Raw genomic sequence first — 48,205 nt, forward strand, 5'->3', positions numbered from 1 at the left:
TTGTTCTGGTTAAACTCTAAAACTGTGGCCAATATTAGTTGACCACTACAGATGTAAATCTAAAGTATCAACAGGAGAGGATTTTGCAACGAGCATTACTTCAAAGTGGACTGCTAGTAAGCAGCATGCTGTGCGTACCTAATGCACTATCCTCACCTCAAGAAGAGATAGATCACCTAATCGCCTTTATTGGAGCCACTAGTTGCCAATACGAGCGCAACGGTGCTCTTCACTCAGGGCTTGAAGCGGTGGAACATATTAAAAATAAAGCTGAATACCATGCAGAAAAAATTGAATCTGCCGAGGATTTTATTGCTTATGCAGCAACGAAAAGTATGTTCAGCGGGCGCCACTATAAGATTCACTGCCAAGGCGATGCGCCAATTGAAAGCCATTTATGGTTAAAGGCTGAATTAGACAGCTTTAGAGTTAATTAACGTACAACAGTGTCGCAACCGACAATATTTATCGCCGGTTGCGAAGTCTTGCTTGATCTGCATAAAGCGATGCGCAATAAACTCTTAACTCAACAATCAAACAACAGAGATGTAAATCTCCAGCGCATTACTGTCGTTGATACCCATTCTAGTTAGAGCGATTTTTACTGCGGCCATAACTGTTTTTAGCACCATTGCCCTTGCCAGTTTTAGCTTGATTAGCCTTAGAGCCTGAGGCTCTTTTGGCTTGAAACTTACGCTTATTATGACTTTTCTCTTTCACCGGCTTAGTGACCATATCACGATAGCGTGCCGGTAAAGGTGCACCTTCTTCATAGCCTGGTAACGTAATACAAGGCAGCGTCATTTCAATTATCGTTTCAATCTCATGCAGCATGGCCTTATCTTGCGGAGATACAAACGATATTGCTCGACCTTCTAGGCCTGCACGCCCAGTACGCCCTACACGATGGACATAATCTTCCGCAGCAAAAGGCAGCTCAAGATTAATCACTAGAGGTAGTGCTTCAATATCCAAGCCGCGAGCGGCAACGTCAGTGGCGACCATCACTCTTAACTTACCACTTTTAAACTCTTCTAACGCTCGATTTCGAGAGCCTTGAGTTTTATCGCCATGAAATACAGCACTTTTTACGCCATCGAGGTTCAGCTCGCGATGCAAGTGCTCAGCACTCTCTTTGCTACTAACAAACACCAGCACTTGCTGCCAATTATTGCGGCCCACCAGCTCCGATAACAATTCAGCTTTACGGCGCTTATCAACCAGATAAACCTCTTGGGTTATTTTACTGGCAGTGGCTGCGGTAGTTACATCAATCCACTCTGGCGAAACTAACATCTTCTGCGCTAAGGTTTTTACCTCATCGCTGTAAGTTGCCGAGAAAAATAGCGTTTGATGTTCAATTGCCACCAGCCTTTTGACTCTTTCAATATCTCTAACAAAGCCCATATCTAACATACGATCAGCTTCGTCAACGACCAAGTGCGTCACACTGCCTAAATCCAAACCGAACTGACCGATAAGATCAAAAAGTCGACCAGGCGTCGCCACCAAAATATCAACCCCAGCTTGGACAGCTTTGCGCTGTGGGTTCATGTTGGCGCCGCCATAAACCGCTGCCGTTTTAAAAGGTAACAACTGCGCGTAAGCTTGAATATTATCTGCCACTTGTATGGCGAGCTCGCGAGTGGGTGTTAATACTAAAACTTTTAGCTCAGACTTGTATTGGTTAAAGGCATCCTCTTCAGCAACATTGCTTTGCTGTAATGCTTGCCCAACAAGGGTATTGAGTAAAGGAAGTGCAAATGCAGCCGTTTTCCCTGTACCAGTTTGCGCACAAGCCATAATATCTTGACCAAGCATTGCAACAGGTAACACGTGGCACTGAACTTCGGTTAGTGCTTTATAACCACGATTCGATACTGCATCTAGAATGTGAGGGTGTAGATCAAATGCATCAAAGTTCATGGTCGGCTCAATACTGGTTATAAAATAGAGGAATAAAAGTGAGCGCGGAGTCTATCAAAAACCCAGCACAGATAATACTCCCGAGTGCGGCAAAGCGGTGGTTACTAGCTATTTATCCGCTAGGCCATTAACTAGAAAAGCTAAAGAGGCTAGCATAATGCTAATTATTTACTCTTGTTAACGGCCTCTGTCGCATCTGCAAGACTCTCTTGTGGCAATGCATTTTGCTTAAGCTCTAACGCCGCAGTGATGCAGCTAACCTCAAACTCTTCTGCCGTAACCGGTCTTGAGAACAGGTAACCTTGACCATAATCGCAACCCGCATCCGCAAGCACCTGGCGCTGATAGTCTGTTTCCACACCTTCGGCTATCACTTTCATACCTAGTTTATGTGCCATAACAATAATAGCTTCACAAAGGGTAAAATCATCGCTATTACTGTCGAGGTTTCGGGTAAAAGATTGATCAATCTTTAAAAAGTCTATGTCGAACTTTTTAAGGTAGGCTAAAGAGGAGTACCCTGTACCAAAATCATCCAGTGATATTTGCATGCCAGCATTGCGATACTGCTCTAGCTTACTGTAAATAGTCTGGTTGCTATCTAATAATAAACCTTCAGTAATTTCGACGCAGATAGAGTTGCGACTAAGGTTTAGCGTTTTAAGCAATGCCACCCAAGAATCTAGACTCTCTCCTTCATCTCTAAACTGTACCGGGGATTTATTAATACTGATCTGTACTTCAATTCCGAATCTATCACGCCAAAGCGCGCACTGACGTGCTGCTTGCTGAAAAACCCAATTACCTATCTCTACGATTAAACCCGTTTCTTCCGCAACAGCAATAAATTCGATGGGAGACACTAGGCCACGCTTTGGATGATGCCAACGAATAAGTGCTTCAGCTTTAACGGTAGGGTCACCAGCTAGACATACTATCGGCTGATAATAAAGTTCAAACTCTTGGTTGGTCACTGCGAGTCGCAAGTCTTGGATCAAACGCATCCGGTACTTGGCATTTCGCTGCATTGAAGGTGTAAAATAGTGGAATCGATTTCGGCCCTGATCTTTAGCTGCATACATGGCTTGATCAGCGTGTTTAAGTAGCCCCTCAATACTGCTAGCATCATCGGGATAAAGAGTAATACCAATACTTGCGCTGATATAAGAGGTTTCTTCTCCAAGGTTGAAAGGCTCTGCAAGGCGGTTCAAAATATTTTGGGCGACTTTATCCACGCCTTTTATATCTGTTATCCCAGATAGCACCACAGTAAATTCATCACCGCCTAAACGGGCAACCACATCGCTGTCTCTAATGCAGCTCTTTAGGCGCTTAGCCGCTTCAGTTAACAGCAGATCTCCCATGTCATGACCAAGTGTATCGTTTACCTCTTTAAAATAATCGAGATCGAGGAACATTAGTGCGAAGTGTTTTTCACGTCGGTCTGACTTTAAAATCTCACTGCCTAGATAATCAAGCAACATGCGACGGTTAGGCAAACCCGTTAAAGGATCATAATTAGCCTGTTTCCAGATAATCTGTTCAGCCTGTTTTTTGTCGGTAATGTCGGAGAATAGCGCCACTCGTCGCTCTGTTTGGGCTTCTGAATCAAACAGCGTATTTATCGTTAACCAGACCACGAGCTCTTCGCCATTTTTGCGCCTAAGCCACATCTCTCCTTGCCAGCGTCCCGTCTCCTCTACTGCCAGACTAATCTGTTCATATACGCTGTAGTTGTTACGCTTGCACTGTAGAATTTGAATATTCTGATGTTTGATTTCGGCTTCGCTATATCCAGTAATATCGGTAAACGCTGAGTTAGTGGTGATAATAACGCCAGCTTCATCTTGCACACTCATCGCTTCGCTACTGTTGTTATAGACTGACGCAGCTAATTTTAAAGACTCTTCGACTCGCTTACTGTCAGTGATATCAGAATGCACCCCACACATGCGCAACGGTTTATTGTTTTCATCCCGACTAACAATTTTGCCAGAATCTAAAATCCAGCGGATCTCTCCAGTATGCGCATACATGCGATACTCTATTTTATGTTGATCACTGATACCGCTAAGATGCTCATCTATTGAACTCAGTACTTTCACCCTATCATTGGGGTGAATAGCACGCATCCACAGCTTAGGGTTTTCATTAAGTGTAGTGACATCACAACCGAGCAAGTTAGCGCTGAGTTCATTACGCTCTACTTTATTATTAACAATATCCCAGTCCCAGAAACCCAATTCACTACTACCTAGCACCAGCGCGAGTTGCTCTTGGCTAGCCAGCATGGCCATTTCAGCTTGTTTCTGTGAGCTTCGGTTAAGCAAACCAACAATAACCAGTTCAACTTTATCTTGGTTACGTTGGCATGCCACCGTCATATGGGTATAAACAATAGAGTCATCGCTAGCAATCAGTCTGATATCGAGTTCAAACTCATCAATTTCTCCCGCTAGCATATCTGCGTAATAGTGCCTATAGAGGTTTAAATCACTATGATGTAGTAAGTCAGCCCAAAGTAACTCAAGTAGCTCTGACTCGCTATATAGCAACATCTGACAAAGGTTCGGATTTACCTTTATCCATTGATGGTCAACATCGGTGATAGCAATCCCCATGCTGCCAGCTTGAAAGTGGGATTTGAATAATAAATGGTCTTGAAGCTTTATTTTTTGGTCACGCTGGATCTCAATGCGGCGAGATAGCAGCATTCCCAATAAAGCCGTGGTAATAGGAAAAATAACTAAGAAAGGTAAAGTGATCTTCTTCAGCAACGAATAAGCCACATCAAAGGGCATAACCAAACCCCAGAGTAAGGCGAGAATGTGCAAGCTAAATCCAAATACTAACAACTCTCTAAAGCGAATATCGCCAATATCACCCCTGCGGTACTTCCCCCATAAATAGCCTATCAAGCCCGAGGTCATAATTGTCCCCACCCCTGACCATACCGCTACGCCTCCCTCACTAAGCCGAAATAATCCACTAATAATCACAGCGACAAGTGTCGGGATCCCGCCAAAAAACATCCCAGAAACACCTAAGATCACCGTTCTTGAATCGAAAAAAACGCCTGTGGTATATTGCCAAGGACTCAACATCACCGAGATAGAAATCACCCCTACTAAGGCGCCAATACCTACTCTCCAAAGGACATCAAGCTCTCGCTTATGATTACGTGGAAATGCGTCATAAACGAACACCATTGCTAACAATAGTGCTGCATTTTGAATAAGCGAGAAAAACAAACCTTGATCCATAAACCGCCAATCGTCCATGTAGAAATTCACGTTGATTTAACGAATATTCTAGCAGAATGGCGGCTAATTAATATCCCCCCTAACTATTATCCATGTTATTTTCAAGTGTATTGTTCTAGCAGCGATTTTAATGCCTAATGAGTTTATCAAACAAGCTTGAGAGGAGGTCGCTCCTTTTTAACCAAGGCTGTGATTAACAACAGTGGGGTTAAGTAGGTTGTCATGCACCGGACAGCGATGACAAACGGTATCTAAAAATAGGCTTTTCTGCTCATCATTTAGCTGAATATCATTTACTTGGGCGTCCATAACCACAACCACATCAATTAATTTGAAACCAACGGGATCCTCAGAGGGTTTACCCAGTAGCCCCGCTGTATTAAGTTGTGCTTTCATCGATACATCAAACTGTTGCAGATCTATTTTTTGCTCACGAGCAACCATTTTGGCGATAGTAGAGATACAGCCAGCCAATGAAAATATAAAGGTCTCTAGCGGGTTTGCCCCCTCATTACCGCCTGTTGGCTGATCAATGATCAATTGATGCTCACGAATTTGGGCTGTCACCTTCCAACCTTCCGACATCTGTGTATTTACTTCAATAGTCTTATTCGCCATTTTGACACCTTTTAATTAGATTTACTTCAATGAGATTATTCTAATGGATTTATTACCGAAAACTCAAATTAGTCTCACAGTTTTACTATTCAATTAGAAATTTGTCGAGTTATACCAATGCACTTTGAATGAAAAAGATTGAGGGGCTCTGAACGGGTCAAGTACTTAATGCAATTGGTATTAATTAAAGGTTTTACTAAATCAAAAATATTGGTTAATTAACCGTGGAACGAGCAAATAACATCTCAAGCTAGCCTCTTCAAGTGGTTTGCAGTTAGGTATGTTAAACTGGTGCCACTTCCATCAAGATTCATCATTAGACCACAATAAATATGCCCTCGACTAAATCAGTACAACAGAGTAAGACCTTTAATTTTCCGGTACAAATCTACTATGAAGACACCGATTTTTCTGGTGTTGTGTACCACCCTAATTTCTTAAAGTATTTTGAGCGTGCTCGTGAACATGTCATTGGCGCTAAGAGCTTAGCGAGTTTATGGGATGAGCATGATTTGGGTTTTGCAGTTTATCGCAGTGACATGCTCTGTCATGACGGTGTAGAGTTTGCTGACATTATCGATATTAGAACTCGTTTCTATTTTGAAAGTAAATACCGCACAGTATGGTTACAAGAGATCTGGCGCCCGAACGCTAAAAAGCCTGCCGTAACGGCGCAAATTGAGATGGTGTGTATGAACAAAAACCGTCAACTTAGCCCAATGCCTCAAATTTTGATTAATCGACTTGGTGAGGCATTTTCTGAGCCGTTAACTTTTTAACCTTTCTCTACAATTAAAGCTTTAGACAGCTTCGGCCACTTGATTTCAAGTTCGGCCGAAGTCAGTGGTTTAGAAAATACATCACCCTGGATTTTATCGACGCCCATCTCAATAATAATCTGTTTAACAGCTTCAGTTTCCACTCCCTCAACGGTGACTTTAAAACCAAGTCCGTTTGCCAAACGGATACTGGTGTCCATTATGTGCTTTGCTTGTGGATCCGTTTCTAGCCCTTCAACAAAGGCTTGATCTATTTTTACTTCGTCAACGGGCAAGTATTTCAAATAAGCGAGTGAAGAATGGCCAGTGCCGAAGTCATCAATAGCGATATCGACGCCAATATTACGTAGTCGATTAATAGCAAGAACAGCGCTATCGATATCTTCCATCAATTTACTCTCGGTGAGCTCAATTGACAGCGCATTAGCAGGAAGTTGGTACTTGAATAGCCTCGCTTCAATCTCTTCAATGAGTGTCTGATTCTTTAAATCTTGAGTCGATAAATTTACGGCAACTTGCAGCTCAATCCCTAACTCACGCCACTTAGCCTGTTGAATGACAACTTGATCGAGTACCCACTGGCTGATCAAATCGATCATTCCAGCATACTCTGCCAGCGGAATAAACTCAGCCGGGGAGATATTACCTAAGGTTCTGTGTTGCCAGCGCATCAAAGCTTCAACTTGATTGCACCCTAAAGGCCGATAGTTTTGTTTCGGCTGATATACCATGTATAGCTCACCGTCTTGCAGCGCTTTGGCTAAGCTATTAATTATCGAGACTTCTCTCAGCTGCACCGCATCATCACCTAGTTCGTAATGAGCTATCGCGCTGTCGAGCTGTTTAGCTTTTTTAAGGGCCAAATCTAACCGGCGCAACATAGTGCTAATGTCGCCGTGAAAACGTTCTAGCCCCAAATGACCAATCTGAACCCTAACTGTTATAGGGCTTTCAAATACACTGTAGGGCTGCTGTAGATACTCAATAAACGTATCAAGCTCAGTCTTTGTCACTCCATCGGGAAAATAGATCAGAAACTCATCTTCATTCATTCTAGCGATAGTTGAACTGGAATGAACATCGACTTCAATCCTGTTAGCAATTTGCTTTAACAGTTCATCACCAAAACTAAAACCAAAGAGGTCATTTACATAACGAAATCGGTATATATCAAGTAGGACTAGGCTTCCCTGCTTGAGTGGCATCATGCTAGCCAACTTTTGCTTCATACTTAAACGATTACTTAGCCCGGTTAATTTATCGAATCCTGCTTGATGCAATTGCTGTTTTAGTTGAGACACCACTTGCTCAACTTGCGACAGTGATTGTGGCGAGCTCTCTAATGAAGAATTAACCAGATAAGGTTCGCCTAACTGCTGACTCACACAGGAGTACAATTGCTTTAATTGGCGCCGGCAAAGTAGAAACTGCCAAAAAGCTAACGCTAATAGCAACACAAGTACCAGACATACAACCGAGAGTAGCTCGACGTTATCCATTCAATATAACTTTAACCATTATCTGACCAGGTGTGTTAATCGCGTAGACCTCATAAGTTGGATGCTTTAGGGATACATGATATTGCTCACTCTATGACTCCCTTCTACTATAGCTTAGCGTACAAGTTTACTGATAACTGGCTTTAATCGAATGATAAGTATCTAGAAAGCCTTCACTTGCCAACACTTCTGGTGATACAGGTAAACCTTTAGTACTAAAAACGGCTAATCGTTCGTCGAGTTCACTGCCTGAACGCAGTTCACCGGTATAGAGAGCTGCCACCCGAATAAAATCTAGGTATCCCACAGTATCGCTGCTGTAAGACAGGTCAGCCCAACGCTCTACCACTTCCATTACACTTGGTGAAAAAGCCCAGTTTTTAAGAACTGCACGACCTATAGGCCCTTGCAATTTACGCACTAATAAACGTAACTGTTCAACATCATCAACTAACTCAGGATGAGCCTCAACTTCAGTCAATACCGGTAAAGCGCCAATATTATGCACTAAGCCTGCAAGCGTCAGAGTATCAGCATTTAACCCACTATTAGGGTGCTTGCGGTTATAAAGTTGCAACAAAGCGACCGCTGCTGAAGTAACATCAATGGAAGTTCGCCATACCTCGTCCATCACTTCCCATACCAACTCATTGGTTGATATAAATAGTTGTTCCATCGCAATGGAGGTCACTATTGTCTTGATTTGGCCAAGCCCAATTCGACTAATCGCAGCATTGACGGTAGCAGCTGGGATCCCTCGTGAATATATAGCACTATTTGCCACTCGAATAATTCGTGCCGAAATTGCAGGATCTTGCCCAATAATATCGGCAACATCTTTTAAGCTAGTGTCGTCGCGACCAACGACCTCTTGTACCCTCATAGCGACCTCAGGCAAGGTCGGTAATACTAATGAATCTGCCTTTAACTTTCTCAACAAACCAACTAATACTTGATGCTCTTTTGACATCTTTACTCCCTATATTATTCGTATTAATTTGCGGCTGATCGAGTATATACCCAAGCTTCTTGAAAGTGCAGGTTTCAATGCTGCTAGCGTATAGAAACGTGCAAAAGACCAGCATCGGGTTAATACTTAAGCGACTTGAAGCTGCAGGATCTGGTGTGATGGATAAACACTCAAGCAGTTAAATTATATAGCGGCTAAAAAAGAAGATTAATTAAGCTAAAATTGTAGCAGGCGTCACAAGATTTTAAGATAAGCAACTTGTTTGACGACATTCTCGCTTAATATAAGCAGACCTGCGCCTTGCATTGGTCCCCTTGCATTAAGTAAAATGCGCGGCCGTTTGCCTAAACCTTACCCGTTAACAGAGAAGTTATTATGTTTAAACCTGAGCTACTGTCCCCAGCCGGAACACTTAAAAATATGCGTTACGCCTTTGCCTATGGCGCTGATGCTGTTTACGCTGGTCAGCCAAGATACAGTCTTCGCGTACGTAATAACGACTTTAAAATGGAAAACCTTGCGGCAGGCATTAAAGAAGCTCATAGCTTAAATAAGAAGCTTTATGTGGTGAGTAATATTGCCCCGCATAACGCCAAGCTAAAAACCTATATCAAAGATATGGAGCCTGTTGTGGCTATGCAGCCAGATGCGCTGATCATGTCTGATCCAGGCCTTATCATGATGGTCAGAGAAGCTTTTCCTGATCAGGTGGTGCATTTATCGGTACAAGCAAACGCTATCAATTGGGCCTCGGTCAAGTTTTGGGAGTCTCAGGGCATTAAGCGTGTCATCCTATCTCGTGAACTTTCTCTTGATGAAATAGAAGAGATCCGTCAGCGCTGCCCAGATATTGAACTGGAAGTGTTTGTCCATGGTGCACTATGCATGGCGTATTCAGGCCGTTGCTTACTCTCTGGTTACATCAACAAACGCGACCCTAACCAAGGGACTTGCACTAACGCTTGCCGTTGGAAATATGATGTCCATGAAGCAAAGCAAACGGACACTGGCGACATTATTGCCGTTAACCCAGACGTGCAAATTGAAACACCAACCTTAGGTGCTGGCGAGCCTTCAGACCAAGTCGTTCTGTTACAAGAAGCGGGCAGACCAGGCGAATACATGCCTGCATTTGAAGATGAGCATGGTACTTATATCATGAACTCTAAGGATCTTCGTGCTATCCAGCATGTTGACCGCCTAACAAAAATGGGCGTCGATTCACTGAAAATTGAAGGCCGTACTAAGTCTTTCTACTACGTTGCTCGTACGGCGCAGCTATATCGTCAAGCGATTGAAGATGCTGCATCAGGCAAAGACTTTGACAGAACATTAATGCATAACCTTGAAGGTTTGGCGCATCGTGGTTACACCGAAGGTTTCTTACGCCGCCACGTGCATGATGAATACCAAAACTATGACTATGGCTACTCAATTAGCGATACGCAACAGTTTGTCGGTGAATTTACTGGCGAACGTAACGAAGCTGGACTTGCTGAGATTGATGTTAAAAACAAATTCCTCGTCGGTGATAGCGTCGAAGTAATGACACCACAGGGTAACCTTACAATTAAGGTCGATAGTCTAATCAATCGCAAAGGCCAAAGTGTTGAGGCTGGTCTTGGTTCGGGACACTTTGTATTTTTAGATGTTCCTGCAGGGGTTGATCTAGATAAGGCTGTATTACTGCGTAACTTGCCACAAGGCCAAGATACCCGTAATCCACATCAGCCAACAGCTTAATACTCATTGCAGCGTACCCCACTGTAAGTAATCAGTGCTGAGTTTTGAAATTAAAAAAGGCTTCTATTTAAGAGGCCCTTTTAGTTTAGGCTAAGTAAGTACTAGGTTATAATACCAATCAGAACTAATTAAAAACTCACTCTGGCTCTCAAGCCAATAACCCAAGTGTCTTTCTCCGTTGAGATAGCAGGGTTATCAATATATTGAACATTAGGCGTTAGCTGCACAAATTCCCCCAAGCTCATGTTGTAATACAGCTCTGAGGTAAATTGCTTATCGTCAGTCACGCCATAGGCCTTGCCTAAGTACTCATTGACTTCGCTGAAGTTAATCGCAAATCCTAAGTTATTTTTCTCAGCGCCTAAACCAAAATAACCAAGCCCTAGCGTAAACGACTTATCGTAAAGCGCGACGTCCCCCTCCGATATACCGCCTCTAACAAACGGCATTATTTGAGGTGTGATAAAGAAGCTAGCCGAAAAGTTAACCCCTTGGCCACTTTCACTTGGTTGAGTGAGATTATGTTGAGTGCCGCCGTCTATATGCCACAAAGTCACATGCACATTATCGGTATAGATATGTTCCTGCGATGCCGTCCAGCCAAATTCAAATGTGGTAAATAGTTTATGATCGTTAAACAGAGTTTCAAAGCCATCTAATGGTTTATCTGACTTACCTTTCGCGTCGGCAGCCCCGGCAATAATATAAAAGTTCTCATCAAGCATATGGCCAACAGCAAGCCCCAAAATTCCATCGTCAGGCAGACCTATAGCCCCTGCTCCTGTGCTAAATGCTAGATTGGTAAACCCTGTCCAGGGACTCGCTAACGCGTAAGTATCGACATAATCTGAAGTATCTAAGTAGCCCGCCATTAATGCGGTTTTACCCTGATTAAATTGCTGCTTCCAATAAAGGTTGGTGAGCCGCCCGCCTTGATCGCTATATGCTGGACCTATCATACCGATGTAGCCCAAACCCGGCTCAATAAATGAGTAGGCTTTCGGAGCAGTATCGGTATAAGCATGTCTATGCTCAACTTTCCACACCAGACCACCAACATTGCCGCTCTCTAACCCTGTTAAGTTCCAAGAACCGTAAAATCGAGCCACACCTGCCGCAGAGTTATCATCCCCGCCTTCGGTAGGAGAACTTGCAGACAATCCAAGCACTTGATAATCCAGCCCAAACGTTAAGTTATGTTCACTTGCGAGGTTTTCACGCCAAGACTCTTTCTTACGCGTGTTGTCTTTAATGGTGTTATCTACGGTATTGGGGCTACCAAAGCTGGTACTGGCATAACTAGTAACGCTAAACAGGCTACCACATGCAAGACTGGCTCCAATTAAAACCGCTAAACGCATTGTATTCATACAGATTTCCTTATTAACACGCCTTTCATTCCATGTGCATCAATCAGTTAGTGAGCATGCCCTTTATGCTCATGTCCTTTGCGATCATGCTCTTTATGATCTAGCTGCTGTGTCGCTTCCATCGTCTCTGGGTAATATTTTTCAATCGTTAGTGCATCCATGGCATAACCCATAGTGACGTTCATCTTGCCGTCAACCAATTGCACTAGCTCAGTTTGCTTATCTGCGTTAATCGTGCCGCGCACCGTCACTGGAAATTGTACATTCTCAACTTCAAACCCAGGCGAATAACTCAATTTCACAATTTGGTTTGCCGCTGGGGGCGGCATATGAATACATGCACCGGCATAAGGCAATAACAGAAATTCTGTTGCTTTGACGCCGTTAAACTTGGTCGGTACCACAAAACCTGACATGCTAACCCGCTTACCGTTAACCTCAGTATTTAAGCTCTCGGCTCTTCGCTGAGCCAGGGACATATAGCGCGCTCTAGCATCGAGCGCCGCATCAACATCTACACCGTCATCAATTAGACGTTGGCGTGCTTTAACGGCGTTTTCTTTATCAACTGCTTTTGCGCTATCTTGCAGTTGAATAACTGTGGCAAGTAATCTTTTTTGACTTTCGGTTACGTCCGGCAAGCTAACATCTTGCTCATTAATAATTGGCGCTAGCACTTGCCAATCTAATGCTTGCACCTCTAATGTTTGCAAGTCTAGTGCTTGTAGATCCAACGGCTGTCCATTAGCCATTTCAGAGTCTGCATGAACCGCAAAAGATAAGCTCAACAACATTAATAATACTTTCTTCATCGCGCCCTCTAAAATAATTGATTTCTCACATAGGCTTTATGCATAAGCTTTGATAGCGGCTTTACTATTAACCCTTCACACTGATTGTTAAAATCCGCTTGTAGAGCCCGCTTAGTGATAACAGCCTGTAGGGAACAGCTTGTAAATAAAAACCTGTTGATAATAAAGGCAAGCTAGATGGCTTGCCTTTATCCTAAAGACGATCCCATCAACTTACAGAGTGTTTTTATAGATCACACCGTCTTTCATGATGATTTTCATCGTCTCGATACCATCACGCTTAGGGGCATCAAACCATTTCTCGTTTGCGCCAATTACCGTTAGATCTTGTAGTGGGTTACCATCCACTAATAGCAGATCCGCATATGCGCCCTCTTCGACAACCCCAAGCTTACCTTCAAAGTAAGGGTCTAACACTTCACCCGCCAGCTTAACGATTTCGCCGTTTACCGATGTCATCGACAGCAAAGTGTAATGGTTGCCCAAGAACTTGCCACTTAGGTAAATCGAGTGGTCAGCTTGCTGCTCACAGGCCGCAACGCCGCCGACACAATCCACGTGGAAACCTAGCTTAGGCTGATACTTATTTACATTGTCGATGTAGTCACCAAAAGCGGCTTGGGCGGTTTTAGCTTTACGCGCAGAAGCTGGGTTGGAGTTAATCGCTTCAATCTCGCCTAAATAGGGTGAGAAGGCCGTCATATTGGTGGTCATATAGGCATCATTTTTCTTCATTGCTCTATAGACGTCTTTATCGAACATAAAGGCATGCTCAAGAGTTTTCACACCCGCCTCTAAATTACGCAGCAGTGACACCTTACTATAGGCATGAGACATAGCATAAGATCCGTAGGCATTGGCCACTTCAACTGCAGCTTGCAGCTCTTCAAGTGAATAGGCATTAAGCTGCCACGGATCAAACGATGATGCGACGCCACCACTGGACATTAACTTAATCTGTGTTGCGCCTTGCATGTAGTTTTGACGAGCACAGGCTTTAATATCACCAACACTGTCTGCGGTGCAGCTCATACCAAGGCGGCCGCCCGAGGAGTTGTGGCCATAGAAAGTTTCATTTGGAGTGGTGAAGTTACGAAAATCCGCATGGGACCCCGTTGGGCCAATAAATGCGCCAGAGGGATAAATACGCGGACCGACGAGCTCACCGCTATCGATGGTCTTTTTAAGGCCTGCGCCCATACCACCAGCATCACGCCAAGTGGTAAAGCCTGACATTAACGCCGATTTGGCTCGTGCGGCTGAGCGTACAGCCAACTCTTCCCAGTTACGGTTATTTTCAATATCCGGTAAAGAGGTGCCATTCATTTGCAAGTGACCGTGACCTTCGATGAGTCCCGGCATTAATGTCATACCTTTACCATCAATCACTGTCGCATCTTGCACAGAAATCGCTTCGCTAGATACTTTACTGATCTTGTTATCTACCACTAATACTTGATAGTTTTTTAGTAGCTCATCTTTTTTGCCGTCAAACACGTTTACATTGGTAAACAGAGTCGACTCAGCACTAACAGAAAAAGCTAGTGAGCAAGAAACAGCAACAACAGACATCTTCAACGTTCGGTTTTTCATTTGTGCACCTCAAGTTATCCATGCTTGGTGAATTCTCACCTCGCGTAACATTCCATACTTTAAAAAGCGTTACAGCATTAGCAATTACAGATATTTACATATCAATAACTTATCGCTAACACTACGTAATCTAGATGAAATTGTGACGCATATCAAATTGATATAATAGCCACTTGATGACACTAGGTGAGCATGGGATAACCAAGATGTTATCTATCAATAAATTTTACTTGAACTGTTGCCGAAATTGACTGGGGGTCATGTTCATTTGCCGTTTAAAAGCCCGGGTAAAATGAGCCGCATCCGAGTAGCCCATTCTAATTGCGATTGAGGTGATCTTTAATGAGGGGCATTTTAACAAGTCCAAGGTTTGCTCAAGCACCATCTCTTCTATCACAGCGCCATATTGAACCTGCTCATTTTCTAGGCGACGCTGCAAGGTTCTCACATTTAAGTTTAAAATTTGCGCTGCGGTCTTAATCGGTAATTTTCCCATCGACAAATAAGGTTGAATAGCCAACTTGAATGTACCGAGAAAACTACTCAGTCTCGGTTCAGTAGCAATATGATCTTCAGTCGAAATATGGGGGTGAGTCACTGGCGCCATCATTAGGCTGTCAGGAATAGAAAAAGCCGTCACCGGCCTATTGCAGAAAAACTGCGCTCGACTCAGCTGAGGTAATAGAGAAAAAACAGCGTCATTTGCGGATTGAAGCCCCATTTGTTCAGGTCGCCACTTATTGTTTGTTAGCGCTGATAACAACTCACAAATAAATATTGCAGAAAACAACTCAGCATGGGTGAACCAGGCTTTATCTAGCCCTTCTTTTTCGCGAACTATCCACCAGCTGCCGCCTGTAAATTGAGTATAAACATTCGTGTGGGTCATATTAGACTTTAACTGCTCTGCAAACTCATCTAAAGCCACTTTTAATGAGTCCTTTTGAGTCAATCGCCTAATAAATTGTGGAATATAGATATTTTTGCATGCACTTTGGATCAGCTGAATAAACTCTTCAGGAGCCAGCTTTTCACCCAAGATTTGAATGAGGTTTTTAACTGTATTTTCAGGAAGGTAGTCATAGTTATTCTCACTAGAGTAGAGATCAACCGGGATCTTTGCCTGTTGCAACATAGGGTAAATGCTGCCATCTAACCCTCTGAGCAAACTTGCAAAAAAGACCACATCTTGTCGCTGAGTCAGCGGTATTGCTTCATTATTAAAATCCGACGGCATAATCGCTTCCTAAGTGATGGTCTCTTCCTAAGTTTTAGCCTCTTCCTAAGAGTTAGTTTCTCCCTAAGTGCTATTTTTATTTATAAATCAATATCAAAATCCTGTCTATAACACCGCAGTCGCTCATCTTGACCTTCAAAAACTATCAACATGGATTCAAAGCTCGCCACAAGCCTGATAATAGTCCCGCTTCACCTCGCAACGAACCTAGTCGCTAGCCCTTTGTATGGTATAATTAGCAGGTATCATTTTTGATGACTCCGCTAAGCGGGGTTCAAGTAATTTAATAGGCACGCTAATTCAATGGCATTATTAATCGACGACAGCTGTATCAACTGCGACATGTGTGAACCTGAGTGCCCAAATGAGGCGATCACCATGGGCGAGGAGATCTATGAGATTGAACCGCTGCTTTGCACTGAATGTAAAGGCCATTACGACAAGCCAACTTGTATTTCAGTTTGCCCTATCGATTGCATTGCAATCGACCCTGATAACAAAGAAACTGATGACGAGTTATTAGTTAAGTACCAAATAATTACCGGTAAAACTGTTTGATCTAAAAAGGCGCCAATGGCGCCTTTTTATCTTTAGTTAGTCTATGCTTGTTAACTTGCCGTCCCTATCAAACGGCCAATCAATTCCTAACCATGCTTTAAAGAATGCTTTCTGAGCACGGCTTGGCTTAGCAACGCTACTAATCGCCATTTTGCCACTTTTCTGCTCGCCTAGTGTCAGCTTGACCTCTTTCAGTCTGTCATTACTAAACAAAGTCAGCGTTATCTCTCCACCAGCTTTAAAATCTTTAATGCGAGAGTCAAAACCTGCAGTCGTCACTTTTAAGCCATTCACAGCAACGATTTCATCGCCAAGCACGATACCGGCATTCCATGCAGGTCCGTTGCGTAATACGCGTGACAGTTTCAAACTATCAGATGCCAGCGTCACTCCAATAAAAGGTTCCGATTTTGCGTCCTCGCCATAGCCAGCAGTTAATCCAGCTTGCTCCAACATAGATTCAAAATCTAAACTTATCGGAGAATTAACATGTTGCTGCCACCAATCATCGTAACTAACTCCGGAAACCGACTTTAAGATGTTTTTGACATCTGCGATATTGTAGCCAGCCGGAATACGATGCGACTTATAAAGCTCTCGATGAACATCACGGTATGAGCGCTTTAACTCAGTGTCATGCAGTAATGAAAAATCAAGCGCTAACGATGTCAAATACCCTTCAGAATAAATGTTAGTGCTGTGGTTTACCGCATAATCACCACCAGTACTTGCCCATTGGTTAGCACTCGCGCTAGCAATGGATTGAATTTCCCGCCCTGGTGTATGCTCACTTTGCGCCACTCTTTTAGCTAAATCTTCAAAAAACTCTTTTGCTGTTATAACACCTGCACGTAGCAGTAATTGGCTTTGAAAGTAACTTGTTGAGCCTTCTGCTATCCAAAGCAGTTGGGTAATTCCTTCCTCTTGGTAGTCATAAGGCACTAACCCTTGTGGGCGGTAAGCTTTTACATTCCAAGTATGGATAAACTCATGAGAAGCCGTTTTAATAAAGCCAAGATAATCTTTACGATCGCGATAACTAAAGCGCGGGCGCTGAATAATGGTTGAATTCAAGTGTTCTGTGGCACCACGAGCTCCGCTGGTTGCATGCACCATGTAAACATAACGTTCGAAAGGATAGTCGTCCCAAATGACCTCTGCTTGGCCACTTAGTTTGCTCAGGTCATCAACCATCTTATCAATGTCGTAATTCCCCTCGCCCCAAATCACCAACTCATATTGCTTTCCGTCAGCTGTAAACTCTCTATGCTCGCTGATCCCGGTTTCTATCGGAGAATCAACCAGAATGTCGTAATTAGCTGCAGTAAAACTATGCGCCGTATGTCCTTTATCCATGCCTGAATAGCTATTCCACTGGGCAGGTACAGACAAACTGACATTGATGGGCTCGGCTCTGAACTCTGGGCTGTAAACAAATGTACCACTAGCATCGAGAAATGCATGAGAAGCATCAATATGATTGACTCGTTGGCCAAGTTTATTTGCATACAGTTGATAAGAAACAGTCACCGCCGTTGGCTTATCAAGCGCAACAGTCCACTCTCCACTCGCCGTTCTAGTCCATGGAAGTTGACTGCCATTGGCGTCCGTTGCAGTAAAAAGCCTTACAGAATCTGCCAGAGGCAGCACTTCGTATTTGCCGGTACGCCAAACAGGAAGATTTACCACTAATGCAGCAGATGATGTTTTAGGGAAATTCACTTCGACTTTTGCTAAATGATGTTGTGGATGAAGTAAATCAATTGAGTAATCAACGTCTGCCATTGCTATTGGAGAAATTAATGCGCTAAAAGTTAATATTAGGGGGAGTACAGGTTTCACTCTCGCGTCCTTCTGTTATTATTGTTTTAATTAAGCCGAAAAGTATAACATTTTGCTTAATTACACCAATTAAAATAACAAAAATATTTAGCTCCTTAGCAGATGCTTAGAGCAAGGAATTACGTTCCCATGCGAAGTTTGTTTACTCTCTCTTTCACAATATTATTATCTTTTATCCTCTGTCAGCCATCATATGCCATCAACCGAGATGCCGTTGCTACTGAACGTGAATTTAGAGAGTTCCCAAATAAATTACGCCTATCAGTCAATAAAAACCTACCTATCATCCCTGAATTTGCTAATGAAAATGAACTTCATCAATTTGCAGTCCAAAAAGGTATGTCGATAGCTGAAGTAAAACAAGAATTACGCTTGTTAGCGAGATTATCACTTGATCTATCATCTAAAGATGATGCCCGATATATAACAGCCAGAGAGATCATTGATCAGCTTGAGCGGGTGGCAGAAAGTGGTTTAGATAGCAGTTATGTACTGATGTTAAATGGACGCTATATCGGCAAAAACAAGCAAGATTTTCATACCGCGATTGAGCTATATCAGCAAGCGGCTAACGAACTGCCTGCGACTAAAAATACAGAAGAACAAGTTTTACTCTTCACCATCTATGAGCACTTAGGGGTGCTACATATGATGCTGCGACAAAAAGACCCAGCTCTGCAGTATCTAATGAGCTCGAGAAGCGTAGCACTAGAGCTATCGGATCCCTATATGCGTGCACACATAGAGTCTGTACTTGGAAAGTACTATTACAAACAGGCACAATTTGGAAAGTCGCTATCACATTACTCTGAAGCTATTATGCATACTAAGGCTGAAGATAACCCAACCCAAGATGCCCATATACAACTGCAACTTGCACGGGTTTATCGAGAATTGAAGTCCTGGGATGATGCAATACTTTACGCGACTGCCGCCTCCGACTCTTATCAACGTCTTGGCAAAGAATCATATGTGTCTTCAACGATGACTGTCATGGCGATGATTTATGCTGAACAAGGACAGTGGTATAAAACCATTGACTACTACTTAAATGCGCAGCAAATCGATGCGAAACTCGGCAACTATATGGGGCAGGCGTTGAACTTCCATAACCTAGGCGAAGCTTATTACAAAATAGAAGACACTAAAAATGCTATATCACACCTACTTCGTGCCAGTGATATCTTTGTATCGCGTAACAGCAATCATTACCTAGTTTACAATCATCTATTAATCGCTCAAGTTTATAGTAGCCTCTCAGAATGGGAGTTGGCTTTAAAGTACGCCAACTCCGCCGCCAAGATAGCCGATGACATGAAGTTGAATGATGAGCATATCGAAGCATTAAACTATAGCGCTAAAGCTTTAGAGCAGCTTGGTGACTTCAAGACGGCTTATCAACATATTAAGAGAATATCGACTCTGCAGGCCAAAGATACCCAAGTAGTCAATGATGAAGAACAAGCAAAAACACTATTTCAGCTGCAAAAAATAAAACTCGAACAGAGCCAAACTAAGACCGACCTACAAAAAACAAAAGATGAGCTATCAAACAGTCAGCTAGCCCTGATCATCACTTTATTAGTATTATCCTTAATGACGGTGCTAGCTCTGTATCTATGGCGTATTAAAAAAACCTTGCGGGCACAATCCGTTGAATTAGAAAAAAATAGCCTGCTAGACCCATTAACTCAAATAGCAAACCATGCCGCTTTTATCCGCGACTTTAACTACTATGGCAATACCTTTAAGACACTCGCATTAATATCGTTAACGGATCAACTTAACTCTGATCTGGCTCAAGGGTATGAATGTAATACCAAAATGAATAGGCAGCAGCTAACCGCCCTATCCAATGAGTTAGGCTGTATTATTTACTTCATTCGCCCCGGGGTTTTTCTGCTTAATTTCGATATTCAAGTAAACCCAGACACGCTATTAAACAACATTAGAAATTGCTTAATAGACAACTATGGCGATACGAGCTTACACATGGGCCTGATAAGCCTGCCATTATTGACTAACCCAGCACTTAAACTTTCTGCAGAGCAACATTTTGGCACCCTGCAAATGATGCTATCGGCCGCGACAACCCTAGGAAATGATAAAGACTACTTTGTAACTCTAAAACCGCTCAATTTTGCATCATCAGGTATATTTGTCCCGCCGCTATATCTCAATATTGAGAAAAGTATTATACGTGGCATCATCAAAATAGAGACCAATGGTCATAAGAGTGATATTGTCTGGCCAAGGTGGAAAAGCCATAAAAATGTCAACTTGAGCACTGAGTTAGATTAATCAAACTCATGTAGAGCCAATATGCATTTAATTTATAAGCGACAACTGTTAAAATAAATATACACTTAGCTTTCAAACAACATCCAAAGCTGTTGATGAAGCAGTAAAAATTGAGTCTATACGTGTTGATAAAGGAAAATCTAATTAAATGAAGGACGCAGTCGCCAGCACGTCTCAGCTAAGTGTACTACAGCAAAAACTGTATTCAGCAAGGCAAGCCCTTGATGATATGAGTGAAGACTACAATGAAAAGCTACAGTTACTTTTGCAATTTATCGCGCAGTTAAGCATAGCGTGTAAAGGGCAAAATATTGAGCTAGACAACAAGCTGGCTAAACTGCGTCACAAATTAAGTCGTTTTAACCAAATAGATGAATCCCTTGCAGATCTCGAAGAGGTCGATGGCATATTGAAGCAACAATATGGCCGCGTAATGCAGCAACTAGAAGAAAGTCGCGGTTCTTTATCTAATATTATTAGCCAAATTCAGCGACTAGACTCCCTGCCTGTTAAGCTTAAGAAAGAGATCTCCTATTTTAAAAAAGAGCTCGCCAAGCCTTTTCATACCTATTGGGATTACATTCCAAAAGTAGAAAAAATTGTGCATTTCTACAATGAGATCCTTAATGAGCAATTAAAGCTCGGTGACAAATTTGAACTCTTACCTAAACATCGCCAATCAGCCCAAGAGTTGGCTCAAATGTTGTCGGAAATCGAATTTAGAAAAGAGCAGCAAGAACAGATTGCTTCAATAAAGTTATCGTTAACAGATGATTTCGAACTCGACACGCTATTAAGCGCATATCAGGTTGTTCTCAGTCTACTACTCGATAATATCGCTAAAGAGAAAACGGCATCTCAAGAGTTCCTTTACATACTCAACGGCGCCCTAAGCAACGTACGAGAAGTCGTTACCGATTCTTACAGCCATTCAGTCAAAAGTTTTCAAGTTGCAAAGAAACTCAACGGCGAGATAAATACCCAAGTAGAAAATATCGATGGCTCTGTGACTGATATCGATGACATCAATCACTTGAAGACTCAAGTAACAGAACAATTACTGGCGCTACGAACCGCACTAAGCCGTAAAGAAGCGCTAGAAAATAGAGAGCAGATCCAGTTAAGACAATCAGTCGATGCACTGCGACGCGAGCTTAACGAACTGAGTAAAGAAACAGAGAACTATAAAGAACGTCTATTTGAACAGCAAAAGCTAAACTTACTCGATACCCTAACGCAATTGCCAAATAGAGCCGCTTTACAAGAGCGAATGGAAATAGAATACCGCAACTATAAACGCACTAAACAGCCTTTATGGGTAGCGGTAGCGGATATTGATCACTTTAAATCTATTAACGATAGTTTTGGCCACAGTACAGGCGACAAAACATTGCAAGTCATTGCTATGGCTCTTAAAAACTCTTTAAGAGAAACAGAGTTTGTCTCGCGATTTGGTGGTGAAGAGTTTGTATTTCTTTTACCAGATGTTAGCGAAAGTGATATCAAACCTTTGCTGAATAGAGTTAGAGAAAAAGTAAAAAGTATTCCCTTTAAGTTTAAAAATCAGAGAATTACAGTTACAGTATCTATAGGCGCAGCACAAATTATTGAAAATGAGCTCATTACAGAAACCTTTGAACGAGCTGACGCAGCGCTATATAAAGCCAAACATCAAAGCAGAGATAGAGTCATCATTGACTCATAAGCTCTCCCCAGGCGTTACCCATTCTTAACGCCAGCTATCTTTGAGGGACAGCCAAACTATCACTGCTAAGGAGCTGCTATGATAGTGAAAATAAGTCCTAGAGGAAGCCTAGATCAACTTTCACAACTCGAAGTTGACCGTCTCAAACAAAATGCAAAAAGTGAGCTTTACCAGCTCTACCGCAGCTGCTCGCTTGCAGTACTAGCCTCTGGCTTGCAAAGCGACAATGCTAAAGACCTATTCAGCCGATTTTCTGACTTTAACATTAACGTATTAAGGCGAGAACGCGGCATAAAAATAGAACTCACGAATCCCCCTTTAGAAGCCTTTGTCGATGGCGAAATTATCGCAGGCATACAAGAACATCTATTCTCCGTTTTACGCGATATTGTTTATATCTATGATAGATATGAGAACTTAAAGCATATCAACCTAACCAACGCCAACCACATCACTAACGTTGTATTTGATATTTTACGTAACGCCAGAACAATGCCAATGTTCGATCCGAATATCGTCGTGTGTTGGGGTGGCCACAGCATCAACGCCATTGAGTACCAATATACACGCGAAGTCGGCTACGAACTCGGTTTACGTAAACTAGACATCTGTACTGGTTGTGGGCCTGGTGCAATGGAAGGGCCGATGAAAGGCGCTGCTATTGGTCACGCTAAACAAAGGGTCAACCATGCGAGATATATCGGCTTAACAGAGCCGAGTATTATTGCCGCAGAGCCACCAAACCAGATAGTGAACGAGTTGGTTATCTTACCCGATATCGAAAAACGCTTAGAAGCATTTGTCAGGCTTGGGCATGGCATCATCATTTTCCCTGGCGGTGCAGGCACGGCAGAAGAGTTACTCTATTTACTGGGTATTTTGCTTAACAAGCACAATCAAGACATTCCTTTCCCACTGGTGTTAACCGGCCCAAAAGAGAGTGAAGAGTATTTCCTTCGTATCGATGAATTCATTGCTGCAACATTAGGTCCTGAAGCCCAAAGTAAATATCAGATAGTGATTGATGACCCTGCTAAAGTGGCACGCATCCAAAAAGAAGCGATGGAAAGAATCAAGGTCTTTAGAAAGGATAATGGCGACTCGTATCAATACCAATGGTCTTTGAAAATAGAACCTGAATTTCAGCTGCCTTTTGAGCCAACTCACGAGGTGATGAGCAATTTAGATCTACATGAACAGTCCAATAAAGCTGAGCTTGCAGCAAATCTAAGAAAAGCGTTTTCCGGCATTGTCGCGGGTAACGTCAAAATGGAAACCATCAAAAAAATTGAAGAACAAGGTCCCTTTGAGCTAAAAGGCGAACCTAAACTCATGGCATTAATGGATCAACTCCTTAACGCTTTTGTTTCACAACAACGAATGAAGTTACCAGGAAGCGCTTACGTTCCCTGCTACAAAGTAATTAAATGAATAAATTTTTGATTCTAGACGGTATGAACTTAGTGCGGCGCATCCACGCCGCCCAACCCAATGAAACGGATATCAGCGGGCTTAAAGAGCGTGTTCATGGTGCTTGTAAAAAACTATTAAAGTTCCACCAGCCGTCCCATGTGGCGATTGTATGGGATGGTAATGCGTTATCTTGGCGTAAGGCGTTATACGAAGACTATAAGAAGGGCCGTAAACCGATGCCTGAAGCGTTAGCTAACGGCCTTAGTGATATCAAGCGCTATCTTGGCGAGCATAATATTGCTTCGCTTGAGGCTGACTCAGAGGCTGATGATGTTATCGCCACTTTAGCCACTAAACTCGTTAGCATTGGTGGAGAAGCTATTATTGTTTCGACCGATAAAGGCTTTTGCCAATTGAATCACCCAAACATCAAGCAGTGGGATCATTTTAACCAAACCTATATGACGGTTGAAGCGATGGAGCAGAAACTGGGCGTTGAACATAAACAGTTTATTGATTATCTCGCACTTGCCGGTGATAGCGGCAATAAGATCCCTGGTGTGCCCGGCATAGGGCCTAAATCTGCCGTTGAATTGTTAAAGATATTTAGGTCACTTGCCAATATTTACAGCTCTATCGAACAGGTAGGATCTAAACAAGCCAAAAAACTCGAAGCGGGTAAACACTTAGCTAGGCTTAGCTATAAACTTGTTCAACTTCAATTAGATATGCCACTTAACGCTAATCTTAAGCAATTTAGGCTGCCAAAAGCACAGTAACGAATACAGAATTCAAGTGTTACACAACTTACAACTGTTAACAAAAAGTTAGCGATTTAGCGTTTACCGTGATGAGTTTGCATAGTATCGTACCCAGTAATTGGAATTGCCTCGCAAGGAACCCGAGTACAGATGAAATCCAAAGTCCCCGTAATCATAGGCTCAATCTTTGTTGCTTACATAGCTTTCGTCGCTGTCATTATGGCCACTTATGACCCGACTCCAGATGAAATGGATTGGGAAGATAGACAAGCTTACAACAGAGCCCAGCTGACAGAAATAGCCATCGGGCAGAGTATTGATGAAATAAAAGCGATGTTTGGTAAAGCAGACTTCAGCGAAGCTAAGATCTCCAATCAACAGAATTTGCAGATATTATTTTACCGTACTCATCACAAAGAATCTGATGGCGAAACCACTAAAGAGGAATGTACTCCTCTGCTATTTAAACAGGGAAATCTTGTTGCATGGGGTGAAGATACCTATCAGCAATACTTAACCAGCCAAATAGACAGCCTATAATATAAATCTGTTGCGCCATATTGTGCACTTCATGTTAAAACGGACAAGCTCTCAATTGAGCTTGTCCAAATTAATCGGCCTCACATTAAAGATGAGGTTTAACAATATTGGCCATCATTTGAATATGGTCGTCATTATCATTTAAAGCCGCAATATACCTAAAACTCTTACCACCAGCCTCTTCAAAGATGAGCCTATTCTCTCCAGCTATCTCTTCTAGGGTTTCTAAACAATCAGCACTAAAAGCTGGGCACACTACCGCAATGTCAGTGATGGCCTCTTTAGGCAAAGACTCCATCGTCGCATCCGTATAAGGCATCAACCATTTAGCCTTGCCAAAGCGAGATTGGAAAGTCGTTATATACTGATCTTCACTTAGACCCAGTTTCTCAACTAGTAACTTGGTGGTGATCTTACAGAAGCAGTAATAGGGATCGCCAAGATGAAGGTTGCGCTCAGGCATGCCATGATAAGACAGCACCAATTTTTGTGGCTGACCATTAAGCTCGAAGTCTTTGGTTATCGACGCTGCAAGCGCATCAATAAAGTCAGGGTTGTCGTGATAGGTGTTGATAAAGTGCAGCGCTGGCAGAAAACGCCATTTCATCAACTCCTTTGCTATCGCATCAAACGCTGACGCTGTGGTTGGCGCGGCATACTGTGGATAAAGCGGTAACACAACCAGCTTATCAATCCCTTCTTTATGCATATTTTGTAGCGTTGAGGCTACCGACGGTTGGCCATAACGCATACAGAACTGCACTGAAATATCGTCGGCCCCCTCAAAGTGTTCAGCTAACTTCTTTGTTTGACGTTTAGTGATGTCCATTAATGGCGAACCATCTTTAGTCCAAACCTGCTGATATAGAGCGGCTGACTTTGCGGGTCTTACTCGTAGAATAATCCCATGTAGAATAAGCATCCATATTAACTTCGGGATCTCAACAACCCGAGGGTCGGCGAGAAACTCCGCGAGATAACGTCGAACTGCCGAAGGCGTCGCTTCATCGGGTGTTCCCAAATTGACTAGCAACACCCCTGTTTTACCGCGTTTTTTGTGCCCTTCTTCCTTGGTTAAACCTGAAAACTTAGCCAAGAGATCTCCTTAAACTTTAATTGTGAATACTTATCTAAGCACGACTTGCTAGCTATACGCTCAGATGAATTTAAAGATCATTATTTATAATAAAAGCTGGCAAAATATTGCCAGCTTAATCTGAGGTTTAGCTCAGTTAGATAAAAAGTAATATTTGCCCTAATCAAGATTAAGTGTGACGCCATCCATTGATGATGTACTCGTGGTATCAGAGCTTTGCAGCTTAATCATTAGCCTCAAGTCATTGGGTGAATCAGCATGGTGCAGCGCATCTGCGTAACTAATCTCGCCCTCGCTGTATAACTTCAATAAGGCCTGATCGAACGTCTGCATCCCCTGCTCGTTAGATTTAGACATGGTTTCTTTTAACGAATGCAGTTCGTTTTTAGCAATCAAACTCGCCACTCGCGGTGTATTAATGAGTACTTCAATTGCCGCTCTACGCCCAGTACCATCACTTTTAGGTACCAGTTGTTGCGCCACAATCCCACGTAAGTTAAGCGACAGATCAAATAACAGCTGATGATGCTTGCTTTCTGGTACTAAGTGCATAATACGGTCAAGCGCTTGGTTTGCATTGTTGGCATGCAATGTCGCCATACAAAGATGACCCGTTTCAGCAAAAGACAGCGCAAACTCCATGGTCTCTTGGCTACGGATCTCACCAATGAGGATCACATCCGGCGCTTGACGCAGTGAGCTTTTCAGCGCCGCATCAAAAGATTCGGTATCAATACCGACTTCCCGTTGGGTAATAATGCTTTGGCGGTGATCATGAACAAATTCAACAGGGTCTTCAATAGTTAAAATATGTCCACGAGCATGTGCATTTCGGTAGCCAACCAGTGCAGCCAGCGAAGTTGATTTACCCGTTCCTGTGCCACCCACCATAATGACTAAGCCACGCTTACTCATGACTAAATCTTTCAAGATAGGCGGCAGCATTAAATCGTCAACTTCAGGTATTTGAGTTTCAATACGGCGCATTACGCAACCAGGCGCTTCCCTTTGCCAAAAAGCACTGACACGAAATCGGCCTAAATCTTTAGCCGCAAATGCGAAGTTACATTCACGAGACTCATGAAACTCCTCTTTTTGCACCTCGGTCATTAATGACTCAACAAACTCCAATGCTTGTGCTGGATTAAATGCATTTTCACTAAGAGGGCGCAGCTCACCATCGATCTTAGCACTCGGGGGGAAACCCGCTGTAATGAACAGATCTGATGCTTTACGATCTATCATGACCTTTAAAAAAGGACGAACATCCATAAGTATTTACCTATTAAAAATTGGTTTGCTTATTTGAACTCTTAAGCAAAGCATCTTCACGGCTAATTTGTCCGCGATTGACTAAGTTTTGTAAACACTGATCCAATGTTTGCATACCATGTGCCATACCCGTTTGAATCGCAGAGTACATTTGCGCGACTTTATCTTCTCGGATCAAGTTACGTATCGCTGGTGTTCCCATCATGATCTCATGGGCAGCTACACGACCACCACCCACTTTCTTAATCAGTGCTTGAGAGATCACCGCTTGCAGAGACTCAGATAACATCGTTCTTACCATGCCCTTCTCACCTTCAGGGAATACATCGACCACACGGTCAATGGTTTTAGCGGCAGAGGTGGTATGCAAGGTACCAAATACCAAGTGACCAGTTTCAGCAGCTGTCATTGCCAGTCTAATGGTTTCTAAATCTCGCATTTCACCAACGAGAATAACATCTGGATCTTCACGTAATGCACTACGCAAAGCAGCATTAAAACTATGAGTATGGCGATGCACTTCACGTTGGTTAATCAAACATTGTTTGTTTTGGTGTACAAATTCTATTGGGTCTTCAATGGTTAATATGTGGTCATGTCTATTCTCATTAATGTAATCAACCATTGCAGCCAAGGTGGTACTTTTACCTGAGCCCGTTGGGCCGGTAACCAAAACCAGTCCGCGGGGAAAGCTAGAAATCTTTTTAAAGATCTCTGGCGCACCTAACTGCTCTAAACTTAAAATATCGCTTGGAATGGTACGAAATACTGCAGCAGAACCACGAGATTGGTTAAAGGCATTAACACGAAAACGTGCAAGGCCAGGCACTTCAAATGAGAAATCTATCTCTAGATGTTCTTCATAATCTTTGCGTTGCTTATCATTCATAATATCGTACACAAGACTGTGAACACCTTGATGGTCTAAAGCGGGAAGATTTATCTTCCTCACTTCACCATCAACACGGATCATAGGAGAAACCCCCGCAGAAAGGTGTAGATCTGATGCATTGTGCTTTACACTAAAGGCAAGTAACTCTGTGATTTCCATAGTTTGGGATATCCATTCAACCAAAAATATACAACATGACAACAATAACAGACAGACTAGCGCTCGCCCAGCACCGGATTGAACAAGCGGCACAAAATTGTTCACGAAACCCTGCAGATGTGCAACTTTTGGCGGTAAGTAAAACCAAGCCAAACGAGCAGATCATAGAGGCCTATACTGCTGGCCAAAGGCGTTTTGGTGAAAACTACGTGCAAGAGGGTGAAGCAAAGGTAAAAAGCCTTAGTCAAGATTGCCCCGATATAGAGTGGCACTTCATTGGTCCTTTGCAATCAAACAAGACCAAGATCATTGCAGCTTCGTTTGACTGGATGCACACCGTTGAGCGGGAGAAAATTGCTAGCAGGTTAAATGACCAGCGACCTGAACATATGAACCCACTAAATGTTTGTATTCAAGTCAATATCAGTCAAGAAACCAGTAAATCTGGAGTGACAACAGCTGAAATTGCGACCTTAGCAGAGAAGATCAACGCGATGGCTAATTTAAACTTGCGTGGATTAATGGCAATCCCATCAACCAAGGTTGATAATACTACGGCAATCGCAGAACTGGCAGAGCTACAAAAGCAATACCAACTATTGGCAGCGAAATACCCAAGTGTAGATACTTTATCTGTAGGTATGAGTAACGATCTTGAATTGGCGGTAGCGCATGGCTCAACCATGGTGCGTATCGGTAGCGCTATATTTGGCGCTCGCGATTACTCCGAATAAAGGGGGGATTTGCAGTTAAGCTCAGCTATTTAGATAAATAATGTTTAATACATATAGAGCTTGGTTTTGGGCTACCTCACCCAAATATTAAGTCTTAATAACGTGTCATACTAATCATTTTAAATGATTTATAAATAGTAAAAGTGTCGTCCTAACTAGAATAAAAAGAGAACCCAATGTCACAAAAAAATGTCTGTTTTATTGGTGCTGGTAACATGACCCGCAGCATCGTAAGTGGTTTAGTGAAAAGTGGTTACTCCCCCGAGCACATTACAGCTGCAAACCCAAGCCAGCCTAAACTTGATGCGCTCCAACAAGATTTTGGCATTAACATCACTAACGATAATATAGAAGCTGCAAAATCTGCTGATGTCATTGTCTTAGGAGTGAAGCCGCATCTAATGGCATTAGTTGGAGAACAGTTAAGTGATTTAGATCTTGCAAATAAATTAATAATCACCATCGCCGCTGGTGTAACTGCTAAGCGCTATAGTGACTATTTTAAGCAAGAGATCAAATTAATACGCACTATGCCTAATACCCCGACTCAGATAGGTGTAGGCTTAACCGGATTATTTGCAGGTGATGATATTTCAGCTGAAGATAAAACCTTATGCGAGACACTGATGGCAACTGGTGGCGAGGTTGTATGGGTCAACAAGGAAGAAGATCTCAATCAGGTAATAGCGTTAGCAGGCAGTTCACCCGCGTACTTCTTTCTATTTTTAGAAGCCATGGTTGAAAGTGCAGTTAAAGGCGGCATGTCCGAAGTGAGTGCTAGAGAGATGGCACAACAAGCAGCATTAGGTGCTGCGCTTATGGTTAAACAAAACCCTGACCTGAGCTTAGCGCAACTACGAAATAATGTAACTTCAAAAGGAGGCACTACAGCGCAGGCAGTGGCCACTTTTGAACAAGGGAATATACGAGGCTTAGTTGATGATGCTATGACCAATTGTATTGCACGGGCGCAAGAGATGGCGAAGCAATATTAATTTTTATTAAACGTGATAAGTAGAGTAGACAGATGAATGCATTTAGTTTTCTAGTAAGTACAATATTCGATTTATACTTAATGGTGGTGATTTTACGGATTTGGCTACAGCTCGCTCGAGCCGATTTTTATAATCCATTTAGTCAATTTATCGTTAAGGCTACGCACCCGATTGTTGGTCCGTTAAGACGTATAATTCCATCATTTGGCAATTTTGATACAGCCTCATTTGTGCTCGCTATTACAGTCGTGGTCGCCAAATTCGTAGTGCTTAGTTTGATGGCTGGCGCTGCGATTGATATAGCAACAATCTTACTCGTTTCACTAGTATCAGTGCTCAAAGAAGCGGGAGTATTGCTGTTTTGGATGCTTATCCTAAGGGCGATATTGAGCTGGGTGAGTCAAGGCCACAATCCTATCGAAATGGTCATGGGACAATTGACGGAGCCTCTTTTGGCACCAATACGTCGAATGTTGCCACAAATGGGCGGTTTAGATTTATCGCTATTAGTGATGATGATTATTCTAAACTTCCTCAATATCCTACTTGCCCAATATGTCCCCTTCTGGGCAAGCGTATAGTGGTAGCAGTATGTATGCAGCAGGGAAACCTGCTGCTTCAGCTTTACATACCCGTTCTACCTGAATATGCAGGATTCAGTGGGAATTTAATGGACTTTAATCACGGCATTGATTGCCACGAATGGTCATTCCCTTGGTAAAATCAATAACACTGAGTAAAGTCCATTAAAGCCCATCGCCGAAGGCTTTGTGCCAGCCCACTTCGTTGTTGCATTCACTTAAAAGGGAATAACCATTTCTACGTTAATGCGCCTAGAATTGAACTGGCACATAGCCTCTGAAACGAGCATCTTCAACCTAAAGCCAGTCGAGATCAGATAGTAGGACTGCATGGTCATGAGCTAAAAATAGCCATTACCGCGCCACCCATTGATGGTAAAGCGAATATTCATCTGACTAAATATCTTGCTAAAGCATGCAAGGTACCAAAGGGCGACATTGACATACTAAAAGGCCTCACTGGGCGTCATAAGCAAGTGCTTATCTCCTCACCCAAGGTTATCCCGGCTGAAATACAAAACCTTTTGTAACCTTATACTTATAAGAAGTATAAGGCAGTCAACGCAGTTAAGCTCTATACTAACAACAAAGCTAATACCTAAGGAAAGCCAATATGTTCCGCTCACTAATAGCCGTTTTGCTGCTCAGCCTATGCCTAGTCAGTAGCGCGTTTGCTGAACAGAAGCAAAAAGTCGGCAACTACGATATTCATTATGTCGCCCTCAGTAGCACCTTTTTAACACCCAGTATTGCCAAGTCGTACGGTATCAAGCGAAGCAGTTATTCAGGGATTTTAAATATCTCGGTGCTAGATACCAGCGTCGACGGTAATCCCGCTGTCCCTGTAGAAATTACCGGGGTGGCTAACAACCTTCTTGATGCACGGGTGGAGTTAAAATTTAGAGAGATCCGCGAAGGTGATTCAATTTACTATATTGCAGAAGTCCCCTACCGCGATGACCAACAGATAAACTTTAACATTGCAGTTAAACATGGCTCTAAACTCAATACGCAGCTGAAGTTCAAACAGAAGTTCTACGTTGAGTAATCTCTAGCTGGGGGAGCAATCCCCCACTCCATTGACCAAACTTACAGCTCAGCAGTGTGAAGATGCAATGTTGTTGCTGTGAAAGTTGCAATCATGTCCTCACTCAGCAAGCCTGAAATATCCCCTCTGCTAAAAGCTTTACAGCCTGATATAAGTGATGCATTTAATGGCACGGTTCGTTATTATTGCCGCCATATTTTCAGATAGCTTAAAGGTCTTCCATGAACCAAATCGTCCTCGCTAGTGGCAACAAAGGTAAACTCAAAGAATTTTCCGAACTGATGGCCGATTATGGTGTAAAGATCCTCGCCCAAAGTGAGTTTAACGTTTCTGAAGTTGCAGAGACGGGCACCACATTTGTCGAGAACGCCATTATTAAAGCACGCCATGCGGCAGAGATAACGGGGCACGCTGCGATTGCTGATGATTCAGGTCTAGAGGTCGATTTTCTACAAGGCGCACCAGGAATATATTCGGCGCGCTATGCCGGTGAAGGTGCGAAAGATCAGCAAAATTACACCAAGTTGCTAAAGGCTTTATATAACCAGACACAGCGCAGTGCTCGTTTTCAATGTGTATTGGTATATATGCGCCATGCAAAAGACCCAACTCCAATTATATGCCAAGCATCATGGGAGGGCAGCATAGGCTTTAGCCCACTGGGTGACAATGGTCATGGTTACGATCCTATTTTTATTCCTGCAGGGCATCAGTGTAGCGCAGCAGAACTGAGCAGCGATGAAAAGAACTTATTGAGCCATCGTGGTAAAGCGCTAGTTTTGCTTATTGAAGCAATGAAGCAACAAGGTATTTTTAGCTAATGTTAACCTTGCCACCATTAAGCTTGTACATTCATATCCCTTGGTGCGTACAGAAGTGTCCATACTGCGACTTTAACTCCCATGGCCAACATGGGGAGCTACCACAGACGGAATATGTCGACGCGCTTATTGCCGACTTAAAACAAGATCTGCACTATGTTCAGGGTCGGCAACTACATACCATTTTTATTGGTGGTGGCACCCCATCTCTGTTTGACGCAGCGCAGATAAAGCGCCTACTCACAGAGGTTGATAACCTGATTAAGTTTACAGACAACATAGAGATCACCATGGAGGCCAATCCAGGTACTTTAGAACATGATGATTTCGAGGCCTATCAGCAAGCAGGAGTCACTCGCTTGTCTATTGGAGTTCAGAGTTTTTCCAGTGACAAGCTTAACTTATTAGGTCGTATTCACGATAAAACAGAAGCCCAAGTGGCGGCTAAAAAGGCAAAAGTATCAGGCTATAAAAGCTTCAATCTGGACTTAATGCATGGCTTACCAAATCAGAGTTTTGATGAAGCACTCGCCGACATAGAAACAGCAGCAGAACTAGCCCCACCGCACCTGTCTTGGTATCAACTCACTATCGAGCCAAATACGCTGTTTCACTCCAAACCTCCACAGCTACCCGATGATGAAAAACTCTGGCGGATCTACGAGCAAGGACAGAAACGACTTGCTGAATTAGGTTACGTCCAATATGAGATATCGGCTTATGCAAAGGAGGGCTTTCAGTGTCAGCATAATCTTAATTACTGGCAGTTCGGTGATTACTTAGGTATAGGTTGCGGCGCACACGGAAAAATCACTCAAGTAGCGCACAATAAAATAGTTCGAACGGTAAAAATCAAGCACCCAAAAGGTTACCTAGCAGCAACTGACTACACCTCTGATACCACAATTGTAGAAGAGGAAGAGAGGCCGCTGGAATACCTAATGAACCGTTTAAGACTAATGACTCCAATCCCTAAGGAAGAGTTTGAACAAAGAACAGGTTTAGAACGGAGTGTTATTTCTCAAGGTATCGAGCAAGCTTGTGCTAAAGGGCTGATGACACAAAGCCAAGAGTACTGGCAATTGACCCCTAAAGGACATATGTTTGTAAATGACTTATTGTCACAATTCCTATAAGGCATTGAATATATTCGCCATTACTAAACAAAACAGCTCAGCAGAAACATTTTCTAACACTTAGATCAAAAAATTAACTCTAGGCTTCTTTAGGATAACAATCATAATTCTAAGGAAGTCTAAAAATGCCAATAAAAACAAAAATAACTGTTGTCGCTCTGTCCCTGTCAGTTTGCTTAAGTTCAGCAGTTTATGCCGCACCAACTTCAGCTCCCTATTTAAGCCCAAGTGAGCCTGTAGCTCAAAAATCTAATAGTGGATCAGAAAAAGCCAATGCGCTGTTTGAAGCCATTTTCATGGAGAATGTGCAAGCAAGCCCAATATCTCAAACCTACCTAGGTATTAAAACCGATTATGACAAATGGGATGAGATGAGCGATGCGGCAACAGATGCAGATCTAGCACGCACCAAAAAACATTTAGCCCAACTAAATATGCTCAATGTAGATAAACTCGATAGACAAACAAAGTTGAGTTATCAACTACTGACTCAAAAGCTTGAGCAAGAGATAAAGGATGATCAGTGGCGTTACCATAGCTACCCAGTCAACCAGATGTATGGTGGTCACTCTCAAATAGCCTCATTCTTGATCAACCAGCATCAGATCAGCGATATTAAAGATGCTAAAGCCTATATTAGCCGCCTAAATGGCGTACCTAAGCGCCTTTCACAGCTGCAAACAGCACTTGAAATACGTGCAAACAAGGGCATTATTGCACCAAAATTTGTCTTTCCATATGTCATCTCTGATAGCAAAAACATTGTCAAAGGCGCCCCATTTGATGAAGGTGAAGATAGTGCTTTATGGGCGGACTTTAAACGTAAAGTCAACGCCTTATCAATCAGTTCAGATGAACAGCAGCAATTGCTAACCGCGGCCAAACAAGCATTAGTTGATGACGTAAAACCTGCCTATGACAAACTGATTGCTTACATGGGTAAGCTTGAAGCCAAAGCTGATACTCGCGATGGTGCTTGGAAGTTTCCAAAGGGCGATACTTATTACAACAATGCACTAGCACGCACAACCACCACAGATATGAGCGCCGATGAGATCCACAAGCTTGGCTTATCAGAAGTGGCACGTATACACGGTGAAATGCGCGACATTATGAAAAAGGTCAACTTCGAAGGCAATCTCCAAGAGTTCTTTGCCTTTATGCGAGATGATCAACAATTTTACTATGCTGATACAGATCAAGGTCGCCAAGCTTATTTACAAGAAGCGATTGCCCTGATTGACACCATGAGTAGCCGTCTCGATGAAGTGTTTAAAGTCAAACCTAAAGCACCGATGATAGTGAAACAGGTCGAAGCTTTTCGGGAAAAGTCAGCAGGTAAAGCCTTTTATAACAATCCATCACCTGATGGGAGTCGCCCAGGAACCTACTACGCCAACCTATATGACATGAAAGCGATGCCTAAATACCAAATGGAAGCACTTGCTTATCATGAAGGTACGCCAGGGCATCATATGCAGATAGCGATAGCACAAGAGCTAGAGGGAGTGCCTAAGTTCCGTAAGTATGGCGGTTACACTGCGTACATTGAAGGTTGGGGTTTATACAGCGAGTATTTTCCTAAAGAGATGGGCATGTATGCAGATCCATACTCTGACTTCGGTCGCTTAGCCATGGAGCTATGGCGTGCCTGCCGCTTAGTGGTTGATACCGGTATTCATGCCAAAAAATGGACACGTGAACAATCTATTAACTACTACGTATCTAACACACCTAATGCCGAGTCTGATGCCATTAAAATGGTAGAAAGGCACATTGTCATGCCTTCACAGGCAACAGCTTACAAAGTCGGTATGCTCAAGCTACTAGAGTTAAGAGCTAAAGCCCAAACCGCGCTAGGTGACAAATTCGATATAAGGGACTTCCATACAATTGTATTGCAAAATGGCCCCGTGCCATTAGACGTACTTGCGTCTGAAATTGATCTTTGGATTAAAAAAAGCAGCTAATGATACGTAGGCTACTTTATCCAAATATCCAAATATCCAAATATCCAAATAACGTAGCCCTCAAAAAACCAATAAAAAAGCCACTGAATACAGTGGCTTTTTTATTGAACTGAATTTGATAAGCACTATCTAGTTATATTCAGACTTTTACTTATAGTAGTAAATAGACTGAGTTGTAGGGTACAGATAAAGTTCAAGTGCTTAACAGAAAAATACCCCGGTAAAAGCCGGGGTAAACCAAAACTAGGATGATGGTTTTAAGGCTAGCATTGTTTTAGTTCGTAAACTTCTGCCAGCATCGAATCAAAACTGCATAACGCTGATTTGTATAGCACAATAAAGAGGGGTCATTCTTTATTATGCTATAGGACTCAAATCGTTTTGAATCAACTGCCTGCATTGTATAAAATTAAGAACAAACTGCAACCAAAACCATAAAAAACTGCATTAGTAGCGACTAAATTCGCACCGACTAAATAACCAGCAAAACTATCCAACCAACTGATAAATAAAAACTTTAATCATAACGACATGATAAGGGAAATTCATTGTTCAAAATTTAAAACAATGTTTCCTATTTTTACTTACGTTTTGCATACAATTCTTTATAAGGGTCATCCCAATAAGGAGGCGAACCAATATGATCTTTAATGAAATCAATAAACGCACTGACCTTTGGTGCAAGGTGTTTACGTCTAGGGTAAACGGCTTGCAAAGGCAGGTGATGAGTTAATTGCCATTCATCAAGAATAGGCACTAACGTCCCTTTCGCAATTTCATCTTCCAGTAAGTAACTCGCCAGATAGACAACCCCTAAACCGCTGACAGCTGCTGATTTTAGCGCGGGTGCATTATCGACTCTAAAATTACCCGAGACTCCAATTTCGCAATAGTCATCGCCTTGCTTAAACTGCCACACACTGTGCTCATGCCACTCACCTTGATATACAAGACAGTTATGATCAACCAACTGCTCAGGACGGCTTGGCATACCATGCTGCTCAACATAAGAGGGAGATGCAGCCAATAAGAACTGGCACTTCATTAGCGGCCTAGCAACCATGCCTAAAGGTAACTGCTCAGACATAGTCAGCAGTAAATCTAACCCTTCGCTGACAACATCAACTTTGTGATCAAGTAGACTAACTTGCAGCTCAAGTTCAGGATGCTTTGCCATAAATTCAGGTAGAGCCGGAATGATATGCATGGTACCGAAAGATTGCGAAATGCCTACTTTCAATACACCGCGCGTCGCATCATTTAGATTATGAACGCTAGCAACAGCTTGATCGGCATCTCTTAACAGCTCTTCACCTTGAGCATAAAGCAGCTGTCCAGCTTCGGTAAGACTTAAGCTACGAGTGGTACGCTGTATAAGTTGAACGCCAAGCTTATGCTCAAGATCAGCAACTTGAGTACTAACTTTTGACTTAGATATACCTAACTTTCGTGCTGCAGAGCTAAAACTACCCGCTCGAGCTACATGAGTAAAAATTGCGATTGGTTCTAAAAGTTCTAACATGTAAATCGCCTTAAGGTGTTTACGACAGTAATAGTACTTCCATCGCTAAGGCACGCCTATATAAAATAAATATAAAACAATGCCTTAAGTGAATATATGTACGCTAGAGTAGAGTTGTTATTATTTAACCATTAAATGGTTTTGCTTTTATTTTTAGAAGTATACCAAAAAAACCTTAAATCTCATCATATAAGTACTTTTGTACTAGCGTATGTCGAGCATTTTTATAGGATTGAGCATTTCAAGGCAGGGATTTAAGTGCAAACTTGCTGTTATCATTTTTGCTAAAGCAAACTCAAATTGCGGGATAGCATTTAAACGAAAACCCCTGCATAAAGGTGGGATGCAGGGGTTGTTGCAATATAGTCAGGCAACACAAGGATCAGTTCAAGGGTTTTTAACAGTGTCTAATAATGCTTATTCAAGCAGCTCTTTGCTTGCCGTTGCTACTAAAGAGTAGTTTGCTAACTCAGGGACCTGAGTCTGCAGTTTCTTCTCTAATTCAACTAATGACTTGAAGTTCTGACAAAGTTTTTCTCCACGAGCTTCTAGATCTTGCGCTTGCTCTTCCATTTGCAGTTCAATATCTTCGCCGATAGAGTCCATTTTGACTGAAAATGCATCCATTTTTGCCTCAAAAGAATCACCGTCTCCAGACATCATCTGGCTACCTAAGCTCATCATCATGGTGCCTATTGAGTTTTGAACTAGCTGCTCCATCTCTTTTTCAAACTCTTCACCAAATGCACTTTCAAGAGAAGACTCGGTTGCCCCAAGATAGAACTTGTCGCCATTTTGATAAGCAACCTCTTCAATTCTATCTTGCAAACCATCCATCATTTCATCAATTTTCGAACCGGTTGCATCACCTAGCAATGGCGTCAATGCCATACTGACGGCGGTTGATGCCATAGCAACTGCATCATTAACTAGCTCAATAACCTCAGGAACCTGTGATGACACTTCATCTGCATATTGGCTAACAAGCTGTTGTTGCTGCTTGTTCAGTGAGACTTGCTCACCATTAACAAATAGCTTATTCATTTCAATGCGGTATTGCTCTTTACCCACTTCACTTACAGTCAGCTTTTTAGGCTCAACGGTAACATCATAATTAAGTGATACTTCGCATTCATTGTTAAAGTGTTTACCTGACTCGTCATGAGCACTAACCATTTGCAAACTAGAAGCTGACAGTAATACGGCTGAGACGCCGACAGAGGTAAGAAGTTTTTTCATTGCTGTAATCCTTTATCGCTTATAAATATAATTAGCCTAGATAAAGCACAGAGCATGCCAACAGACATAACCAACTGTTAAATATAACAAAAAGTGTTTTGAAAGCTTGGTGCTGTAGTTATTGAGTAACAAGAAGTAGCCAATATTACGAACTATTGGCTAAATATGACATTGCTAAGTGAGCAAAATAAGAATACTAAAAAATTGAACGGCCCAGAGTCTGACATAGACTCTCTAGCGCAGCGGTTCCCGCGAGTGAGTTACCATTAGCATCGAGCTCTGGAGACCAAACACACACCGACATATCACCTGGGATCACTGCAATGATCCCACCGCCTACGCCACTTTTTCCCGGCATGCCAACCCGATAGGCAAACTCTCCAGCACCATCATATAAGCCTGAAGTTGCAAGCAACGCATTGAGTTGCCTTGTCTGCACCGGCGTTATCAGCTGCTTGCCCGCTAGGCTCTTTCCACCGTTAGCAAGGTAAAACATGGCTTTAGACAGATCTGCGCAGCTCATTCTCAGGGAGCAATAATGAAAATAGCTCTTAAGTACTGTGTCGACATCATTATTGAAGTTTCCGAATGACTTCATCAAATAAGCGATAGCGGCATTTCGTGCACTATGTTGATATTCAGATCTGGCAACCGTTTTGTCGTAGCCAATTCTGTGATTATCACTAAGCCCACGGACAATCTCCAACATTCTCTGTTTCGGCGCGCCTAAACGGCCTTGGAGCAGATCTGCAATCACCAATGCACCCGCATTAATGAAAGGGTTACGCGGTAGGCCTTTTTCTAACTCAACTTGAACCAGTGAGTTAAATGACTGCCCCGATGGTTCTTTGCCTACTCGAGACCAAATTTCAGGCTCTTCGTAATGCATTAGTGCCAGCGTTAAGCTGAAGACTTTTGAAATACTTTGAATTGAAAAGGGCTCGAGATAATCTCCAGCCCCTATTGTGACACCATCTCTGGTCGTCACTGCGATACCAAGCTTATTGGCATTGACCTCAGCAAGAGCCGGAATATAATCAGCCACTTTACCTTGGCCTAAAAGAGGTCGTACTTTCTCGACAACCTCTTCAAGCAATGCCAGCTCTGGCATTAGCTCCACCAAATATCGTAAAGCTCGCCAATTTCGACATCAGAAACAGGCTGGCCTTCAAAGAAGGTTTTAACTGCTGCTCTGTCTTCATCAGTACACTTACCGATAGCTTGAGTAGCAATAATACCTTCCCACTCTTTGTGACCGCCACCATGGAAACCAAGATCTCTTGGCTCAATAACTTCTTCAATAAACTGATCAACAATGGAATCGATCTGATCTTCAGTTACAGACTCATCGAAGGTCCAGTTAGTATCAAAACCAAACTCTTGAAACTCATCAACGCGCAATTTTTTACGTAAACGACGACTACGGTTAGCTGCCATGGTAATTCTCCTAGAAAGTTTATTTTATAAGTATATAAATTTCAGTTAGGCGCTTATACGCGCTCAAACATGAGATCCCAAACACCATGGCCTAAACGATGGCCGCGAGCTTCGAATTTGGTTAACGGGCGATGATCTGGACGTTCAACCACATCACCAGTAGCTGATTGGTTTTTATAGCCAGGCGCAGCAGTCATGACTTCTAACATGTGTTCGCTGTAGTTTTCCCAGTCAGTAGCAAGATGGAACACGCCACCGACTTTAAGCTTGCTGCGAATAAGTTCAGCAAATGGCGCCTGCACAATTCTGCGTTTATGATGACGCTTTTTGTGCCAAGGGTCAGGAAAGAACAATTGCACCCGCGCTAAACTGCCTTCGGCAATGCTGTTTTCTAACACTTCTAATGCATCATGATGATAAACGCGCAGGTTAGTCACGCCAGCTTCTGCAGCAACAGACAAACATGCACCAACACCAGGCTTATGCACTTCGATACCGATAAAGTTAAGCTCTGGCGACGCCTTAGCCATTTCGACTAATGAGCCTCCCATACCAAAACCAATCTCTAGCACAGTGTCAGCTTCACGGCCAAACACCTCGACTAAATCGATCGCTTCAGGGGTATAATCTAGCCCCATAGATGGCCACTGTTGTTCCATCGCTTGAGCCTGCCCTTTTGTAAGGCGGCCTTCTCTTAATACAAAGCTTCTTACTTTGCGAAGGTATTTACCCTCTTCATTGAATTCAGCGGTTGTTACGTCGCTCATTTTCGCCCTCGCTTAAGACAGCTATTAATTAAAAAGAAAGGCATTATCCAAAGTTAAACCTTTAGTGCAAGCCCTATTGAGGCGAAATTATACCAATAATCTCAGTTTGTGCGAGTTACAAGCACTGTTTTGCAAAAAATACTCATTTTGTCAGCTATTTTACTGCAGTTTAAGCCGTTAACTCCCTACACGAGATCACAACTGTGACTTGTTAAAGTATTCCTCTGTGGTTACACTGCGCCGATGAAAACTCCAGCCCCATTTTCTCAACGAATTATCAGTTGGTACGACCTACATGGTCGCAAGCAACTACCTTGGCAACAAAACAAAACCCCATATAAAGTATGGATTTCTGAGATCATGCTGCAGCAGACACAAGTTGCAACGGTTATCCCTTACTTTGAAAAGTTCATGTATCGCTTTCCAAGCATTGAAGTATTGGCGGCCGCCGAGCAAGACGAAATCCTCCACCATTGGACTGGTTTAGGCTACTACGCCAGAGCCCGTAACTTGCATAAAGCCGCCCAGCAAATTGTTAGCCAGCATAACGGAGATTTCCCGGTTGATTTTGAAGACGTATTATCCTTACCGGGTATTGGGCGTTCTACAGCAGGCGCTGTGCTGTCATTGTCACTAGGTTTAAATCATCCCATTCTTGACGGTAATGTAAAACGAGTACTGGCGAGACACGGCGCGATTGATGGCTGGCCAGGGAAAAAGCCTGTAGAGAATCAACTGTGGCAACTCACTGAAGCGCTGACTCCTGCAAAAGATATTCAGAAGTATAACCAAGCGATGATGGATATTGGCGCAACAGTATGTACTCGCTCCAAGCCCAACTGTGCTGCATGCCCCGTTGCAATTGATTGCAAAGCGCAATTAAGTGGTCGTCAGCTTGATTACCCAGGTAAAAAGCCTAAAAAAGTGATCCCAGAAAAATCAGCATGGTTGGTAGTAATAGAACATGATGACCATGTTCATCTACAAAAAAGACCTCCTAGCGGCATTTGGGGAGGACTCTGGTGTTTCCCTCAATTTAGCAGCCAAGCTGAACTTGAAGAATACTTAAATGAACAAGCATTTAACATCAAGAATCGTGAAGATCTCGTTGGCTTTAGGCATACGTTTAGCCACTTTCACCTCGACATTCAACCGATTTTGGTTTCAGTAAACAAGATTAGCGGTAACCAGATCATGGAACAAGACTCCTCTGTCTGGTATAACTTACCTCATCCACCTAAAGTTGGTTTAGCCTCAGCAACTGAGCGCATTCTAGCGAGTTTAGGTTCTGTATTAATTAAGGAGTAATCATGGCTCGCACAGTAAACTGCGTATATTTGAACAAAGAAGCTGAAGGTCTAGGGTTTCAACTCTACCCTGGTGATTTAGGCAAACGTATTTTCGACAATGTGAGTAAAGAAGCATGGGCGCTTTGGCAGTCGAAGCAAACGATGCTTATCAACGAAAATAAACTCAACATGATGAATGTTGATGATCGTAAGTTCCTTGAAGAGCAAATGATTAACTTTCTGTTTGAAGGTAAAGACGTTGAAATTGAGGGTTATGTACCTCAAAAAGACGACGAATAGTTTTCAATAAAAAAGCGCCGCAAGGCGCTTTTTTATTATTCTAAGCTAAGAATTATTTTTTAATCCCTTCAACCACAAGATTCAAACTCACATTAGAAGAAGCGGGTCCCAAGTCCATTTTTACGTTGTAATCTTTAAGCGCAAATTCAGTGCTGCCAGTAAAACCGGCTCTGTAACCGCCCCAAGGATCACTACCTTCCCCTATTACCTTAGCGTGAATCGCTAGCGGTTTAGTCACACCATTAAAGGTAAAGTTACCATTGAGTACAAACGTACCATCACCTTTGTCATCAACAGATGTTGAGACAAACGTTGCTTCAGGAAACTTCGCCGTGTTTAAAAAGTCAGGACTACGCAGATGCTTATCGCGCTCAGCATGATTTGAATCAACACTTGTAGTATTGATGGTGACATTGACTTTCGAGTCAGCGATTTTAGATTGATCAAATGAGAAGTCACCTGCAAAGGTATTAAAGCGGCCAGCGACAAAGCTATATCCTAAATGACTAACCCTAAACTCTATCGATGCATGCGCTCCCTCTGTATCGATAACATAGTCAGCCGCCTGAGCGGTACTTGCCATCATTAAACTTGCTGCTAATGTCGTCGCGAATAAACCTTTTTTCATCTTGCTATCTCCCTTTGAGTGCTCGTCTTTTTTAAATGCTAATTTTATTTAAATGTTAGTCTTGCTGAGTTTTAATCATTCTCAGTAATGTTGAATCTTTATCGATAAAGTGATGTTTCAATGCCCCAATAGCGTGCACAATGGCCAAACCAATCAAACTGTATGCTGCATACTGATGGATAACTCCAGCAACATCGGCCTGATCATCAATAATGGCCCCAAGGCTAGGTATTTCAAACCACTCAAACACCCATATACCTCGGTCATCAGCAGTTGATATCAAATATCCGCTCAACATGATGAGCACTAAAAGCAAGTACAAAACGAAATGGGCTACATGACTGCTTTTGACCTCCCAACTTTTATGAGTAGTTAAACTCTCAGGTTTTGCGGTGAAAAGTCGCCATAGTATTCGGAAAAATGTCGCGAAAAGAAGCAGCAACCCGATACTTTTATGCCAATGCGGCGCAGTTTTGTACCATTCACTGTAATAGGTCAAATCAACCATCCAAAAACCAACAGCAAATAAACCGATTACGGTAAATGCAGAAAGCCAATGCAACAGGATCGCAATTAACCCATAAGAGCTTTTAGTATTTAACAGCATCATGTCCCCTAAATAAGTAATATAGAGCCATCATACATTCTATTTTTACAACTAAAATCAGTAAATATAGGCCTTTACATTCTACTTTTTAGAATAGAAAACGATTACAGGATAAAAATTTCAACTCCTTTACTGCAGCTTGTAGTACAAAAAGACTGCCACCTAAGTGCATTCATACCCGCTAAAATCCATTTTTGATCAGTTAGCATTGTTCTTATTTTTGCAACTGCACACAAACTAAGCGAACAGTCTGCCTAAAAACAAAAAGCACTTGCAGGATAAAACTCAGCGCTATAATATACGCGCACTCCAAACGACACAGGCTTTAACAGCTTGGTTTGAAGTAACAAATCTAACGTTTATATTTATATAACGATAGTTGCCCGAATAGCTCAGTCGGTAGAGCAGAGGATTGAAAATCCTCGTGTCCCTGGTTCGATTCCGGGTTCGGGCACCAACATTTTATAATGAGTTTCCTGTGTAGACAGTAACTTGTTAGCAAGATAAGCCGGCATAGCTCAGTTGGTAGAGCAACTGACTTGTAATCAGTAGGTCCCGAGTTCGACTCTTGGTGCCGGCACCATAAAAACAAAAAAGCCACTCAATAGAGTGGCTTTTTTGTGCCTAAAATTTACATTCACTCGCTAATTATACCAATTGCATTAAAAGTTTGACCATTCAGCGGGAATTCAAAGCGCTGTAGGCAAGTAGTAGGATTTGAGCTAATAGTTATTCTATATCCAAATCTCATAGCGAAGCATAAAGTGTTTTGAAACCCGCACTACGTGAGCCCCTCAGTCTCTCCACTTCTGCTTTGCATTGGCTTAAAAGGGAATAACCATTTCTTTGCCAATGCGCTTTGAATTGAAAAGACTGAGGGGCTCTGAACGGGTCAAATACTTAATGCAATTGGTATTATCTTTGATCCAAACAATGGTTGCCACGCAAAATCCCACTCAACTATCCAGATCAATAGCTGGCCAATATTAATGGTGAAAGCCACTGTATTAACTTGAATAGCATTAACTGTGCTTTTTCTAGGCAAAATAATCAGCAAACAATAAATTATCATCACAATTGAGTTTGTACGGCTATTTGTTAGCCATATATCGAAAAAAGCGCTTGCACCATGCAAAGCATCGCTATAATATACGCGCACTCCAAACGACACAGGCTTTAACAGCTTAGTTTGAAGTAGCAAATCTAACGCTTATATCTTTACAGCGATTAGTTGCCCGAATAGCTCAGTCGGTAGAGCAGAGGATTGAAAATCCTCGTGTCCCTGGTTCGATTCCGGGTTCGGGCACCAACATTTTTTAATGAGTTTATCTGCACTGTTAGATAACTTGTTAGCAAAATAAGCCGGCATAGCTCAGTTGGTAGAGCAACTGACTTGTAATCAGTAGGTCCCGAGTTCGACTCTTGGTGCCGGCACCATAAAAACAAAAAAGCCACTCAGTAGAGTGGCTTTTTTGTATCTAACGTTTGTCCCGTCCTGAGATAAGTTGATACTTTAACTTTCTTTCTGGTTAGTCTTGAGCCACTTTGCCCAAAACGAGTTTGTTAACTATAACGATAATCATCAAAAACCCTGCTCGATTACTCTGCCTCTTCCTCAAACAACAGTTTGATGCAAATAACCCATTTAACCATCTCGTTAACTGAATAACCTTCCAACCTATTGCGGACTTTAATCACCATAATAATTGGTGATTACGTCTCTTTTTCACAATAGAGAAACACGGCACTATAACTCCATCAAACAGACATTGGAGCTAGATTATGAAAGCCATCGGATACCAACAAAATTTGCCCATTACTGATGTTAACGCACTACAAGACATTGAACTGCCAACACCCGTTGTGAGTGGCCGAGATATTTTAGTTGAAGTAAAAGCCGTGTCTGTTAACCCAGCAGATTATAAAATTCGCCAAGATATGCCAGCAGAAAAAGACCAATGGAAAGTATTAGGCTGGGATGCAACTGGTATTGTAAAAGCGGTTGGCGATGAAGTGAGTTTGTTTAACGTAGGCGATAAAGTGTGGTACGCCGGCGACATCACTCGTACAGGTAGCAATGCGCAATTTCAGTTAGTTGATGAACGCATTGTAGGCAAAATGCCAAATAGCCTTTCTTATGCTGAAGCTGCTGCACTTCCTCTTACGACTATTACTGCATGGGAATTACTATTTGATCGATTAGATGTTGATCGATTAGACGTTGAACGCTTACAAGGCGAGCGCCAGCAAGAAAATAGTTCAGATAGTTCTGCACAAGAGCAGCCTGCTAAAAAACGCATTCTAGTGATTGGCGCAGCTGGAGGCGTAGGCTCAGTAATGGTGCAATTAATTAAGCAGTTAACTAATCTTGAGCTCATTGCAACGGCGTCACGACCTGAAACCGTTTCATGGTTAGAAGATTTAGGCGCTGATCATATTATCAACCATCGTAATCCATTAAGTGAAGAATTTGCCGTGCAATCGTTGGCTGAAGTTGACTATGTGGTGAGTTTAAATAATACCGAGCAACATTTAATCGAAATAGAAAAAGTCATTAAACCTCAAGGCAAGTTCGCCTTAATTGATGACCCTGATACGCTCAATATCATGCCGTTTAAAATGAAGTCGGTATCAGTACACTGGGAAATGATGTTTACTCGCTCTTTATTTAAAACTGAAGATATGCAAGCGCAACATGAGTTACTTAATGCTGTTTCTACTTTGATCGATGATAGCGTGATCAAAACTACGGTTGGCAATCATTTCGGCACTATAAATGCCACAAATTTACGTCAGGCTCATCAATTACTTGAGAGCCAAAAAGCCAAGGGAAAAATCGTTTTGGAAGGCTTTTAGCTTCTCGCATAAGGCGGCGCATAAGTCTTGGGATCAGTTATCGAACAAGTCATCGAATTTGACCATGACACAATCGCCTATTAAGTACTATTTAATCCACACCGCATTGGGCTTAATCAATGCGGCATCAAGGAACTGACGATGTTAAATCAAATTGTAAAATTTACGGTAAAGCCAGAATACCAAGCAGAATTTAAAGCAGCTTTAATGACAAATAAGCAAGGCGCCGCGAATGAAGCTGGCAATGTTGAAATGAAAATGTTTGTTGATAATAGCAATCCAAATGTATTTTTTGCCTATGAACGCTGGGCAGATAAGGCAGCCCTTGAACATCACATGACACTACCACACACAGCTGCAATGATCGCTTTATTTGAATTGGCACTAGAGCAACCTGTAGAAGTGTTTCATTTAGGCGAAACCAACCCATTGCCTATAGCAATTAAGCCTGCTGATCCTGAAGATGAAGTATTTATTATCTTTTTCATTTTCAAAATCAATCCACAAATGCGCCAGCAATTATTGGCTCAATTTGAAGAGCATATTAAACACTCTCGTACTGAACAAGGTAACTTGTTGTTTGATTTGTACACCGTCGAAGGTGACGACAGCACGTTAGCTGTGTATGAGCATTGGCGCAAGGAATCGGACGTATGGGACATTCACTTTCAGCAGCCCTATGCCAAGACCACTGGCGCCTTGATGGAACAAGCTGTGGTAGGTGATATGCAGCAATATATGAATTTTGTCACTGAAATATAAATTTATTCAGTGTAAATGGATGAGAGTAGCTAAACTCTCATCGAATATTGGGCTGCAAAGCAGCCCAATATGCCTCACTTATACATATTTTTATAGCCAGGCATATGCTCAAGCCAAAATGGCGGAGTCCCAATATGTTCTTGCACCGCTTTGATAAATTCACTAACTAATAAGGTTTGTTTACGGTGTGGGTAAACGGCATAAATGCCAGTATCTAAAGTCGATAAGCCGTGATCGGTCAATAACGGTACCAACTGAGATTGGGTGATTGGCTCATCCAAATTAAACAAATCAATTAAGCTATAACCTAAACCTGATTTCACTGCTTCAATCAATGTGCGCACATCGCTGACTTTGTAATTGCCACGCATTTTATACATCTTGTATTGCTCGCCATGAGGCGCTTCCGTCAGGCACATCTGATCTAAACTGACATTACCATTGCTGTAAATGACAGCTGGTAACTGAATTAACTCCTCAGGAGTTTGCGGCATTCCATGTTGCTCGATAAATGATTCTGATGCCACTATCGCAAAATGGGTTTTAGCAATTTTTTTGGCGATTAAATTTGATTCAGCCAACTTGCCCACTCTAAATGCCACATCAAAGTGATCAGAAATAATATCGGTCCGCTTATCATCAAGTGACAGCGTGACTTTGACATTGGGATACAAGGTCATGAACTTGGCAATCACAGGTTGTAAGTACTGCTGGCCGAAATAAATGGCCGAAGAAATACGAATGATGCCTTTGGGTTCTGACTGATAGGAGTCAGCAATATTTTGAATTTGGGTTAAGGTTTCCATCAAATTCTGAGTTTGTTCTAAAATCTCTTCCCCTGCAGAAGTCAGCGAAAAAGAACGTGTAGAACGGTTGAGCAGTTGCACCCCAAGCTCAGTTTCAAGCTTTTTAATCTGCTTCGACAGTAGCGAATTATCCATATCATGCAAGGTAGCAGCTTTTGTAAAAGAACCTTGCTGAACCACATCAAGAAAAAGGGCTAATTGCTTAGTAAGAGACATAATCGACGCGAACTCCAGTTTCCAATTAATCCACTCATCATGACTGATTAAACCTCATTTGATAACCACTATTTATTTATCCAATAAGAATAAGTAGGGTCAGGAATAAGTGGCAGCAGTGTCTGACGGATCCCCACGAATT

At 42.4% G+C, this 48,205-nt stretch carries 41 protein-coding genes, 4 tRNA genes and 1 pseudogene; 25 read left to right on the forward strand and 21 right to left on the reverse strand.

Annotated elements, in window-relative coordinates:
* Window positions 1–83: 83 nt before the first annotated feature.
* Window positions 84–437 (forward strand): DUF5329 family protein, encoded by a 354-nt coding sequence (locus AB4135_RS02030; RefSeq protein ID WP_371989887.1) that lies wholly within the window; start codon window positions 84–86, stop codon window positions 435–437.
* Between the two features lie 148 nt (window positions 438–585).
* On the opposite strand, the gene AB4135_RS02035 is transcribed toward AB4135_RS02030, so the two are convergent.
* The 3 genes from AB4135_RS02035 to AB4135_RS02045 all read right to left on the reverse strand — a co-directional run bounded on the left by AB4135_RS02035 (window position 586) and on the right by AB4135_RS02045 (window position 5,807).
* On the reverse strand, window positions 586–1,926 hold the full coding sequence (locus AB4135_RS02035) for a DEAD/DEAH box helicase (protein ID WP_371989889.1): 1,341 nt from the start codon (window positions 1,924–1,926) through the stop codon (window positions 586–588).
* Between the two features lie 164 nt (window positions 1,927–2,090).
* Window positions 2,091–5,189 carry an EAL domain-containing protein gene (locus tag AB4135_RS02040; protein ID WP_371989891.1) on the reverse strand — a complete coding sequence of 1,033 codons (3,099 nt, stop codon included), beginning with the start codon at window positions 5,187–5,189 and terminating at the stop codon, window positions 2,091–2,093.
* Between the two features lie 177 nt (window positions 5,190–5,366).
* Complete coding sequence (locus tag AB4135_RS02045) at window positions 5,367–5,807, reverse strand: OsmC family protein (RefSeq protein WP_371989892.1); 441 nt, start codon at window positions 5,805–5,807, stop codon at window positions 5,367–5,369.
* A 332-nt stretch (window positions 5,808–6,139) separates the two neighbouring features.
* Between AB4135_RS02045 and AB4135_RS02050 the strand changes: the two genes are divergently transcribed.
* Window positions 6,140–6,586 (forward strand): thioesterase family protein, encoded by a 447-nt coding sequence (locus AB4135_RS02050; protein ID WP_371989894.1) that lies wholly within the window; start codon window positions 6,140–6,142, stop codon window positions 6,584–6,586.
* Here AB4135_RS02050 and AB4135_RS02055 read toward each other — a convergent pair.
* Together AB4135_RS02055 and AB4135_RS02060 are read right to left on the reverse strand one after the other, a co-directional pair.
* Entirely contained in the window at window positions 6,583–8,085 is a 1,503-nt protein-coding gene (locus AB4135_RS02055) for a putative bifunctional diguanylate cyclase/phosphodiesterase (RefSeq protein ID WP_371989896.1), read from the reverse strand. The genes AB4135_RS02050 and AB4135_RS02055 overlap by 4 nt on opposite strands.
* A 127-nt stretch (window positions 8,086–8,212) precedes the next feature.
* A complete protein-coding gene (locus AB4135_RS02060) occupies window positions 8,213–9,055 on the reverse strand; it encodes an HDOD domain-containing protein (RefSeq protein WP_371989898.1) in 843 nt (280 codons plus the stop codon).
* Window positions 9,056–9,430: 375 nt separating this feature from the next.
* On the opposite strand from AB4135_RS02060, the gene yegQ reads away from it, so the two are divergent.
* The gene (gene yegQ / locus AB4135_RS02065; protein ID WP_371989900.1) at window positions 9,431–10,798 is read left to right on the forward strand and encodes a tRNA 5-hydroxyuridine modification protein YegQ; all 1,368 of its coding nucleotides are present in this window, start codon (window positions 9,431–9,433) and stop codon (window positions 10,796–10,798) included.
* A gap of 128 nt (window positions 10,799–10,926) precedes the next feature.
* Here yegQ and AB4135_RS02070 read toward each other — a convergent pair whose 3' ends face one another.
* From AB4135_RS02070 to AB4135_RS02085, 4 genes are all read right to left on the reverse strand, one after another.
* Window positions 10,927–12,168, reverse strand: coding sequence for a carbohydrate porin (locus AB4135_RS02070; protein ID WP_371989902.1), 1,242 nt, complete (start codon window positions 12,166–12,168; stop codon window positions 10,927–10,929).
* Between the two features lie 47 nt (window positions 12,169–12,215).
* Window positions 12,216–12,980, reverse strand: a complete 765-nt coding sequence (locus tag AB4135_RS02075) for a DUF3299 domain-containing protein (protein ID WP_371989904.1) — start codon at window positions 12,978–12,980, stop codon at window positions 12,216–12,218.
* A gap of 213 nt (window positions 12,981–13,193) precedes the next feature.
* The gene (locus AB4135_RS02080; protein ID WP_371989906.1) at window positions 13,194–14,573 is read right to left on the reverse strand and encodes an amidohydrolase family protein; all 1,380 of its coding nucleotides are present in this window, start codon (window positions 14,571–14,573) and stop codon (window positions 13,194–13,196) included.
* Window positions 14,574–14,799: 226 nt separating this feature from the next.
* Window positions 14,800–15,810 carry a helix-turn-helix domain-containing protein gene (locus AB4135_RS02085; RefSeq protein WP_371989907.1) on the reverse strand — a complete coding sequence of 337 codons (1,011 nt, stop codon included), beginning with the start codon at window positions 15,808–15,810 and terminating at the stop codon, window positions 14,800–14,802.
* 303 nt (window positions 15,811–16,113) lie between these two features.
* Between AB4135_RS02085 and AB4135_RS02090 the strand changes: the two genes are divergently transcribed.
* Entirely contained in the window at window positions 16,114–16,368 is a 255-nt protein-coding gene (locus tag AB4135_RS02090; protein ID WP_371989908.1) for a YfhL family 4Fe-4S dicluster ferredoxin, read from the forward strand.
* A gap of 36 nt (window positions 16,369–16,404) precedes the next feature.
* Here the strand turns inward: AB4135_RS02090 and AB4135_RS02095 are convergent, their stop codons facing one another.
* On the reverse strand, window positions 16,405–18,210 hold the full coding sequence (locus AB4135_RS02095; protein ID WP_371989910.1) for a M61 family metallopeptidase: 1,806 nt from the start codon (window positions 18,208–18,210) through the stop codon (window positions 16,405–16,407).
* 129 nt (window positions 18,211–18,339) lie between these two features.
* Between AB4135_RS02095 and AB4135_RS02100 the strand changes: the two genes are divergently transcribed.
* The 5 genes from AB4135_RS02100 (at window position 18,340) to AB4135_RS02120 (ending at window position 24,930) form a co-directional block, all read left to right on the forward strand.
* A complete protein-coding gene (locus AB4135_RS02100; protein ID WP_371989912.1) occupies window positions 18,340–20,511 on the forward strand; it encodes a tetratricopeptide repeat protein in 2,172 nt (723 codons plus the stop codon).
* A gap of 148 nt (window positions 20,512–20,659) precedes the next feature.
* Window positions 20,660–22,216: a diguanylate cyclase domain-containing protein gene (locus tag AB4135_RS02105; RefSeq protein WP_371989913.1), complete on the forward strand. Its 1,557-nt coding sequence runs from the start codon at window positions 20,660–20,662 to the stop codon at window positions 22,214–22,216.
* A gap of 78 nt (window positions 22,217–22,294) precedes the next feature.
* The gene (gene ppnN / locus AB4135_RS02110) at window positions 22,295–23,647 is read left to right on the forward strand and encodes a nucleotide 5'-monophosphate nucleosidase PpnN (RefSeq protein ID WP_371989915.1); all 1,353 of its coding nucleotides are present in this window, start codon (window positions 22,295–22,297) and stop codon (window positions 23,645–23,647) included.
* Window positions 23,644–24,408, forward strand: a complete 765-nt coding sequence (xni, locus tag AB4135_RS02115; protein ID WP_371989917.1) for a flap endonuclease Xni — start codon at window positions 23,644–23,646, stop codon at window positions 24,406–24,408. Before ppnN ends, xni begins: the two co-directional genes overlap by 4 nt.
* Window positions 24,409–24,540: 132 nt before the next feature.
* Window positions 24,541–24,930: a DUF3192 domain-containing protein gene (locus AB4135_RS02120; RefSeq protein WP_371989919.1), complete on the forward strand. Its 390-nt coding sequence runs from the start codon at window positions 24,541–24,543 to the stop codon at window positions 24,928–24,930.
* A gap of 85 nt (window positions 24,931–25,015) precedes the next feature.
* Here the strand turns inward: AB4135_RS02120 and hemH are convergent, their stop codons facing one another.
* From hemH to AB4135_RS02135, 3 genes are all read right to left on the reverse strand, one after another.
* Entirely contained in the window at window positions 25,016–26,026 is a 1,011-nt protein-coding gene (gene hemH, locus AB4135_RS02125; protein ID WP_371989920.1) for a ferrochelatase, read from the reverse strand.
* Window positions 26,027–26,185: 159 nt separating this feature from the next.
* On the reverse strand, window positions 26,186–27,298 hold the full coding sequence (locus AB4135_RS02130) for a PilT/PilU family type 4a pilus ATPase (protein WP_371989922.1): 1,113 nt from the start codon (window positions 27,296–27,298) through the stop codon (window positions 26,186–26,188).
* Window positions 27,299–27,311: 13 nt separating this feature from the next.
* Window positions 27,312–28,349 (reverse strand): type IV pilus twitching motility protein PilT, encoded by a 1,038-nt coding sequence (locus AB4135_RS02135; RefSeq protein ID WP_044556009.1) that lies wholly within the window; start codon window positions 28,347–28,349, stop codon window positions 27,312–27,314.
* A gap of 35 nt (window positions 28,350–28,384) precedes the next feature.
* On the opposite strand from AB4135_RS02135, the gene AB4135_RS02140 reads away from it, so the two are divergent.
* From AB4135_RS02140 to AB4135_RS02175, 8 genes and pseudogenes are all read left to right on the forward strand, one after another.
* Window positions 28,385–29,083 (forward strand): YggS family pyridoxal phosphate-dependent enzyme, encoded by a 699-nt coding sequence (locus AB4135_RS02140; protein ID WP_371989924.1) that lies wholly within the window; start codon window positions 28,385–28,387, stop codon window positions 29,081–29,083.
* A 176-nt stretch (window positions 29,084–29,259) separates the two neighbouring features.
* Window positions 29,260–30,078 (forward strand): pyrroline-5-carboxylate reductase, encoded by an 819-nt coding sequence (proC, locus tag AB4135_RS02145; protein WP_371989926.1) that lies wholly within the window; start codon window positions 29,260–29,262, stop codon window positions 30,076–30,078.
* Window positions 30,079–30,110: 32 nt separating this feature from the next.
* Entirely contained in the window at window positions 30,111–30,659 is a 549-nt protein-coding gene (locus AB4135_RS02150; protein WP_371989928.1) for a YggT family protein, read from the forward strand.
* A gap of 281 nt (window positions 30,660–30,940) precedes the next feature.
* Window positions 30,941–31,189, forward strand: a pseudogene (locus tag AB4135_RS02155) (DUF167 family protein); the annotation flags it as partial.
* 83 nt (window positions 31,190–31,272) lie between these two features.
* Entirely contained in the window at window positions 31,273–31,707 is a 435-nt protein-coding gene (locus AB4135_RS02160) for a DUF4426 domain-containing protein (RefSeq protein ID WP_371989929.1), read from the forward strand.
* A gap of 221 nt (window positions 31,708–31,928) precedes the next feature.
* On the forward strand, window positions 31,929–32,528 hold the full coding sequence (gene rdgB / locus AB4135_RS02165) for an RdgB/HAM1 family non-canonical purine NTP pyrophosphatase (RefSeq protein ID WP_371989931.1): 600 nt from the start codon (window positions 31,929–31,931) through the stop codon (window positions 32,526–32,528).
* Entirely contained in the window at window positions 32,528–33,664 is a 1,137-nt protein-coding gene (gene hemW / locus AB4135_RS02170) for a radical SAM family heme chaperone HemW (RefSeq protein WP_371989933.1), read from the forward strand. Before rdgB ends, hemW begins: the two co-directional genes overlap by 1 nt.
* A gap of 125 nt (window positions 33,665–33,789) precedes the next feature.
* On the forward strand, window positions 33,790–35,634 hold the full coding sequence (locus tag AB4135_RS02175; protein ID WP_371989935.1) for a DUF885 family protein: 1,845 nt from the start codon (window positions 33,790–33,792) through the stop codon (window positions 35,632–35,634).
* A gap of 580 nt (window positions 35,635–36,214) precedes the next feature.
* Here the strand turns inward: AB4135_RS02175 and AB4135_RS02180 are convergent.
* The 5 genes from AB4135_RS02180 to trmB form a co-directional block, all read right to left on the reverse strand.
* The gene (locus AB4135_RS02180) at window positions 36,215–37,156 is read right to left on the reverse strand and encodes a LysR family transcriptional regulator (protein ID WP_220737313.1); all 942 of its coding nucleotides are present in this window, start codon (window positions 37,154–37,156) and stop codon (window positions 36,215–36,217) included.
* A gap of 417 nt (window positions 37,157–37,573) precedes the next feature.
* The gene (locus AB4135_RS02185) at window positions 37,574–38,395 is read right to left on the reverse strand and encodes a YggN family protein (RefSeq protein WP_371989936.1); all 822 of its coding nucleotides are present in this window, start codon (window positions 38,393–38,395) and stop codon (window positions 37,574–37,576) included.
* Between the two features lie 196 nt (window positions 38,396–38,591).
* Complete coding sequence (gene glsB, locus AB4135_RS02190; protein ID WP_371989937.1) at window positions 38,592–39,506, reverse strand: glutaminase B; 915 nt, start codon at window positions 39,504–39,506, stop codon at window positions 38,592–38,594.
* The gene (locus AB4135_RS02195; protein ID WP_371989939.1) at window positions 39,506–39,832 is read right to left on the reverse strand and encodes a YggL family protein; all 327 of its coding nucleotides are present in this window, start codon (window positions 39,830–39,832) and stop codon (window positions 39,506–39,508) included. The genes glsB and AB4135_RS02195 overlap by 1 nt, the downstream gene beginning before the upstream one ends.
* Before the next feature lie 53 nt (window positions 39,833–39,885).
* The gene (gene trmB, locus AB4135_RS02200; RefSeq protein ID WP_371989941.1) at window positions 39,886–40,599 is read right to left on the reverse strand and encodes a tRNA (guanosine(46)-N7)-methyltransferase TrmB; all 714 of its coding nucleotides are present in this window, start codon (window positions 40,597–40,599) and stop codon (window positions 39,886–39,888) included.
* 243 nt (window positions 40,600–40,842) lie between these two features.
* On the opposite strand from trmB, the gene mutY reads away from it, so the two are divergent.
* Together mutY and AB4135_RS02210 are read left to right on the forward strand one after the other, a co-directional pair.
* Complete coding sequence (mutY, locus tag AB4135_RS02205) at window positions 40,843–41,907, forward strand: A/G-specific adenine glycosylase (RefSeq protein WP_371989943.1); 1,065 nt, start codon at window positions 40,843–40,845, stop codon at window positions 41,905–41,907.
* A gap of 2 nt (window positions 41,908–41,909) precedes the next feature.
* Entirely contained in the window at window positions 41,910–42,188 is a 279-nt protein-coding gene (locus AB4135_RS02210) for an oxidative damage protection protein (RefSeq protein WP_371989945.1), read from the forward strand.
* 52 nt (window positions 42,189–42,240) lie between these two features.
* Here the strand turns inward: AB4135_RS02210 and AB4135_RS02215 are convergent, their stop codons facing one another.
* Entirely contained in the window at window positions 42,241–42,816 is a 576-nt protein-coding gene (locus AB4135_RS02215; RefSeq protein ID WP_371989946.1) for a YceI family protein, read from the reverse strand.
* A gap of 55 nt (window positions 42,817–42,871) precedes the next feature.
* Entirely contained in the window at window positions 42,872–43,423 is a 552-nt protein-coding gene (locus AB4135_RS02220; protein ID WP_371989947.1) for a cytochrome b, read from the reverse strand.
* Between the two features lie 381 nt (window positions 43,424–43,804).
* Here AB4135_RS02220 and AB4135_RS02225 point away from each other — a divergent pair.
* The 6 genes from AB4135_RS02225 to AB4135_RS02250 all read left to right on the forward strand — a co-directional run bounded on the left by AB4135_RS02225 (window position 43,805) and on the right by AB4135_RS02250 (window position 47,041).
* Window positions 43,805–43,880 (forward strand) — tRNA-Phe (locus AB4135_RS02225).
* Window positions 43,881–43,930: 50 nt separating this feature from the next.
* Window positions 43,931–44,006 (forward strand) — tRNA-Thr (locus AB4135_RS02230).
* 650 nt (window positions 44,007–44,656) lie between these two features.
* Window positions 44,657–44,732, forward strand: a tRNA-Phe gene (locus AB4135_RS02235).
* 52 nt (window positions 44,733–44,784) lie between these two features.
* Window positions 44,785–44,860, forward strand: a tRNA-Thr gene (locus tag AB4135_RS02240).
* A 345-nt stretch (window positions 44,861–45,205) separates the two neighbouring features.
* Entirely contained in the window at window positions 45,206–46,279 is a 1,074-nt protein-coding gene (locus tag AB4135_RS02245) for a zinc-binding alcohol dehydrogenase family protein (RefSeq protein ID WP_371989949.1), read from the forward strand.
* Window positions 46,280–46,420: 141 nt separating this feature from the next.
* Window positions 46,421–47,041, forward strand: coding sequence for a putative quinol monooxygenase (locus AB4135_RS02250; RefSeq protein WP_371989951.1), 621 nt, complete (start codon window positions 46,421–46,423; stop codon window positions 47,039–47,041).
* Between the two features lie 74 nt (window positions 47,042–47,115).
* On the opposite strand, the gene AB4135_RS02255 is transcribed toward AB4135_RS02250, so the two are convergent.
* Window positions 47,116–48,063 (reverse strand): LysR family transcriptional regulator, encoded by a 948-nt coding sequence (locus AB4135_RS02255; RefSeq protein WP_371989952.1) that lies wholly within the window; start codon window positions 48,061–48,063, stop codon window positions 47,116–47,118.
* Window positions 48,064–48,205: the final 142 nt, after the last annotated feature.

The sequence above is a fragment of the Shewanella sp. 10N.286.54.B9 genome (assembly GCF_041468565.1).
GTDB lineage: Bacteria > Pseudomonadota > Gammaproteobacteria > Enterobacterales > Shewanellaceae > Shewanella.

What these genes read in the sequence shown, in the direction of transcription:
- AB4135_RS02040 (WP_371989891.1), bottom strand. Translation starts at nt 5,189, where the DNA reads ATGGATCAAGGTTTGTTTTTCTCGCTTATTCAAAATGCAGCACTATTG.
- AB4135_RS02045 (WP_371989892.1), bottom strand. Translation starts at nt 5,807, where the DNA reads ATGGCGAATAAGACTATTGAAGTAAATACACAGATGTCGGAAGGTTGG.
- yegQ (WP_371989900.1), top strand. Translation starts at nt 9,431, where the DNA reads ATGTTTAAACCTGAGCTACTGTCCCCAGCCGGAACACTTAAAAATATG.
- AB4135_RS02140 (WP_371989924.1), top strand. Translation starts at nt 28,385, where the DNA reads ATGACAACAATAACAGACAGACTAGCGCTCGCCCAGCACCGGATTGAA.
- AB4135_RS02060 (WP_371989898.1), bottom strand. Translation starts at nt 9,055, where the DNA reads ATGTCAAAAGAGCATCAAGTATTAGTTGGTTTGTTGAGAAAGTTAAAG.
- ppnN (WP_371989915.1), top strand. Translation starts at nt 22,295, where the DNA reads ATGATAGTGAAAATAAGTCCTAGAGGAAGCCTAGATCAACTTTCACAA.
- AB4135_RS02215 (WP_371989946.1), bottom strand. Translation starts at nt 42,816, where the DNA reads ATGAAAAAAGGTTTATTCGCGACGACATTAGCAGCAAGTTTAATGATG.
- AB4135_RS02075 (WP_371989904.1), bottom strand. Translation starts at nt 12,980, where the DNA reads ATGAAGAAAGTATTATTAATGTTGTTGAGCTTATCTTTTGCGGTTCAT.
- AB4135_RS02070 (WP_371989902.1), bottom strand. Translation starts at nt 12,168, where the DNA reads ATGAATACAATGCGTTTAGCGGTTTTAATTGGAGCCAGTCTTGCATGT.
- AB4135_RS02100 (WP_371989912.1), top strand. Translation starts at nt 18,340, where the DNA reads ATGCGAAGTTTGTTTACTCTCTCTTTCACAATATTATTATCTTTTATC.
- AB4135_RS02130 (WP_371989922.1), bottom strand. Translation starts at nt 27,298, where the DNA reads ATGGATGTTCGTCCTTTTTTAAAGGTCATGATAGATCGTAAAGCATCA.
- trmB (WP_371989941.1), bottom strand. Translation starts at nt 40,599, where the DNA reads ATGAGCGACGTAACAACCGCTGAATTCAATGAAGAGGGTAAATACCTT.
- glsB (WP_371989937.1), bottom strand. Translation starts at nt 39,506, where the DNA reads ATGCCAGAGCTGGCATTGCTTGAAGAGGTTGTCGAGAAAGTACGACCT.
- AB4135_RS02220 (WP_371989947.1), bottom strand. Translation starts at nt 43,423, where the DNA reads ATGCTGTTAAATACTAAAAGCTCTTATGGGTTAATTGCGATCCTGTTG.
- AB4135_RS02210 (WP_371989945.1), top strand. Translation starts at nt 41,910, where the DNA reads ATGGCTCGCACAGTAAACTGCGTATATTTGAACAAAGAAGCTGAAGGT.
- AB4135_RS02150 (WP_371989928.1), top strand. Translation starts at nt 30,111, where the DNA reads ATGAATGCATTTAGTTTTCTAGTAAGTACAATATTCGATTTATACTTA.
- AB4135_RS02035 (WP_371989889.1), bottom strand. Translation starts at nt 1,926, where the DNA reads ATGAACTTTGATGCATTTGATCTACACCCTCACATTCTAGATGCAGTA.
- mutY (WP_371989943.1), top strand. Translation starts at nt 40,843, where the DNA reads ATGAAAACTCCAGCCCCATTTTCTCAACGAATTATCAGTTGGTACGAC.
- hemW (WP_371989933.1), top strand. Translation starts at nt 32,528, where the DNA reads ATGTTAACCTTGCCACCATTAAGCTTGTACATTCATATCCCTTGGTGC.
- AB4135_RS02135 (WP_044556009.1), bottom strand. Translation starts at nt 28,349, where the DNA reads ATGGAAATCACAGAGTTACTTGCCTTTAGTGTAAAGCACAATGCATCA.
- AB4135_RS02085 (WP_371989907.1), bottom strand. Translation starts at nt 15,810, where the DNA reads ATGCCGTCGGATTTTAATAATGAAGCAATACCGCTGACTCAGCGACAA.
- AB4135_RS02195 (WP_371989939.1), bottom strand. Translation starts at nt 39,832, where the DNA reads ATGGCAGCTAACCGTAGTCGTCGTTTACGTAAAAAATTGCGCGTTGAT.
- AB4135_RS02250 (WP_371989951.1), top strand. Translation starts at nt 46,421, where the DNA reads ATGTTAAATCAAATTGTAAAATTTACGGTAAAGCCAGAATACCAAGCA.
- xni (WP_371989917.1), top strand. Translation starts at nt 23,644, where the DNA reads ATGAATAAATTTTTGATTCTAGACGGTATGAACTTAGTGCGGCGCATC.
- AB4135_RS02090 (WP_371989908.1), top strand. Translation starts at nt 16,114, where the DNA reads ATGGCATTATTAATCGACGACAGCTGTATCAACTGCGACATGTGTGAA.
- AB4135_RS02175 (WP_371989935.1), top strand. Translation starts at nt 33,790, where the DNA reads ATGCCAATAAAAACAAAAATAACTGTTGTCGCTCTGTCCCTGTCAGTT.
- AB4135_RS02255 (WP_371989952.1), bottom strand. Translation starts at nt 48,063, where the DNA reads ATGTCTCTTACTAAGCAATTAGCCCTTTTTCTTGATGTGGTTCAGCAA.
- AB4135_RS02050 (WP_371989894.1), top strand. Translation starts at nt 6,140, where the DNA reads ATGCCCTCGACTAAATCAGTACAACAGAGTAAGACCTTTAATTTTCCG.
- rdgB (WP_371989931.1), top strand. Translation starts at nt 31,929, where the DNA reads ATGAACCAAATCGTCCTCGCTAGTGGCAACAAAGGTAAACTCAAAGAA.
- AB4135_RS02120 (WP_371989919.1), top strand. Translation starts at nt 24,541, where the DNA reads ATGAAATCCAAAGTCCCCGTAATCATAGGCTCAATCTTTGTTGCTTAC.
- AB4135_RS02245 (WP_371989949.1), top strand. Translation starts at nt 45,206, where the DNA reads ATGAAAGCCATCGGATACCAACAAAATTTGCCCATTACTGATGTTAAC.
- proC (WP_371989926.1), top strand. Translation starts at nt 29,260, where the DNA reads ATGTCACAAAAAAATGTCTGTTTTATTGGTGCTGGTAACATGACCCGC.
- AB4135_RS02185 (WP_371989936.1), bottom strand. Translation starts at nt 38,395, where the DNA reads ATGAAAAAACTTCTTACCTCTGTCGGCGTCTCAGCCGTATTACTGTCA.
- AB4135_RS02055 (WP_371989896.1), bottom strand. Translation starts at nt 8,085, where the DNA reads ATGGATAACGTCGAGCTACTCTCGGTTGTATGTCTGGTACTTGTGTTG.
- AB4135_RS02080 (WP_371989906.1), bottom strand. Translation starts at nt 14,573, where the DNA reads ATGAAAAACCGAACGTTGAAGATGTCTGTTGTTGCTGTTTCTTGCTCA.
- AB4135_RS02160 (WP_371989929.1), top strand. Translation starts at nt 31,273, where the DNA reads ATGTTCCGCTCACTAATAGCCGTTTTGCTGCTCAGCCTATGCCTAGTC.
- AB4135_RS02180 (WP_220737313.1), bottom strand. Translation starts at nt 37,156, where the DNA reads ATGTTAGAACTTTTAGAACCAATCGCAATTTTTACTCATGTAGCTCGA.
- AB4135_RS02105 (WP_371989913.1), top strand. Translation starts at nt 20,660, where the DNA reads ATGAAGGACGCAGTCGCCAGCACGTCTCAGCTAAGTGTACTACAGCAA.